The organism is Nonomuraea muscovyensis (assembly GCF_014207745.1).
GTDB classification, from domain to species: Bacteria; Actinomycetota; Actinomycetes; order Streptosporangiales; family Streptosporangiaceae; genus Nonomuraea; species Nonomuraea muscovyensis.
On the sequence record NZ_JACHJB010000004.1, the window covers coordinates 171042 to 225098 of the forward strand.

Consider the following 54057-nt stretch of genomic DNA (forward strand, 5'->3'; position numbering starts at 1 on the left):
TGGTGGTGCTCACCGACCACGACCGCTTCGACTTCCGGCTCGTCGAGGAGGCCAGCCCGTACGTCTTCGACACGCGCAACCGCTGCCGGGGGCCGAACGTCGAGCTGATCTGACCGTGCGCACGCGGCGGGCTCTTCGGGGGCGTCCCCGAAGAGCCCGCCGCGTGTCGAGCCGTGTGCTCGGTGGTGTGCTCAGCCGAGCGCGGTCGCGATGGCGGCGAGGCCGTGGTCCACATCGTCGTCGGGGATGTTGAGCGCCGGGCGCAGCCGGACCGAGCGGGGGCCGCAGGCCAGCGCGAGCACGCCCTGCTCCTCCCGCAGCCGGGCGACGAAGGCGTCGCGGGCGGCCCGGTCGGGCAGGTCGAAGGCGCACATCAGGCCGCGCCCGCGCACGCTCGACACGACGTCCGGCCGTTCGGCCTGCAGCTTGGTCAGCCGCTCGACCAGGTGCTCGCCCAGCACGGCGGCGCGCCGGATCAGGCCGTCGCGCTCGACGATCTCCAGGAGGGCGCGCGAGCGGACCATGTCCACCAGCCCCCCGCCCCAGGTGGAGTTGATCCGGCCGCTGACCTGGAAGACGTTGTCGGGCACCAGGTCCACCCGGCGGCCCGCCATGATGCCGCCGACCTGCACCTTCTTGGCGAACGCCACGATGTCGGGCGCCAGGCCCAGCTGCTGGTAGGCCCACGGGGTGCCGGTCGTGCCGCCGCCCGTCTGCACCTCGTCCAGCACGAACAGCGCGTCGTGCTCGTGGCAGAGGCGCTGCATGGCCTGCAGGAACTCCGGGCGCATGTGGTTGTCGCCGCCCTCGCCCTGGATGGGCTCGGCGATGAAGCAGGCGATGTCGTGCGGGTGCCGCTCGAACGCCTCCCGTGCCTGCGCCAGCGCGCGGGCCTCGGCGGCGGCCACGTCGCCGAGGTGCACGGCGGGCACGTCGACGCGCGGCCAGTCGAACTTGGGGAAGCGGTCGGTCTTGCCGGGCTCGGTGTTGGTCAGGCTGAGCGTGTAGCCGCTGCGGCCGTGGAAGGCCCGGGTCAGGTGCATGACGCGGGTGCCGAGGTCGGGGGATCTGCCGGCCGCCTCGTTGCGGCGGCTCTTCCAGTCGAACGCCGTCTTCAGGGCGTTCTCCACGGCCAGGGCGCCGCCCTCCACGAAGAACAGGTGGGGCAGGTCGGGGTCGCCGAGCACGCGGGTGAAGGTCTCGACGAAGTCGGCGAGGTGCTCGGTGTACATGTCGGGGTTGGCGGGCTTGTTGCGCGCGATCCGGCCGAGCAGCTCGGCGGTCTGCGGGGAGAAGGGCGGGTTCACGCCGAGGGGCGCGGAGGCGAAGAACGTGTAGAAGTCGAGGTAGCGGCGGCCGTCACGGGCGTCGACGAGCCAGGAACCCTGGCTGCGCTCCAGGTCGAGCACGAGCCGGTAGCCGTCGACGAGCAGATGCCGGGCAAGGCGGGCGTGTACGTCCATGTGTCCTCCACGTTGAGCAGACACGGCATACGTTCCCCACTTTAACCGGGTTTCATCCGGAAAATTTCCGGAATCTAGTGCTGCGGCGCAAGCTTCTTCACCTTGAACGACAGGACGACCATCGCCACGCCGTACAGGACGGCGAAGACGCCGACCAGCCAGACGAGCGTGAGCAGCCCTGCGCCCGGCCAGATCAGCAGCAGGATGCCGAAGATGACCGACAGCGCGCCGGCCACGATGAGCACCCACTCGTTCTCGATGACCTTGCGCATCTGGATGCCGGCCACGATCTCCGAGACGCCGGAGAAGATGGCCCAGAACGCCACCACGTAGAGCAGGGCCAGCGACGTGATGCCCGGCCAGACGAACGCGATGATGCCCGCCAGGATGCTGACGATGCCGGAGATGATCAGCCAGGCCCGTGACTTGGCGTCGTGCCGGAAGCCGGAGAACAGCGTGAAGAAGCCGTTCACCAGGGCGTACGCGCCGAAGAAGATCACCAGGACGAGGAGCGTGATCGCCGGCCAGATGAGCGCGAGGATGCCGAAGATGATCGCGGCGATTCCGCGGATCAGGACCATCCACCAGACTCGTGCGAGTTGTTCCATGTTGGTCTCTTTTCCAGATAGATCCCGGAAGCAGACCACCCACGGGTCAAAAGTCCGTGACGCCCCATGGCGGTCCCGCCACGGGCGTCACGGATCTTCAGGCGGCTTCAGGCGGCTTCAGGCGGTGGAGTAGACCACGATCGAGACCGCCACGTACTGCACGAGGTAGGCGGCGAGGGTGAACGCGTGGAACACCTCGTGGAAGCCGAACCAGCGGGGCGAGGGATCGGGGCGGCGCAGGCCGTAGACCACGGCGCCGGCGCTGTAGAAGACGCCGCCGACGGCGACCAGCACGACGGCCGCCACGCCCGCGCCCTCCAGGAGCTGCGGCATGACGAAGACGGCCGTCCAGCCGAGGGCGAGGTAGAGGACCGTGTAGAGCCAGCGCGGCGCGTGCATCCAGCACACCCGGAACACGACGCCGGCCAGGGCGCCGCCCCAGGTGACGGCCAGCACGGCGACACGTGCGGCGCCGTCCAGCGCCAGCAGCGCGAACGGGGTGTAGGTGCCCGCGATGATCAGGTAGATGTTGGCGTGGTCCAGGCGGCGCAGCGCCTCGGCCAGCCGGGGGCCGAGGCTGCCGCGGTGGTAGGTGGCCGAGATGCCGAAGAGCAGCGCCGAGGTGACGGCGTAGATCGCCGAGGCGATGCGGGCCTGGAGGGTGGGGCCGAGCGCCACGAGCACGAACCCGGCGATGAGCGTCACGGGCAGCGCTCCGGTGTGCAACCAGCCACGCAGGAGGGGCTTCGCGGTGATGGTCGTCATAAAACCTACGGTACCGTAGGTTGCGAGATTCACTACCCGTGGCGGACTACTGAACGCGGACCACCAGAGGGTGCGAACCTCGAAACCCTGTGGTGGGCCACTGGAAGCCCCCCAGAGGTTGCGAACCTCCTGCCCGTGGCGGACCGCCGGACGCGGCCCCCAGAGGTCAGAGGCCGTTGACGAAGCGGGCGGTGATCGGCAGGGCGGCCGAGCGCCCCGAGCCGCCGTGCCGCACGAAGACGCAGAAGGCCAGGTCATCGCGGTATCCGATGAACCATCCGTGGTCCGGCCCGCCCTCGACCTCGGCCGTGCCGGTCTTGCCGGAGACGCCTTCCGGCAGGCCCGCCCGGCTCGCGGTCCCGTGGTCCACGACCGCCGTCATCATGTCGCGCAGCGCGGCGACGACCCCGGCGTCGAGCGTCACCGGCGGCGGCGCCGAGCCCTCGACGCGGCGCACCACCTCGGCCGGCAGCAGCCGCGGCGGGCGCCAGGTGCCGTCCCGGACGGCCGCGGCGACGGCGGCCATGCACAGCGGGCTGGCCACGACCGTGCCCTGGCCGATGGCGTTCGCGCCGAACCAGTCGAGGTCCACGGGGTCCTCCAGCGCTCCGCACCGGCCGCCCACGCCGGTCGGCAACGTCCGGTGGAAGCCCCACTCCTCGGCCGTCTCGCGCAGGTCCTCCTCCTCCAGCCGGGTGACGGCCTCCTGCACGAACGTGGTGTTGCAGGAGTGGGCGAAGGCATCGGCGAAGGACAGGGTGCCGTGGTCGAGCCGGCCCGCGTTGGCGAAGGAGCGGTGGAACGGGATCGTGTACGCGGCCGGGCAGCTCACCTCGGCCGCCGGGTCGAGCCCGGCCGTCAGCAGCGCCGCCGCCGTGATGGTCTTGAACGTGGAGCCCGGCGGGAACAGGTCGTGGAAGGCGCTGCGCGAGTCGCGTAATCGGTCGGCCACCGCCAGCACCTCGCCGGTGCTGGGCCGTAACGCGACGATGGCGGCGTCCTCCACGCCGTCCAGCGCCCGCGCGGCGGCCGCCTGCACCGGCCGCGACAGGGTGGTGCGCTGGGTGCCGGGCTCGGGCGCCCTGGTCATCAGCCGCTGCTCGGCCCGTCCCGGCACCGCGGCGACCAGCGCCAGGCCCTCCTCGGCCGGGTCGAACTCCGGCCGGAGCCGGTCGAGGTAGGCCTCGGCGTAGCTGTTGCGCGGGATCGGGTCGCCCTCGCTGGTGACCAGCTCGACGGGCGGCCCGTCGAACGCGGCCAGGTCCAGGGTGCCGCCGTCCTTCAGCAGCGGGTGCAGCGTCTCCGGCGTCCACACCACCTTCCACTCCCGCTCCCGCACGGCGAGGCGCAGCGTCGCGGTGAACGGCCACGGCCCGAAGTCGCGCAGCCTCCGGGTGCCGGTGAACGTCACCTCCGCCGTCTCCTCCCCCGTGCTCCGGACCGGACCTGGCCGCAGCTCGATGGCCTCCACGTGCAGTTCTTCGCTGAACGTCAGATGGCGGCTGACGAAGTCGGCCGGCGGCCGGTCCACCAGGCCGGCCATCTCCCGCACGTCCGCCTCCCGCCAGGCGCGGAAGTAGGCGGCCGACACCTGCTCGGCGCTGCCCCGTACGCGGTGGGCGGCCAGCACCGCGAAGCCGAACGCTGCGATGATCGCTGTCACCGCGATGACCAACGCGATCAGCCTTCGTCGTCGCATACGGTTCTCCCTGGGAGGGAACAGCGTGGCACGAGCACAGCGGGAGCCGATGCCCGGCCTGTACCCGGTGACGTTCGGCGAGATCGAGCTTCTCCGGGATCTGGACCGGCAGGACGGCTGGGTGCTGTCCAAAGATGGCGTACCCCAGTCGTACGTCGATCTACAAGACCCCACCTACCTGGACTTCGAGTACGTCCGGTTGATGGCGGACGTGATCGACCTCATCCCGGACGGGCCGTTGAGCTGCGTCCACGTCGGCGGCGGGGCGTGCACGATCCCCCGCTACGTGTCGACGACGCGGCCGGGGTCGCGGCACATCGTCATCGAGCCCGACGGACTGCTGGTCAACCTGATCCGCGAGCAGCTCGACCTGCGTTCGGTGCCGCGGCTGAAGGTCATGGTGCTCGACGGCCGCGAGGGCGTCGCCCGGGTGTGGGACTCCTCGGCCGACCTGGTCGTGCTCGACGCGTTCGCCGGGGCCACCATGCCGGTCGAGCTGGCCACGGCCGAGTACATGGGCGACCTGGCGCGGGTGCTGCGCCCGGCGGGGACGCTGCTGGTCAACCTGGCCGACGGCAAGGGGCTCGCGTTCGCCCGTCGGCTGGTGGCCACGGTCCGTGAGACGTTCGGCGACGTGGCGCTGCTGGCCGAGCCGGGCGTGCTGCGGGGACGCCGGTTCGGCAACCTCATCGTGGCGGCCACCCGCTCGGGGCTGCCGGTGGACCTCCTCACGCGGCGGGCCGCCGGTGGGCTCACCCAGGCGCGCTGCCTGCACGGCGACGAGCTGACGAGGTTCGTCGCGGGCGCCTCGCCGATCAGGGACGGCGAGCCGGTCTCGGCCCCCGTGCCGCCGCCCGCGGTCTTCGGCTGACCCTCACCGGCCCGGCCTCCCGGTGCCGGGTGGCCGGCGCGCCGTCAGAAGTCGCCCATGCTGTAGCGGGCCACCGAGCCCAGGAGGTAGGTCTCCAGCCGCTCGCCGGCGATCCCGTTCTCGGCGGCGACCGCCGTGATCAGCATCCCCATCCAGTCCACGTGCCTGGCGCCCATCTCGGGGAACGTCTCCGGCAGGGGCACGCCCCTGATCCCGCACAGGGTGTAGACGGCCATCACGGAGGTGTCGACTCCGCGCAGGTCGCGGTGCCGGCTCTGCAGCGAGGTGAAGTAGCCGGCCACCTCCTCCACGCTCTCCCGGCCGCTGAACGGGGCTTCCATGACGTTGAGGAAGAAGGCGTTCAGCACCCCAAGGTAGACGGGCAGGGTCGCCTCCTCCAGCTCGGCGCGGGTGGGCTGCCTGCCCTCGACGAACAGCGCCCGCAGCGCCCGGTGCGCCGCCTGGGCGGTCGGGTCGATGGACCCCATGCCCCCTCCGATCCCCTGGAAGTCCCGTGGTCGGTGACATCCTGACAGACGGCGTCATCCGTTCGACGGGAATCGGGGAGGACGTCCCGACGGTGCCGGCCGGTGCTAGCCGCCGGTCCGCGCCTCGCCTTCGCCTTCGAGGAAGGCGTCATGGGCGAGGTCCAGGAAGAGGGCGGCAGACCAGCCGAAGCCGCTCGTCGCCCGGCCCGCGCGGCGGCCGGTCAGCGGGTTCCAGTACTCGTACAGGCCGCCGCCGTCGCGGACCATGGCGAGCGTGCGCTCGCGCAGCTCGCGCGCGGTCTCCCGGTGGCCGGACCGGCGCAGGCCCTCGATCAGCAGGTAGTTGACGTTCAGCCAGACCGGACCCCGCCACATGGCGTCGGGGTCGAACCTCGGGTCGTCGAACGCGACGGTGGGCACCGGGCGCTCCGCCCAGAAGCTCGGCGAGCGCAGGTCCGCGACCAGCCGGTCGGCGATCCCCGCCGGCAGCCGCCCGGTCAGCAGCGGCAGCAGCTCCAGCGGGGTGCGCACGTCCGCCTCCCGGCCGCCGACCAGGGTGACGAACCGGGTGCCGGTCCACCGGCGCGTCACCATGAGGTCCACCAGGGCGCCCGCTCTGGCCCGCCAGCCGGCGGGGTCCCGGCCGAGCGCGGCGGCGATGTCGCCCAGCCGGTCGTACTGCAGGGCGAGGTAGGCGTTGAGGTCGGGCGGCTCGGCGCGGGGCCCGGCGTCCCAGATCGGGCTGTCGTCCAGCCCCGAGGAGTACGGGTGCAGGTACTCGGCCAGGCCGTCGCCGTCGGGGTCGGACCGGGCGAACCACCACTCCTGCGATCGGACCAGCGGCTCGTACACCTCGGCCAGGAAGTCCGGGTCGGGGTCCACCTCGTGGATCTTCCAGACGGCCCAGGCGGTGAGCGGCGGCTTGGTGACCGGGACGGCCTCGCGGACCGGCTCCCCGCCCACGTGCTGGGCCAGCCGGGCCAGGTCGGAGCGGGGCAGGTCGGTGGTCTCGGCGAGGACCCCGTGGTCGTGCACCACGTCGGGGATCAGGCCGTCGGGACGCTGGTGGTCGAGGAGGATGCGGATCTGCTCCCTGGCCAGGGCCGGGTCGGCGTGCCGGAGGGCGATCGCGTGGAAGTAGGAGTCCCAGTTCCACAGGCCGACGTAGCCGTACTTGGACGGGATCAGCGCCTGCCTGCCCTGGATGGTGACCAGGTTGACGGCCAGCGTCCACCACGCTTGCTCGGCACGTTCCCGCAGCTCGGCGGGCACGGCGGGCATCCGGGCGAACCAGTCGCGCCAGCGCGCCCCGGCCGCCGCCAGCAGCGCCGGACCATCGGCCGGCGGTGCCGGCGGCGGTCCCACCAGGACGAGGCTGCCGTCGATGTCGGCCTGGCCGCCGTCCCACACGGCCCGCGCGGCCGTGCCGACGAGGACGATCGTGTCCGGACCGGCGAAGACCAGGGACACCCCGCCCGCCGACCCTGCGGCCTCCGGGGAGGCCCCCCCGATCACCGGCCCGTCCCCCGGCCCGGCGGCCTCGCCGCTCGTAGGACCGGCCGCGAAGTCGATCCGGTCCGGCAGGGCGTGCCGGACCGGGAGCTCCCGGTCGCCGGCGAGGACGCGCAGGCCCGTCAGGACGGTCGTGTCGCGCAGCGGGGTCTCGTAGCGGGCGGCCGCGATCCGGAGGGAGCCGTCGTCCGCCGCCATCACCAGCAGCCGGGAGCCCCGGTCGGTGAACGGTCGTTCGCGCAGGTCCAGCATCATCGCCCACCCAGTCCGGAGGCCGCCATCGAGTTGATGATCCGCCGCTGGCCGATCAGGAAGGCGATCAGCGTGGGCACCACCGCGATCGCGGAGGCGGCCAGGATGAGCCCGTAGTCGACCGCCGAGCGCTGCCCGGAGAACTGGCTGAGCAGCAGCGGCACGGTGTGCAGCTCCGGCGAGTTGAGGAAGATCAGCGGAAAGAGGAAGGAGTTCCAGGAGGCCAGGAAGGCGATGATGCCGAGCGCGCCCAGGCCGGGACGGATGTTCGGCAGCACGATGCTCCAGAAGCACCGCCAGCGGCCGGCGCCGTCCATCCTGGCCGCCTCCTCCAGCTCGACCGGCACCGCCCTGATGAACTGGCGCAACAGGAACACCGCGAACGGGTTGGCCACCGCCGGCAGGATCAGCGACAGGTGCGAGTCGATCCAGCCGAACTCGGCCAGCATCAGGTAGAGCGGCACGATCGTGACCTGCGCCGGCACCATCTGCGTGGCCAGGAACACCACGAACAGCACCCCCGAGCCCCTGAACCTGATCCGGGCGAAGGCGTAGGCGGCCATGGCCGAGGTGAGCAGGGTGAGCGCGACGTTCAGGGCGGCGATGTAGAAGCTGTTCCAGTACGCGGTACCGAACGGCACCGCCGCGAGGGCGTCGGGATAGTTCTCCCAGCGCCACGGGTCGGGCAGCCAGTCGAGCGGATTGTTCAGCATCTGCCGCACGCCCTTGAAGGACGTCAGCAGCATCCAGGCGAACGGGAACAGCATCGCCAGCCCGCCGAGGGTGAGCGCGGCGTGCAGGGCCACCTGCCGGGGTCGCATCGGGGCTCCCCTCACGAGTCGTAGTGGACGAGGCGCTTCTGCGCGGCGAACTGGACGAGCGTCACGAGCAGCGTCAGGACCAGCAGGATCAGCGCGGCGGCGCTGCTCATGCCGAACTGGAAGTCCCGGAACCCCAGCTCGTAGACCTGGTAGACGATCGTGCGCGCCCCCTCGTTGTGCTCCGGATTCACCAGCACGTAGATCTGGTCGAACGCCTGGAACGAGCTGATCACCGCGACCACCGTGGAGAAGAAGATCGTGGGCGACAGCATCGGCAGCGTGACCGAGCGGAAGATCCGCAGACCGCTCGCCCCGTCCACCCGGGCGGCCTCCACGATCTGCGGCGGGATCGTCTGCAGCCCGGCCAGGAAGATCACCACGTTGAGGCCGAGCGACGACCAGATCGTCACGACGGCGATGGCCACGATCACCCAGCCCGGGTCGCCGAGCCAGTCGGGCGCGGTGAGGCCGAACCAGCGCTCCAGCGAGGTGTTGAGCACGCCGTACTCGTCACCGGCCAGGATGACCTGCCACATCAGCGCGACCGCGACCGAGCTGGTCACCACGGGCATGAAGTACAGCACCCGGTAGAACCCGCTGCCCCTGACGCTGTTGAGCGCGATCGCGACGAGCAGCGCGAGAGCGAGCCCGAACGGCACGGTGAGCAGCGCGAGCTTGACCGTGTTCCACACCGCCTGCCCGAAGTCGGGATCGGAGAGCTGGGCGGCGAAGTTGTCCAGGCCGGCCCACTCCTTGGCGCCGAGCCCGTCCCACCGCATGAACGCGAGCACGACGGCGAACCCGAGCGGGATGATCAGGAACACGGCCAGCGCGGCGAGCTGGGGAGTGAGGAAGAACACGGCCCACCAGCCGTCGTGGGTGCGCACCCCCCCGGCCGGGCGGGTGACGCGCGGCCGGAGGCGGGGGCGGGTGAGGACGGCCACGGCTAGCCCATCTTGCTCTCGACGAGCCGGGCCAGCTCGGTCATGCCCTGGTCGAAGTCCACCTTGCCGGTCCACACCGTCATCAGGTGCTCGTTGATGGCGGCGGTCAGGCCGGGCACGGCGACCTCCTCGGGGTAGTTCGCGAAGCCGGTGTCGCGCACGTCGAGGAAGGTCTGGGCGTGGGCGGGGTAGCCGTCCTCCAGGACGACCTGCTCGGCGCCCTTGACGGACGGCACGGCGCCGCCGCCCTTGAGCCGCAGGAGCTGCCCGTCCTTGCCGACGAACTCGGTGAGGAAGGTGAACGCCTCCTTGGGCAGCTTCGTCTCCTTGTTGATCGCCAGGTAGGAGGCGGCGACGGCGCCGGGCATCGGTTCGCCGGTCGGCGAGGGGAACGGCACGATGTCGTAGTCGTCCAGTTCGCCGCCCTTGCGCAGGGAGTCGATCATCCACCGGCCGCCGGCGTAGAAGCCGGCCTTGTGCTTGAGGAACTGGGTGCTCGGCCCGTTGCTGTCGGGCAGGATGTCGGCGCTGAGGAAGGTCTTGTCCTGGTAGCCCTTGGCGAGGGTGCGCAGCGCCTCCAGGGCCTTGGGGTCGGTGGTGGCGACGAACTTCCCGCCGTCCCACACCTTCCCGCCGAAGCCGTTGATCATGGAGTAGGTGGAGCCGTACCAGTTCCAGAAGATCGAGCCGGCCTTGCCCGCCGCCTTGAGCTTGGCGTTCATGTCCAGATATTTCGCCATCGTCCACTGTTCGGCCTCGTGGAGGGCGGCCGGGTCCTCGGTGATCCCGGCGTCCTTCAGGGCCTTCTTGTCGAACCAGAGGACCTCGGGGTTGGTGTCGTTGGGGACGCCGTAGATCCGGCCGTCCCGCTTGGCGCCGCCGTACACGCCGTCGAAGAAGTCCTCCGGCCGGCTCTTCGAGTCGGGCCCCGCCAGCTTGTCGTCGAGCGGGGTGAGCACGCCGGCGGAGACGAACTTGCCGATGTTGTCGTCGCCCACGAAGAACACGTCGGGCGCCGTCTTGCTGGTGAGCTGGGTGAGCAGCTTGGGGTGGTATTCCTCGTACTTCGCGACGGACTCCAGCTTGAGCCGGATGCCGGGGTGCCGCTTGTGGAAGTCCTCGGTGAACTTCTCGTACAGCTTCAGGTCCTCGGCCGAGCCCCAGGTGGACCAGCGGACGGTGACCTGGCCGCCGCTCGTCCCGGGAACGTTCCCGCCACCGCCGCCGCTGCAGGCGGTGGTGGCGACGGCGAGGACGCCGAGGATGGCAAGCACACGCTTCATGGTGGTTCCTTTGGTTCTTTCGGGGGGGTGGTGCGGGCGACGGTCAGGCGAGCCCGCCGCCGTCGACGACGAGAGCGGAGCCGGTGACGTAGCTCGCGGCGTCACCGGCCAGGAAGAGGACGGCCTGGGCGATCTCGTCCGGGGTCCCGGCCCGGCCCATCGGCCGGTCGGCGGCGTCGTCGGCGAAGGCGGCCCAGTCCTCGCCGAGCTGGCGGGCCTCGTCACGCAGCATGGGCGTGTCGGTGTCGCCGGGGTTGACGGAGTTGACCCGGATGCCGGCCCGGGCGTGGTCGATGGCCAGCGCCCGGGTCATGTTGACCACGGCGGCCTTGGAGGCGCAGTAGGAGATCGCGTTCCCGCCGCCCTTGAGTCCCCAGCCGGACCCGGTGTTGACGATGGAGCCGCCCTCGGTCATGGCGGGGACGGCGTACTTGCACATGAGGAAGACGGAGCGGACGTTGACCGCCATCACGCGGTCCCACTCCTCGACGTCGAGGTCGAGCGCGGTGGTGCGGCGGATGATCCCGGCGTTGTTGAACAGCACGTGCAGCCCGCCGAAGGTGTCCACCGCGGTCGCGACGATCCGCCTGCAGTCCTCGGGCCGCGACACGTCCGCCCGCACCGCCACGGCGCTCCCCTCCGGGACGGCCTGCGCGGCCGTCGCCTCGGCGCCCGCGCCGTCGATGTCGGCCACGACCACCCGGGCGCCCTCCCGGGCGAACAGCAGGGCGGTGGCCCGGCCGATGCCCGAGGCGCCACCTGTGACGATCGCGACCTTGCCTGCGAGCGTGTTCATCAGTCGTACTCCTCACTTGCCGCGCGGACGCGGTAGATCGTGCTCTCGCGGTGTCCGGTGATCACCTGGACGTGTCCGCCGAGCTTCCTGTCGAGGTCCTCGTCGCCGGTGTCGGCGAGCAGCGGCCGCCCGCCCAGCGCGGCGAGCTTGTGCGGGGTGGCCAGCACGAGCATCCCGGTCACCGCGTCCAGCACGCGGGGGGACACCTGCTGGTTGCCGCGGCCGAGCACGAACCCCTGCCCGCCGATGACCGACAGTACGACCACCGCCTCCCTGCCCGTGACCAGGTCGAACAGCTCCGCTTCGGAGACGTCCGCGGCCACCAGCCGGTGGGGGTCGCCGATCTCGGCCACGTCCACGCCGAGCAGCGTGGTGGCGAGCCCGAGCGCGCGGCCGACCGCCTGCGTGGTGGCGCCCGGCCCGAGGACGTAGCGGACACCGGGCCGCATCCGGGCCACGACCTCCCGCGCGATCCCGTCGACGGTCCCCGGCGCCGTGCCGGACGAGCCGGCCTTGCGCCCCGAGAGGGCGACCGGGGCCGCGGGGACGCGCAGGCTTCCGTACAGCCGGGGGCTCACCAGCGCGCGCCGGTAGGCCTCCTCGTCGAGGTCGACCACCTCGGCCTCCGCCGTGCGTCCCCCGCCGGGCCGGTCGAGCCCGCGGCGGACGTCGGCGGCGAGGAAGTCGGCGGCGAGGAACCCCGCGGCGGCCGGGCTGACGGCGAAGCAGCCCGAGTACACCTTCACCCCCGCCGGGATGCCGAGCACGGTGGGGGCCCGGTCGCCGAGTTCCCGGACCGCGTCGAGCACGTCCCGGGCCGTCCCGTCGCCGCCCGCGAACAGCAGCAGGTCCACCCCGGCGAGCGCGGCCACCGCCCGGCGCGTGTCCCGCGCCGTCGTGCCACCCGGCGACCGGTCCTCCGTCCTGTCGGAGGCCCGGTCGCCCGGCGGGCCGTCCGGCTCACCGGACGGCCCGCCCGTGACCAGGTCGCAGACGCCTCCGGCGGCGCGCACGCTGTCCTCGCCCATGGCGCCGGGCACCGTGAGCAGCCGGGTGCCGGGACGGCGGGCGAGCAGGGTGCGGACGGCCCGCGCCGCCCGCTCCCCCGCCCGGGGCGTCGCTCCCAGGGCGAGGGCCGCGCGCTGCGTCCCGGCGCCGTCGCTGCCCTTGAGCCCCGCCGCGCCGCCCAGCCCGGCCACCGGGTTGACGACGAGCCCGACGAGCCCGGCCGGCCCGACCGCGGCGGGCCCCGTCATGGGCGGCCCCGTCATGGGCGGTGCTTGCGGACGTAGGCGCGCCAGGTGGGCGCCCACGCCTTGGGGTCGTCGAGCGGGGTGGAGTCGATCTTGTGGATGGACTGGTTGTACGGCGCGCCCTTGACGAACTCGGGGTCCCGGCGGGCCTCCTCGGCCACCTGGGCCAGGATGGCGGCGTACTCGTCCAGGTCCTCCCTGGAGTACGACTCCGTGGGCTCCAGCGTGAACGGCTCCGGCACCACGTACGGGTGGTGGCTGGTCCAGTAGTGCACGCCGAAGTCGGCCGCCCGGACCCCGATCTCCTCGGAGTGCACCCCGGTCTCCTCCGACAGCTCCTGCCAGGAGTAACGCACCTGCTCGATGCGCCGCCTGCCCCAGGGCGCCGACGCGCCGCGGATCTGCAGGACCTTGTGCATGAGGTAGTTGTTGTTCAGCGCGGCCGTCTCGGCCACCTGGCGCAGCCCGTCGGCGCCCAGGGCCATGATCCAGGCGTACGCCCGCACGATGTTGGGGGTGACGCCGAGGAACGGCCGGATCTTGCCGACCGAGCGCGGCGGCGTCTCCAGCCGGTACGCCGCGCCGTCGGAGGTGACGACCGGGCCCGGCAGGAACGGGGCCAGCTCGGCCGAGACGCCGCACGCGCCGGCCGCCGGGCCGCCGCAGGCGTGCGGGGTGGAGAACGTCTTGTGCAGGTTGAAGTGGCACAGGTCGAACCCGGCGTCGCGGGCACGGGTGATGCCGAGGATGCCGTTGGCGTTGGCCTGGTCGTAGCAGGCCAGGCCGCCCGCCTGGTGCACCAGGTCGACGAACTCCTGGATGCGCGGGTTGAAGATGCCGGTGTCCTCGGGATTGGTGATCATGAGGGCGGCGGTGCGGGGGCCGACGGCGGCGCGCAGCGCCTCGATGTCGGGCAGGCCGTCGGCGTCGGGCATGAGGGTGATGACCTCGTAGCCGGCGGTCTTGGCGCAGGCCGCGTTCGACGGGTGGGAGAACATCGTGGTGATGACCTGGTCCCTGGCGCCGGAGCCGGGGCCCTCGCCGTTGGCCGCGTGGTAGGCGCGGATCATGGCGATGTTCGCGTAGATGGCCGCCGAGCCGGAGCCGGGCTGGAGGGAGACGCGGGCCATGCCGGAGATCTCCGCCAGCATCTGTTCGAGCCGCCAGTAGATCTCCAGCACGCCCTGCACGGTGTCCTCGTGCTGGAGCGGGTGCAGCTCGGCGACGGCCGCGGCGAAGCTGTCGTTGACCTTGGGGCTGTACTTCATCGTGCAGGTGCCCTGGCCGACGTCGATGTTGAGGTCGGCGCCGAGGTTCTCCTGCGACAGACGCAGGTAGTGGCGCAGCACCAGTTGCTGCGACAGCTCGGGCAGCCCAGGGGGCTCGGCGCGCCGTACGGACTCCGGCAGTTCCACCGGCGGGGCGCCCGGTTCGGGCACGGCCAGGCCGCGACGGCCCGGCGTGGACAGCTCGAAGATGATCGGCTCGTCCCAGCGGGCCTGGTGGAAGCGGCGCAGCGGCGGCTTCGGCGTGACGGGGAGCTCGGCGAAGGACTCCGCGGTGTTCACAGCACCTCCTGGACGGCTGCGGCGAGACGGTCGATGTCGGCGATGGAGTGGCGTTCGGTCACGCAGACGAGCACCGTGCGCGCGTCCAGGGCGACCCCGCCGAAGATGCCGCGCTCGCGCAGCGCGTCGAGCAGCGCCGCGCTGGAAGGCACCTCGATGGCGAACTCACGGAAGTGGATCGCGTCCGGGTGCAGCACGGTGACGGACCCGGCGAGGGCGTCCATGGCGTAGCGGGTGCGGGCGAGGATGGTCTCGCCCAGCTCGCGCAGGCCGTGCGGGCCCAGGAGCGCGAGGTAGACGCCCGCGGTGATGCCCCACAGGGCCGCTGCGGTGCCGACCCATTCCTTGCCCTCCTCGCGGTGGGCGAAGGAGGTGCGGTCGTAGAAGACGTCGCCGAAGCCGTACTCGCCGGGGACCTTGGTGGGCGCGATGCCGAACAGCCGGGAGGGGAACTCGGCGACCAGCGGCTCGTGGTCGTGGGTGGCGATGTAGCCGGCGTGTCCGCCGCCGTAGCTCTGGTGCATGCCGAGCGACTGGATGTCGCCGCAGGCGATGTCGGCGCCGTAGGCGGCGGGCGGGGCGAGCACGCCGAGGGAGATCGGGTCCGCCCCGACGACGAGGAGCGCGCCGTGGGCGTGGGCCAGGTCGGCCAGCTCCCGCCCGCGGGTCTCGACGACGCCGTAGACGTTCGGGGTCTCCAGGTAGACGGCGGCGAAGGCGGCGTCGAAGGCCGGGACGGTGATCTCGCCGTCCTCCCCCACCGGGGCCAGGACGATCTCGATGTCCGGGGCGAGGAAGTCGCGCAGCTTGCTCAGCTTGTCGGCGGCGACCGCCGCGCTGACCAGCACCTTGGACCGCCCGGTGTGGCGGCAGGCCATGCGCAGCGCCGTGCCCGCCGCCTGGAAGCCGTCGTAGGTCGGGACGTTGACGACGTCCATCTCCAGCAGCTCGCCCATCATGCTGACGTACTCGAACAGCGCCTGGAAGCGGCCGTGGTCCTCGTACGGCTCCCCGGCGTAGGCGGTCAGGAACTCGCTGCGGGAGTTGACCTCGTCGCAGACGGCTGGCACGTGGTGCGGGTAGCAGCCGTGGCCGAGGAAGCTCAGTGCCTGCTCGGTGTCGGTGACCCGGCCCAGCAGGCCCTTCATGTGGCGCACCAGGTCGTGCTCGGCCGGCAGCGCGGGCGGCAGGTCGAGCGGGCGGCCGAGGCGCAGTTCCGCGGGGATGTCGGCGTAGAACTCCTCGACGCTCTCCGCCCCGATGGCGGCGAGCATCTCGGCCCGCACGCGTGGTTCGGCGTTCGGGATGTACGGGTGGGTCACGTGTCTCCTTCGATCCTGAGCACGACGGCGTCGCGCGGGGCGAGGCGGACGACGCCGCGCAGGTCGGTGTCGGTGAGCAGGTCCCGGCCCCGGTAGGGCAGGGTGACCTGCTGCGGGGCGGTGGTGTGGTTGAGCAGGAACAGGTGCCGTCCCCGCCTGACGGCCTCCACTCCGGGGGGTGGGCCGATCGCCGGGACGCCGCCGAGCACCCGGTCGAGGACCGGCGTGACGTCGTCCAGGAGGCAGCTCACGTAGGTGGCCGTGCCCCTGCGGGTGACGGCCGGCAGCCCGTCCAGGTCGCCGCCCTCGTAGCGGGCGAGCACCGCCACGTCGTCGTCCGGGCGCAGCCACTCGGTCCACGTCCGGGCCCGGCCGGTGCCGCCGCCCGCGTGCCGTACCCGCTGGGTCGCGCCGTCGGGCAGCGGCCAGAACTCGTCCACCGCGACGCCCAGCAGGTCGCGCAGCGGGCCGGGGGCGCCGCCGTCGTGGACCTGGTCCGACTCGTCCACCACCCCGCTGAACGGGCCGACGACCAGCTCGCCGGTGACGGCGGCGAGCGCCTGGGCCTGCTCGGCCGTGCACAGGTAGAGGTTGGGGACGATGACCACCCGGTAGTCCGACAGGTCGCGGTCCGGCGGCGCCAGGTCCACGGCGATCCCGCGGGCGTGCAGCGGCGCGTACCAGGCGAGCAGCAGTTCCTTGAGCCGGAGCCGGTTCGACGGCATCGACTCCGGCGCCTCCAGGCCCCACCAGCTGTCCCAGCCGAAGACGAGCGCCACCTCGGCGCGCGTGGCGGTGCCCGCGACCTCCCCCAGCCGCCGCAGGTCGGCGCCGAGCCGCAGCGTGTCCCGCCAGCCGCGCGTGTGGACGCCGCCGTGCGGGAGCATCGCCGAGTGGAACTTCTCGGGCCCGTACCTGGCCTGGCGCCACTGGAAGAACATCACCCCGTCGGCGCCGTGGGCGACCGCCTGGAGGCTGTGCAGCCGCATCATGCCGGGGGGTTTGGGGGCGTTGACCTCGCGCCACGACACGGCCGACGGCGCCGACTCCAGCAGCAGCCACGGGCGCCGCTTGAGCGAGCGCATGAGGTCGTAGCTGAGCGCGACCGCGACGTGCGAGCCGGGGTCGGCGGGGTCGGGGTAGGCGTCGTCGCTCACCAGGTCCTCCGCCGCCGCCCACGTCCAGTAGTCGAGGCCGTGCAGGAGGCTCATGAAGTTCGTGGTGACGGGAATGTCCGGGGTGATCTCGCGCAGCGTGTCCCGCTCGGCGGCGAACAGTTCCAGCAGGGCGTCGCTGCAGAAGCGCCGCCAGTCGAGGAGCTGGCCGGGGTTGACCGGTCCCGGCGCCTTGCGCGGCGGCTCCACCTGCTCGAAGCCGGTGTAGTGCTGGCCCCAGCAGGAGGTGCCCCAGGCGGTGTTGAGCGCGGCGACGGTGCCGTAACGGGCCCGCAGCCAGGCGCGGAAGTGCCGGGCCGACTCGGGGCAGAAGCACTCCAGCGTGTGGTCGGCGTACTCGTTGCCGACGTGCCACATCGCCAGCGCCGGGTGCCCGCCGTAGCGCGTCGCCATGGCGGCCGCCAGCCGTACGGCGTGCCCGCGGAAGACCGGTGAGCTCGGGCAGTAGCCCTGCCGGGAGCCGAACTCCAGCCGCACGCCCTGGGCGTCCACCGGCATGACCTCGGGGTGGTCGCGGACCAGCCACGGCGGCGGCGTCGCGGTCGCGGTGGCCAGGTCGGCGGCCACGCCGTGCTCGTGCAGCAGGTCGAGGACGCGGTCGAGCCAGGCGAAGTCGTGCGCGCCGGGCTCGGGCTCCAGGCGCGACCAGGCGAAGACCGCGACGGTGGCCATGGTGACCCCGGCCTCGGCCATGAGCCGGACGTCTTCGGCCCAGACCTCCTCCGGCCACTGCTCGGGGTTGTAGTCTCCGCCGAACAGCAGCCCCGGCACTCGGGTCAGGCTCACACCCACTCCCTCCTGTGTTTTGTATTCAGAATTCATAGTGCAGTATTTTGAACCACGTCAAGAGCTACATTGGGCACGGCCGAAACCGAAGGAGCGTCATGCCGATCGACCGGCGACCGCTACGGGAGCAGATCCGGGAAGAGCTGCTGAGGCGGCTCGATCGCGGGGAGTTCGCCGCGGGTACCGACATCAACGAGGTCGCGCTGGCGGCCGAGCTCGGTGTCAGCCGCACCCCGCTGCGCGAGGCGTTGATCACCCTGGCGGGCGAGGGAGTGCTGCAGAGCAACCAGGGCCGGGGGTTCCGGTTCGCCCCGGTCAGCCGCAAGGAGTTCGGGGAGCTGTGCGAGATCGTCGCGGGCCTGGAGTCGCTGGCGCTCAGCTGCTCCGACCCCACGTACCTGCGCGAGATCGCGCCCGAACTGCTCCGGCTGGCGCGCGACTTCCCCGACCGGATCGCCGAGCAGGAGGTGATAGAGCGTCACGACGACGAGTGGCACGACCTGCTGCTGAGCGGCTGCCGCAACGAGCGGCTGCTCGACCTCATCACCAGCGTCAAGGCGGGACTGCGCCGCTACGCCCACCTGCTCGCGGGTGACGAGACGCCGCTCGAACGGGAGGCGGCCGAGCACTGCCGGGTGGCCGAGCTGCTCATGGCCGGCGACCTGGCCGGCGCCGGCCAGGCGCTGCGCGACAACTGGGTCAACGGCATGGAACGGATGATGTCGCGCATCCCCACGTCCTGACGGTCCGGCGAGCGGCGTCCTGCCACGACGGAATAGTTGAAACATAAACTTGGTTGACCGGTGCACATCGCCCCCGGAAGGAGCCCGGTATGCCAGCCATCACCGTCGCCAACCCGCTCGCCCTCCCCCGCCTGCCCGAACCGGTGCCGGCCCGGCCGGAGCGCAAGGTGCTGGCCGTCGAGACCGCCCCCACCGGGTTCGAGGGCGAGGGCTTCCCCGTGCGCCGCGCCCTGGCCCCGATCAAGCCGTCCTACCTCGACCCGTTCGTGATGATGGATCAGATGGGCGAGGTCGACTACGCCGCGGGCGAGCCCAAGGGCACCCCGTGGCACCCGCATCGCGGTTTCGAGACCGTCACGTACATGATCGACGGCGTGATCGACCACCTCGACTCCAACGGCGGGGGCGGCACGATCACCAACGGCGACACCCAGTGGATGACCGCCGGCTCCGGCATCCTGCACAAGGAGGCCCCGCCGGAGTGGCTCGTCCAGCAGGGCGGGCTGTTCCACGGCGTGCAGCTGTGGGTCAACCTGCCGGGCGCCAAGAAGATGATCGAGCCGCGCTACCAGGACATCCGAGGCTCCAGCGTCGTGCTGCTGAGCAGCCACGACGGCGGGGCGGTGGTGCGCCTCATCGCGGGCGACCTGGCGGGGCACGCCGGCCCCGGCGCCACGCAGACACCCATCACCTTGCTGCACGCCACGATCAGCCCCGGTGCCCGGCTCACGCTGCCGTGGCGCAAGGACTTCAACGCCCTCGCCTACGCCCTGTCGGGACGCGGCACGGCGGGCACCGAGCGGCGGCCGTTCGAGAGCGGGCAGCTCGCGGTGTTCGAGGGCTTCGGCACCCGGCCGGGCCTGACGACGCAGGCCGAGAGCATCACGCTCACCGCCTCCGCCAAGGACACGCTGGACGTGATCGTGCTGGGCGGCGAGCCGATCGGCGAGCCGGTGGCCCACTACGGCCCGTTCGTCATGAACACCCGCGAGGAGCTGGTGCAGGCGTTCGAGGACTTCCAGGCGGGGCGGCTCGGCACCATTCCCGCCGGTCACGCCTGACACGCCGGTCACGCCTGACACGCCTGACACGCCGCCGATCGCACCCCGGGCCCGCCCCCACCGAGGGCCCGGGAGCCGATCGGTCGCTCAGCTCAGGGTGAGGCAGGCCACGCGGGGGCCGGCGTCGCCACGCTCGGGCTTCTTGGCCTTGGTGCGCTCGGCGTGGATGACCAGCGAACGGGGCAGCCGGTCGGAGGCGAGGAGCCACGGGTTGCGCGCGGAGGCGTTGGCCGAGCCGGTGCCGTCGGTGGTGAAGTCGAGCCAGATCTCGTTCTTGGCGCTCACCTTGCCCGGACGGTTCTGGTAATGGGGGCCCGAGTCGTCGGGCTGGGCGCCGCACGGGCTGGTGTGCAGGTGGGCGCCGTAGGTGCGGCCCGGCAGGAACCCCTCGACGACCAGGGACGAGCGGGTCTTGCCGGCCTCCATCTCCGACTCGACCAGCAGGCTGGCCCTGGACCCCTCGGGGGCGAGCTTGCGGTCGTAGACGATGGCCTGCGTGGCGTCGGGCGCGAAGTCGCCGCTGGCCGAGAGCGAGAGGTTGGGGTTGGCCGACGGCCCGGCGGAGGCGCCGGCCGAGCCGCTCGGCGCCGGAGGTGCGGCGGTCTGGGCACATCCGGCCGCTAGCAGGGCGAGCAGGAGCGCGGGCAGGCGCATGGAGAACCCCCAGAGTGGTGACAGAGCAGGAGCCGGTACGGCGGCTCGCGAAGGGCCACCACTCTAACGGGTAGTCATCCTGTCACGAAGCGTGTTCGGCCACGATGCGATCGATGGCGGCGGCCAGCGTGAAGTCCATGTCCGTCAAGTGCCCCTTGTCGTGCGTGGTGAGGGCGAGGTGGAGCGTCCGCCACCGGATGTCGATGTCGGGATGGTGGTTGAGCTCCTCGGCCCGGACCGCGATCTCGTCCACGATGCGGATGGCCGTGGGGAAGTCGGGCGCGGTGACCGTCCGCCGGATCTCCTCGCCCTCGCGGCGCCACTCGGGCACCTCGGCGAGCTTGTTGTCGATGTCCTTCGGGTCCATGCGGATCACGTTACTTCAGGCCCCGGTGCCGGGCCCGGCACCGGGGCGCCCGGCGGGTCAGCCGAAGTGGCCGCGGGTCTCGGCGAAGGCCTGGTCGGTGCCCTCCAGGGCGCGTGCCACGTCCTCCTCCGTGTGGGCGGCCGACAGGAACCAGTTGTGCCACGGGTGCAGGTAGACCCCGTGGCGCAGGCAGGCCTCGCTCCAGTGGAGGGCCGTCGACAGGTCGGCGTCGCCCTCGAAGCTCAGCCACGGGATCGTCACCGGCCCGGTCTGGTTGACGGTGAACCCGTGCGCCTTGGCCTGCGCAAACAGCCCCTCTCGGAGCCGGGTGCCGGCGCGCTCCATCGCGGCGATGCCGTCGGTGTCGCGCAGCGTCTCGATGGTGGCCTTGGCCGCCGCCATGGCCACGGCCGAGAACCAGAACGAGCCGGTCGAGTACAGCGTCTGGGCGGCGCCGCGCAGCGCGTCCACGCCGGTGACCGCGGCGATGGCGTAGCCGTTGGCCATGGCCTTGGACCAGGCCGTGAGGTCGGGACGCACCCCGTACGGCTCCCATGATCCGCGCAGGTCGATGCGGAAGCCGGCCCGCACGTCGTCGATCACCAGCGCGGCCCCGATCCGGTCGGCCAGCGCCCGCGCGCCCCGCGCGAAGGCGGGCTCCGCCAGCTCCTGGTCCTCGAAGGAGTCGTGCTTGAACGGCGTCACGATGATCGCCGCCACGTCGCCCTCCACGGTGGCGGCGGCGGCCTCCAGCGACTCCAGCGAGTTGTAGGCGAACTCGACCAGGTCGGCCCGCTCGTTCGGGGTGGTGCCGGCGGTCGACGGCGTGCACCACGGGTCGGCCCCGTGGTAGGCGCCGTGCGCCATCAGCACCTTGGTGCGGCCCGTCGCGGCCCGGGCCACCATGAGCGCCTGGGTGGTGGCGTCGGTGCCGTTCTTGGAGAACATCGCCCAGTCGGCGCTGGGGATCGTGTCCACGAGCAGCTCGGCCAGCTCGACCATGACGGCGCCGGGCCCGTTGAGGCAGTCGCCGAGGGCGAGCTGCCGGGCGGCGGCCTCCTCGACCTTCGGGTGCCGGTGCCCGAGCACGACGGGACCCCAGCTGCACATGAAGTCGATGTACTCGCGCCCGTCCGCGTCCCACTGGCGGCAGCCCTCGCCGCGCTCGAAGAACTGGGGGTAGCCGGGGGCGAAGATGGCGGCGTTGAGATGCCCGTACATCCCGCCGGGCACCACCTTGAGCGCGCGCTCGCGCAGCTCGGCGTCGGTCATGGGTCGGCCTTTCAGGAGTCGGTGAGCAGGGCGAGCGTGGACGGCAGGTCCGTGATGCCGGCGTCGGAGCCGAGGCCGGTGGCCACCCGGGCGGCGGCGGCCGTGCCCCAGCGGGCGGCGGCCGCGACGTCCTGGCCGTGCAGCAGGCCCGTGACGAAGCCCGCGCAGTAGGCGTCGCCGCAGCCGGTCGTGTCGGCGACCTCGACCTTCAGGGCGGGCACGTGCTCCACCCCGGCCTCGGTGGCGACCAGGCTGCCCCGCTCGCCGAGCGTGACCAGCACGCCGCGCGGCCCCTCGGCGAGCAGGGCGAGCGCGGCGGCCCGGGCATCGCCCTCCCCGGTCATGAGCCGGGCCTGCGACTCGTTGGGCAGGACGTGGTCGACGTGCGGCAGGAAGGCGCGGGCCATGCCCAGCAGGTCGGGCAGCTCGGACAGCAGGTCCATGGTGACCACGACGCCGTCCGCCCGCAGCTCGTCGAGCAGGCCGAAGAACGCCGGCTCGCCCAGCCCGAACGTCACGTCCACGCCGCCGAGGTGCACCGCCCGCGCGGCGCGCAGCGTCTCGACGTCGAGGTCGGCGAGCGTCACGCCGAGGTTGGCCCCCGGCACGTGGAAGCTGGGGCGCCCGCCGTCGGGCCGGATCGGCAGGATGGACGCGGCGGTCTGCTCGCCCGGCCGGCGCGTCAGCCGCGAGACGTCCACGCCCCGCTTGGCCAGCACGGCCACGAGGAAGTCGCCGAGCTCGTCGTCGCCGACCGCCCCCATGGTCACGACGTCGTTGCCCAGCTTGACCAGGTCCACCGCGGTCCCGGCCGCGGCGCCCGCGGCGGTCAGGCGGATCTGGTCGACCAGCACGGTGTCCTGGCCCGGGGGGATGTGCTCGACGGGCCTGGCGAGGATGTCGACGATGTGGACGCCGACGGTGGCGACGGTCATGGTCTAAATAGACAGACGTCCGAATAAAAAGTCAATATGCTGGGACGAGCACGACGGAGGGAGCGCGATGCCCAAGATCGTTGACCATGACGAGCGCCGCCGGGAGCTGCTGTCGGCGGCGCGGCGGGTGATCGTCAGGGACGGCATCGACGCCGCCACCACCCGCGCCATCGCCAAGGAGGCGGGATACTCCAACGGCGTGCTCGCCCACTACTTCGCCGACAAGGACGAGATCCTGCTGTCGGCGCTGCGCCAGTCGCACCAGCGCATCCGCGAGCGGCTGACCCGCAAGGTCGACGGCGCCGGCGGGCTGGCCGCCCTGCGCGAGCTGCTCCTGGACAACCTGCCGCTCGACGCCGAGCGCACCCAGGAGACGCGCCTCGAGGTGAGCTTCTGGAGCCGCAGCCTGGCCTCCGAGCGCCTGGCCGAGGTGCAGCGCGCCGAGGCCGGCGAACTGCGCGCCGTCGTGCGGGGGCTGCTCGCCGAGGCTCGCGCGGCCGGTGAGCTGCGCGGCGACGACAGCCTGGACGACGTGACCGAGCACCTGCTCGCCCTGGTGGACGGGCTCAGCCTGCACCTGCTGCTCTATCCCGGCCGCCTCCGGCGCGTCGATCTGGAGCGCATCATGCTCGCCCAGCTCGACCGCCTGTAGCGGCCGGCCGTCGCCGTTGATGTATTTCGGGCGACCGACTACATTGCCGCTCATGAGCCTTCGCGAGCAGCTCTGCGCGTACGGCAGGCGGGCCGTCGAGCTGGGCCTGGTGATCGGCACGTCGGGCAACCTGAGTGTGCGCGAGGGCGACCTCGTCGCCGTCACCCCGTCGGGCGTGGCGCTCGACCGGCTGACCCCGGAGCTGTGCCCCGTCGTGGACGTCGAGGGGCACCTGGTCGAGGGCGACCTGCAGCCGTCCTCGGAGACCCCCATGCACCTGGCGGTCTACGCGGCGACCGGAGCGGGGGCCGTGGTCCACACGCACTCGGTGTTCGGCACCGTGGTGGCGACCACGATGACCGAGCTGCCGCCCGTCCACTACAACGCGCTGCTGCTCGGCGGGGCGGTCAGGGTGGCCCCGTACGCGACGTACGGCACGCCGGAGCTGGCGGCGAACGTCCGGGCGGCGCTGGAGGGCAGGACGGCGGCGCTGATGGCCAACCACGGCGGGGTGACCACCGGCGCCACGCTGGACGAGGCGTTCGAGGCCACCCGCCTGCTGGAGTGGCTGTGCGAGGTCTACGTGCGGGCGCTCGGGGCCGGCACGCCCGCCGTCCTCACCGGCGAGCAGCTCGACGCGGTGGTCGAGCGGGCGGCCAACCCTCCCGTGTTCCCGCGCCGGACCCCGTCCTGACCTGCCCCGTCCTGACCCGCCCCGTCCTGACCTGCCCCGTCCTGACCTGCCCGTCCTGACCCGCTACGCCCCCGCGACCGCCTGCTCGGCCAGACCGAGCGGGAGGCCGCCGGAGCCGGCGATCAGGTCGTGGAACGACTTCAGCGACCCGTCGTACGACTCCCTGATGCGGTCGATCTCGATGGCCCCGGTCAGGTAGGACGGCGCCTGCGTGGGCCAGGCGCAGTAGCGGCTGACCTCGCCCTTGGCCGTGCCGGGCGACAGCGACGCCTTGGTGGCCATGAACGTCTCGGCCTCCTCGATCGACATGTCGTCGCAGTGCAGGGCGGTGTCCACGACCATCCGGGCGGCCCGGAAGATCCGGCAGTCGAGGTGGGCCAGCTCGGTGGCCGGCGTGTCGAAGTAGCCCTGCTCGTGCAGCATCTTCTCGACGTAGAGGGCCCAGCCCTCGGTGAAGTACGGCGTGCGGAACACCTTGCGTACGGTCCTCGGGTTGCCCGCCATGTGCGACAGGTGCCAGTGGTGGCCGGGGTAGGCCTCGTGCACGGCGATCGACGGCATCTGGGCGCGGGAGTTGGTGCGCAGGCGCTGGCGCACCTGCTCCTCGGTGAAGCCGTCGGGCGTGTACGGCACGAAGAAGACGCCGGTGCGCGAGCTGGTCAGCGGCGGCGGCGCCAGATAGTGGGCCACGGCCAGGACCGGCCTGACGTACTCCGCCGACGGCAGCACCAGGCACTCGTCCCCCTCGGGGAAGGTGACCAGGTCGCGGGCGCGGACGAAGTCGCGGGCGCGCAGCGTCTCGGCCTCGTACTCCTCGCGCATGGCGGCCAGGGTCGGCGGATGGTCGTCCATCAGCGCCTCCATCGCGGCCCGCCAGTCGTCCGTGCCGTTGACGCCCGGGGCGACCTCGCGCATGCGCCCGTCCAGGGCGGCCCAGGCGGCCCTGCCCTTCTCGTGCAGCTCGGGCGCGCCGTAGCCGAGCAGCTCGCGTTCGCGCAGCAGCGTGGAGTAGAGGCCCTCCCCCATCCGCCAGGTGCCGCCGCACCGGAAGCCCTCCAGGAACGCGACCAGCTCGTCGAAGGCGCGGCCGGCGGGCTCGGCGGCCTCGGCCAGTTTGGCCCGCAGGCCCTCGTCGCGCACCATCGACGGCACGGTCACGGTGAGGAACTGCCGCCCGGTGCGGGCCTGCCCGAGCCCGCGCTCGACGAGCAGCGGCGCGGCGAGGTCGGGGTCGAGGTTGGCCCGGCAGGCGGCCAGCACCCCGGGCACCTCGGCCAGCCGGGAGATCGCGGCGGTCACGAGCTCCGGTTCGGGCTTGAGCCGCTGCTGGAACGGCGTGAACATGGCGGCGAAGATCGGGGAGAGGTAGGCGGCCGGGTCGCGGCGCCACTCGGGCCAGGACGCGAGCGCCAGCCAGCCCCGCAGCTGCGCCAGCACGAGGTCCCTGTCGATCGCGTCGTCCGGCGTGGGGGTCTCCAGCCGGGAGAGCCGATCGAGCCAGCGCTCCTGCTCACCGACCTTGGCGGTGAAGGCGGTGGCGGAGAAGTCGCCGAGCGTGTGGTCGTAGCCGTCGGCTCCGAGCAGGCTGGCGGTGACGGGATGTCCGGAAAAGTACCACGTGAGAAACTCGTCCACCGGCGCACCCTATCCTGAGGGCATGCCCCTCCAGATCACCGGCGCGCTCGGCGACCCCGACCTCCTCAGCCTGCCCTGGGACGTCCCGCTCGCCGACTGGCCCCAGCACCACCTGGTCGATCTCCCCCGCGGCATCTCCCGGCACGTGGTGCGCTTCGCCCGGCTGTCCGGCAAGGTGTACGCGATCAAGGAGATCAGCGAGCGGTACGCCAAGCGCGAGTACCAGCTCCTGTGGGACCTGGCCCGGCTGGACGCCCCGGCCGTGGAGCCCGTCGCCTACGTCACCGGCCGCGACGACGGGCTCGACGCGGCGCTGATCACCCGGCACCTGCAGTTCTCGCTGCCCTACCGGGCCGTCATGTCGGGCACGCTGCGTCCCGACACACTGACCCGCCTGCTGGACGCTCTGGCCGTGCTGCTCGTCCGGCTGCACCTGAACGGCTTCTACTGGGGTGACTGCTCGCTGTCCAACACGCTGTTCCGCAGGGACGCCGGGGCGTTCGCCGCGTACCTGGTGGACGCGGAGACCGGCGAGATGCACCCCATGATCAGCGAGGGGCAGCGGCTGGGCGACATCGACAACGCCCACACCAACATCTTCGGCGAGATGCTCGACCTGGAGGCCGGCGGGCTGCTGCACCCCTCGGTCGACCCGATGGAGACCGCCGAGGACATCGTCAGCCGCTACCACCGGCTTTGGGCCGAGATCACCCAGGACGAGATCATCGAGGAGGTCGACTGGCACCGGGTGGAGCAGCGGATCAGGCGGCTCAACCTGCTGGGCTTCGACGTGGCCGAGATGATGGTGCGGCGCAAGGTCGGCACCGGACGGCTCATCGTCCGGCCCAAGGTGGTCGACGCCGGGCACCACCAGCGGCGGCTGCTCCGCCTGACCGGGCTGGACGTGGAGGAGAACCAGGCGCGGCGGCTGCTCAACGACCTCGACGGGTTCCGGGTGGCCAAGGGGCTGCGGCACGAGGACGAGGCGATCGTGGCGCACCGGTGGCTGGCCGAGGTGTTCCAGCCGACGGTCGCGGCCCTGCCCGCCGAGCTGCGGGGCAAGCTGGAGCCCGCCCAGCTCTTCCACGAGGTGCTGGACCACCGGTGGTACCTGTCGGAGGCGGCGGGCGCCGACGTGGGGCTGCCGGCGGCCGTGAAGTCGTACATCGAGAACGTCCTGGTGTACAAGCCCGACGAGAAGGCGGTGCTCCCCGACGAGCCGGGCTGACCGGCCCGCCGCGGCTCGGGAGGAGTCGGATCAGCGACGGACCAGCTTGCGGATGCGGTCGCGGCCCACGACGGCGCCGCCGCCGATCACGACCAGGGCCGCGGCCACGACCGCGCCGACCGTGCCGCCGCCGGTGCTCTCGGCCACCGGCTGGGCGGCCGCGGAGGTGGTGACGTGCGCGGCGGGGGCGACCTGGAGGGTCCTGCCGGCGGAGCCGGACTCGGCGGGAGCGGCCGCGGCCTTCTTCTCGCCGGCGTTGGCGGCGCTCGCCGCGACGTCCTGGGTGGCGGGCGCCGGCGCGGGCGCGGGAGCGGGCGCCTTCTTCTTGGCCAGGACCTGCGGCGGCTTGGCCGGGTTGTCGTCCACCCGGGCGTAGGCGCGGGTCGAGAACGGCACCGGGTGGTTCATCTTGCCCGGGCCCTTGCCCCACTTGGTGATGACGTACTCGATCTTGATGTGGCCCTGGCCGCCGTTGCCGTTGACCTGCAGCGTGTTGGTGTTGAAGGTGCCGCCGGTCAGCTCGGCGAACGTCTTGCCGTCGAGGTCGAGCATGATGCCGCGGTTGGAGGGCTCGCCGGGGCCGCGGTCACCGACGAAGAAGGGCATCTTCTTGCCCTTGTAGACGACGTAGCCCTCGGTCAGCAGCGGCCAGCTGGGGCTGGCGGCCATCCCCTTCTGCATGGGCTTGCCGCTGGCCGGCAGGCCGGTGTCTCCGGCGCGGCCGGAGGCGTCGTCCCAGAAGTAGGAGGCGGTGGTGGCGCCCTTGAGGAGGACCTGCTGGTCCTCGGGCACGTCGGCGTGGGCGGCGGTGCCGCCGAGCGTCAGCGCACCGGCTACGGAGGCGGTGAGCAGGAGGGAACGCATGCCGGATCGGGGAGACATGGAGTGGTGAAGTCCTTTGTGCTGGGCAACAGGGAAACCGCGCTCGCGGGGCAGGGCGTAGCCGGGCAGAGGCCGAACGGTCGCTACGCGCGGGAGCGCGGAAAAGGTCTGGTGCGGGGGCCGCTCAGGAGGCGGCGGATGACGCTACGCAGTGGGGGGATACGCGGTAGTGCATCAGGGAAGGTGTCCTCTCCATCTCGCCTACCGGGTTAGCTGACGGGTTCGGGCGTGGAGATGCCCTACCGACACGCGATGGTCGGATTCACCCCAGGAGATGGGTCCCCGGTTCCCGCTGGCGCGGGATTCGGCGCCGGTCAGCCGCCTCTTCCTGGTGAAGGGCTAGGTCACTGGCCGGTAACGCGATTGACTCTAGCGCGCAAAACGGACATAGGCAAAGGTAAGGCCATGAATCGGGCGAAGATCTACCTGTGACGGCAAAGAAAAAAGGGGGCACGGCATGCCGTGCCCCCTGGTGTAGTACTGCCTCAGCCACCGCTCTTGCGCCGGAAGGAGCGCTTGTTCGCGGCCGGGCCGTGCGCCCCGTGGATCTTCGACGCGTCGGAGCCCCTGCCACCCGCGCCCGCGCCGGCCTGCTGGCCGCGCTTGCGCTCCAGCGCCTCGCGGAACTTGCGCTTCATCTCGTCCTCGGGAGTTTCGCTGACTTCCGGCTCCGGTGTTTCGGCCATGAGGACCTCCTGGTGTTGGGGACATCAACAAGCTTCGCATGGTCCCGCTCGTCACGCGAAACCGGCCTTCCCGGCGATTTCGCGGGGTCAGTGGCCGTCCGGCCCGGCGAGGAGCCGCTGGGTGACGGCGAAGGTCTGGCCCGTGACGTCCTCCTCGGCCCGTCTGGCCGCCTCCATGATCGCCTCAGCCAGCTCCTCGGACCCGAGCCGCATCGCGCGGGGCGCGATGCGCAGGGCGGCGAGCCCGCCGCTGGGCAGCACCTCCACCTGGACCTGCCCGTCCGCCGCCACGCCGCGCCCGCGCGCCTCCTCCAGGCTGCGGCCGACCTCCTCCAGCAACTCCGTCTGCTGGGCGAGCTGGGCGAGCATGCGGTCGATCTCCGGGTCCCCGCTGCGCTGTGTGGTCATGACTGCTCCTGTCCGTGTGTCTCACGCCCTGCCCGATCACGGGCTCGGCGCGTTCCCGCCGTCGTGTGTCCCGCGCGTCGCGCTGTCTGTGTCTCGCGCGGTGCGCTGTCCGTGCGCCTCGCGCGTCGCGTTGTCCGTGTGTCCCGCGCGTCGCGCTGTCCGTGTGCTCGCCGTGTCGCGGCCGTCACGCACCCGGCGTTCCCGCCTAACGGCGCAGCAGGAACGCGCGGGGCGCATGGGCGAGGGCGGAGCGCAGGGTGCCCTCGTCGCTCATCCCCCCGCTCGCGACCAGGGCGTACAGGGTCGCGGCGGACGTGGTACGGCGGAAGAAGGTGCCCATGGGGCCGGTGCCGAGCATGGTCTCGGTGAACTTCGTGGCCGGCACGACCTTGCGCACGTCCCGCAGTCCCTTGATGCCGCCGTTGTAGGCCATCTCGGCGAGGAAGTGCTTGCCCGCGTACGTCCAGAGGTTGCCCATGTCCTGGCCCGTGGCGGCCGAGCTGGCGGCGTGCACCGCCGTCTTGCCCACGGCCCACACGACCGAGTCGGCCAGCGCGTCGAGCCCTTCGCGCACCGCGTACGTGCCGACGTTGAACCTGCCGATCCGCTTGGTGAGGATCGCCTGCATCAGCTTCTGGAAGATCGTCCTCTCCAGCCTGGCCCGCGCCACCAGCCACTTGAACACCGCCTGGGCGGCGACCCTGGCCGCCGGATAGAGGTAGCCGAACAGCAGCGTGAACGCCATGGCGGCGAGCTGGGTGCCGATGACCTTCAGCTCTTCGCGGTGCTCGTCGACGACGTCCGCGTACTCCTCGCAGCCGTCGGCCAGTTCGGTCAGCGTCATGCGCATGTTGGCGTAGCGGGGGCCCAGCTCGACCTCCCACAGGCGGGCGAAGCGCTCCACGTTGCGGCTGTCGTTCGCCTTGAGCGCCGTCTCGATCGCCTCCCGCGTGCCGCGGGCGATCGCGTCCACGTCGTCCGCGAGCGCGCGCAGCTCGCGGGCGCGCCCGCGCAGGTTGGACACGTCGGCCTCGGGGACGTGCACGCCCGCGAACCAGGCGAGCGCCTGGAAGGGATCGAGCATCAGGCACCTTCCTGGTGCGGCGGCGGCCCGGGGATCGGCGGCTCGGACAGGTCGGGGATCACCGGCAGGGACGAGATGATCTTCTGTTCGAGGACGTCCCAGAGCACCTCGAAGTCGCGGGCCGTGGCCGCTGCGGTGAAGCTCGCCTCGGCGAGCCGGTTCATGGAGCGGACCAGCCCGTCGTAGCCGTCGACGTACCACCCGGCCCACGCGCGGCCGTCCTCGTCGTCGCCCACGAGGGACGACGTGCCGCCCAGGGGGCCGGCGAGGCGGTGCGCCGCGACGAGGTCGTCGCCCGCCTTGTCGAACAGCCTCGCCAGCTCGCGGATGGACATCCAGTCGATGGCCACCTGGCCGGACTCGCCCGGGCTCGGCGCGGGGGCGGCCGGAGTGGGGGCGGCGGGCGAAGGGGACGGGATCGGGACCGGCCAGGTGGACGGGCCGGGGGTGGGGCCGGAGGGGGTGGGATCGGGCGGGTCCGTGGGGGACGGGCTCGGCGAACCCGGCGGCGGGGTGGGGCCGGAGGTGTCGGAGGGGGTGGGGCTCGGGGTCGTCGTACCCGACGGCGACGGCGTGGGACTTCCCGACGGCGACGGGGTGGGGCTGCCCGACGGGGTCGGCGTGGGGCTGTCCGTCGGGGTCGGCGTGGGACTTCCCGAGGGGGTCGGGGTGCCGGTCGGGGTCGCGGTGGGCGTGGGGGTGCTCGTCGGGGCCGGCGTGCCGGTTTCGCCCATCAGGCTCTCCCCTCTCCAAAGTCCACAAAACACATGATCAAGGACGACAAGACACTAACGACGACAAATTTCACTGGTGTAACAGTCGGCCATGCCGCGTTAACTTACGAACACAAGCTGTTCATCCACCGCGGTATCTCGCGGAACTCCTCGTCGAGCCGGTCGAGGAGGGCCGTGTCCGCGCCTCCCCCGAGGGCGAGGTCCTCGACGCGGCGGCACAGGTCGGCCGCGCCGCCTGCCCCGACGGTGGCGCAACTGCCCGCGAGCCGGTGCGCGAGCGCCGCCACCCGCTCCAGGTCGCCCTTCCGAACGGCCCGCCGCAGCTCGTCCAGCGTCTCGCCCGCCGTCGCGCGGAACGCGGCGGCGATCTCCATGACGTCCTCCGGCGCCAGCCCCTCCAACTCGGGCGGCAGGCCGGGCGCCGCGATCCAGTCGGGCACCCGGGCGAGGACGTGCTGCCAGTTCACCGGTTTGGTGAGGTGGTCGTCCATGCCGGCGTCCAGGCAGCGCACCCGGTCGCCGGGCATGGCGGCCGCGGTCATGGCGATGATCGGGGTGCGCCGCTCCTCCTGGAGCCTGATCTCCTCGGTCGCCGCCAGCCCGTCGAGGACCGGGAGCTGGCAGTCCATGAAGACCAGGTCGTACCCGCCGGACAGCGCGGCGCTCACCGCCTGCCTGCCGTCGTCCACGGCGTCGACGTGGTGGCCGGCCTTGCGCAGGACGATCGTGGCGACGTTCCGGCTCACCTCGTCGTCCTCGGCCAGCAGGATCCGCGCCCGTACCGGGGCGTCCGGCCGCGCCCCCGGAAGGGGCTGCTGCTCGTCGGGTACGGGTGGCTGCGGCCTCGCGGGGCCTGGAGCAGAGGCCTGAGACGGGGCCGGGGCCGGGGCCGGGGCCGGGGCCGGGGCGACGGTGGAGGCGACCGAGGTGTCGCCCGCGCCGAGGGCGTTCTCCACGGCGGCGAGCAGGCGGCGGCGGCTCAGCGGCCGGGTGATCGGCTGCACCACCCGGTCGGCCGAGGCGATCGGCCAGGCCACACCCGCCCGGCCCGGAGTGACGAGGACGACCACGCTGGTCTCGCACGGCAGCGGGTCGGCCAGGATCGCGGCCCCCACCTCCAGGTCGGCCACGGCCAGGTCGAAGGGACGCCCCTCGGCGGCGGCGGCCCGCAGCGCCTGCAGCGCCGACCACTCGTCCGCCGCCTCCTCGACGACCAGGCCCGCGTCCTGGAGGATCCGCGCGGCCAGCCCGGCGTCCTCGGGCCCGTCGCCGCGCACGGCACCGCGGAGGGTCCGCGCGACCGGCCCGGCGCCCTCGCGAACGTCGCCGCGCACGTCCTCCCGGCGGGTGTCGGTCACGAGGGCGCGGCGGCCGCGCAGGGCGGGCGAGGCCGGGGGCGACCAGGTGACCACGTCCACCGGCAGCCGCACCCAGAACCTGCTGCCCACCCCTTCCACGCTGTCGAGCCCGATCCGCCCGCCCATGAGCTCGGTGAGCTGCCTGCTGATGGCCAGCCCGAGGCCGCTGCCGCCGGTCCTGCGGGTGATCGGCGAGTCCACCTGCCGGAAGATGGCGAAGACCCGCTCGCGGTCCTCCGGCGCGACCCCGACGCCGGTGTCGGTGACCGTGAAGCGCAGCGTCGCCTGCTCGTCGCCGACAGCCCCCTCCTCCAGCTCCACCTCCAGGCCGACGCCGCCCTGGTCGGTGAACTTCAGCGCGTTCCCCACCACGTTGGTGAGCACCTGCCCGAGCCGTACCGGATCTCCGACGACCCGCTGCGGGACGCTGTCGCCGAGGCGGAGCGTCAGCCAGAGCCCCTGGCGGTAGGCGTGCGGCGCGAACGGCGCCACGACCTCGTCGCACAGCCGCGGCAGGTCGAACGGCACCGCCTCGACCTCCAGGTGACCGGCCTCGATCTTCGACAGGTCGAGGAAGTCGTCCAGCAGCCGCAGCAGGCTCTGGGCCGACTCCCGGGCCGTGCCCGCGTAGTGGCGCTGCTCGTCGTCCAGCGGCGTGTCCAGGAGCAGGGTGTTCATGCCCAGCACGCCGTTGATCGGGGTGCGGATCTCGTGGCTGATCTTGGCGAGGAACTCGGTCTTGGCCTCGGACGCCTTGACCGCCTCGTCGCGGGCCGAGGCGAGCGCGGCGGCGTACCCGGCGAGCTTCTGCTGGGCCCGGCGGCGCCCGCGGGTGGTGTGCAGCTGCACCCCGAGCCCGATGAGGATGAGCAGGGCGAGGACGGCGGCGATGGCGAGCACGCGGACCCGGAGCTGTTCGGCGGAGGCGAGCGCGGTGGCGGCGGGCACCTCGGCGGTGACGGTCCAGCCGATGTCGGGGATCGGCTCCGAGGCCGACAGCACGGTCCCGTCGGCGCCGCGGTGGGTGGTGAACCAGGTGCGGCCGGCCAGCGCGGCGTCCACCCGCGGGTCCTCGCGCAGCGAGGTGAGCGCGTACAGCTTCCGGCCGGGATCGGCCACCAGCACGCCCGCCTGGTCCGTGATGAGCAACCTGATCCCCTGCGCGTCGGCGGCCTGGGAGGCGAGGTCCTGGATGGCGTCGAGGCTGTAGACGACGGCGACGACGCCGAGCAGGCTCTTGCCGTCGGCGCTGGAGACGGGCGCCGCGGCGGCGATGGCCCGGGACACGCCGGGCATCGGCGGCGTGTACGCCTGGGAGATGTAGGGCCGGCGCTGGTTGTGCACCGTGACGTACCAGTCGGTGTTGCGCACGTCCTGCGGCAGGACGCTCTGCGGCCGGGCGCCGACCATGTCGCCGCGGGGCCCGATGACGATCACGCCGCTGACGCCGCCGCGCATGCGGGCCAGCTCGCCGTGGAACCGCTCCATGGTCGCGGCGGGGGCGGGCTCGCCCGAGGTGACGGCCTCCAGCACCTCGGGGCGCTGGGCGTAGGCGCTGACGAGCTGCTTGAGCGAGCTCATCTGCTGCTCGACCACGACGCGGCTGACCGAGGCGGTGGTCCTGACCCGGTCGCCGACCTCGTCGTGCACCGCGTCCTGCGACAGCGTGATGCTGGAGGAGGTGAGCAGCGCCAGCGGGAGCAGGCCGAGCAGGATCCACAGGGCGGTCACGGCCAGCAGCCATCCTCGGTCGCCTCGCACCGGCGCGCACCTCCCCCTCCGACCTCAACGGCCTGCGTGCGGGTACACAGTAGGAGGGTTTGGCCGCTTGTGGAGCACCACACTGAGCAAAACGAGCAGAATGCGATTTGCTGTAACAAAGCGTGCCTAAGATGCGCGCGTCGGCCCAACCTGACGAGGAGCGTGGCGATGCCTGGGGCGGCGGAGCACACCGTTCTCATCGTGGACGACGACCCGGTCGTCACCACCGCCCTGCACGCCCAGGTGAACCGGGTGCCCGGTTTCCGGGTGGTCGGGATCGCCCACACCGGACAGGTGGCCCTCGCGGCGGCGCAGCGGTTCGCGCCCCGGCTGGTGCTGCTCGACCTGCACCTGCCCGACCTGCCGGGGCTGGAGGTGGCGCACCGGCTGCGGCGGCCCGACCAGCCGCCCACGGACGTCATCGTGATCTCCAGCCGCAAGGAGTCGGCCGCGGTGCGCGCCGCCATGCAGCGCGGCGCCCTCTACTACCTGGTCAAGCCCACCCGGGCGGCCATCCTGGAGCAGACGTTGCAGCGCTACGCCGCCACGGTGGAGCAGCTCGGCTCGGACGGGCGGTTCGTGGAGCAGCAGGAGATCGACCGGATCTTCCGCTCGCTGCACCTCGACTCGGCGCCGCGCGCCAAGAGCATCGCCGCCGCCACCGAGCGGGCCGTGCTCGACGCGCTGGCGGCCGTCGAGGACGACCTGTCGGCACACGAGCTGGCCGAGGCCGTCGGCATCAGCCGGGCGACCGCCCGCCGCTACCTGGAGCACCTCGCCGAGCGCGGGCAGGTGGAGGCCCGGCTGAGATACGGCCCGACCGGCCGGCCGCAACACCGGTACTGGGTACGGTGACGCCGGTCCGGGCGCTGCTGGCCGCCCTGGCCTGCCTGGCGCTGACCGCCTGCGGCGGGACGGACGCGGCGGCGTTCCCCGAGGGCTCCACCATGGAGCGCATCCGGGAGCGCGGGGTGCTCACGGTGGGGATCAAGTTCGACTACCCGCTGCTGGGGTTCAAGGAGCCGGCCTCCGGGCGGATCACCGGGTTCGACGCGGAGATCGCCCGGCTGGTGGCCAGGGACCTGACGGGCAGCGAGCGCAACATCCGCTTCGTGGAGACCATGCCGTCCCATCGGGAGGACTTCCTCCGGCAGGGCGTGGTCGACATCGTCGTCGCCACGTACTCGATCACCCCGGCCCGGCAGGAGGTCGTGAGCTTCACCGACCCCTACTACGTGGCGGCGCAGGACCTGCTCGTCCGGGCGGCCGAGACGGCCATCGACGACGTGCGCGACCTCGACGGGCGGACCGTGTGCACCGCCACCGGCTCCACCTCGGCCGAGCGGCTGCGCGGCCTCGTGCCCGGCGCCGAGCTGGTCATCGTGGACACCTACAGCGAGTGTGTGCCCGCCCTCGTCGCCGGCCGGATCGACGCCATCAGCACCGACGACACCATCCTGCTCGGGCTGCTCAACCGCAATCCCGAAGGGCTCAAGCTGGTCGGCAAGCCGTTCGGGCCCGAGCCGTACGGGATCGGCGTGCCCAAGGACGACGCGGTCTTCCGCGACCACCTCAACGGGCTCATCGCCGGCTACCTGCGCGACGGCCGCTGGGATCGCGCCTTCCGCGACACCATCGGCGTCACGGGCGCCACACCCGGCCGGGCCAGGCCGACGCCCGCCCCCGCCGAACCCGCGCGTTGATCCCTGAGCAGAACGCGCACAACCCTTTCCCGGAAACACCCGGCTCCTACGGTTACGCCAACCACCGCAACCCACCCGCCTGCGCGGACGGACGGAAGGAGCGCGAACCGTGCCCGACCAGGAGCTGGTCGTCCTCGACCAGGTCAACAAGCGCTTTGGCGATCATCACGTGCTCAGGGACGTCAACCTGAGCGTCCTGCGGGGCGAGGTCGTGGTCATCATCGGCCCGTCCGGCGCCGGCAAGTCCACGCTGTGCCGCGCCATCAACCGGCTGGAGACCATCGACTCCGGCACCATCAGCGTGGACGGCGTGCCGCTGCCCGCCGAGGGCCGCGCGCTCGCCCAGCTCCGCGCCGAAGTCGGCATGGTGTTCCAGTCGTTCAACCTCTTCTCCCACAAGACGGTTCTGGAGAACGTCGTGCTCGGGCAGGTCCACGTGCTCAAGAAGCGCAGGGACGCCGCCGAGCGCCGGGCCCGCGAGCTGCTCGACCGAGTCGGCATCGGCGCCCAGGCGGCCAAGTTCCCCGCCCAGCTCTCCGGCGGCCAGCAGCAGCGCGTCGCCATCGCCCGGGCCCTGGCCATGGACCCGAAGGTGATGCTGTTCGACGAGCCCACCTCGGCCCTCGACCCCGAGATGGTCAACGAGGTGCTGGACGTGATGACGTCGCTGGCCCGTGACGGCATGACCATGATCGTCGTCACGCACGAGATGGGCTTCGCCCGCCGGGCCGCCGACCGGGTCGTGTTCATGGCCGACGGCGAGATCGTCGAGCAGAACGGCCCGGACGACTTCTTCGGGACGCCGCGCACCGACCGCGCCAGGTCCTTCCTCGCCAAGATCCTCACCCACTAAGGACGGCAGCCATGTTCGGAAAATCCCTCTACGCCGTGTTCGCCATGGTCGCTCTCACCGCCACCGCCTGTGGGAGCGGCGAGGAGACGTACGCGTCCATCGTGGACAAGGCCAAGAACGACAAGAAGCTCGTCATCGGCGTGAAGGCGGACCAGCCCGGTCTCGGCCTGCGCACGCCCGACGGGAGCTTCAGCGGCTTCGACGTCGAGGTGGCCAAGTACGTGGCCAAGGAGCTGGGCGTCGAGGCCAAGGACATCACCTTCAAGGAGACGGTGTCGGCCAACCGGGAGGCGTTCCTCCAGCAGGGCCAGGTCGACATGGTGGTGGCGACGTACTCCATCAACGACGCGCGCAAGCAGAAGGTGTCGTTCGCCGGGCCGTACTTCGTCGCCGGGCAGGACCTGCTGGTGCGCGCGGACGACACGAAGCTCACCGGGCCCGAGGCGCTCAACGGCAAGAAGCTCTGCTCGGTGGCGGGCTCGACGCCGGCGCAGAAGGTCAAGGAGAGCTACGCCAAGGAGGTGCAGCTCCAGGAGGAGCGCACCTACTCGGCCTGCGTCGACCGGGTCCTCGGCGGCCAGCTCGACGCCATCACCACCGACAACGTGATCCTCGCCGGGTACGCCGCCCAGCACGGCGGCAAGCTCAAGGTCGTCGGCAAGGCGTTCAGCACGGAGAAGTACGGCATCGGCCTGAAGAAGGACGACAAGCAGGGCCGGGACGCGGTCAACAACGCGCTGGAGAAGATGTTCACCGACGGGAGCTGGAAGAAGGCGCTGGACGGCAGCGTCGGCGCCTCGGGCTTCGCCGCGCCGCAGGCCCCGCAGCTGGAGCGGTACTGACCATGAACGCGCTGCTGAGCGAGTGGTCGACGATCACCCTCGCCTTCTGGATGACGGTCAAGCTGGCCGCCGTCAGCGCGATCGGCTCGCTGGTGCTGGGGACGTTGCTGACCGCCATGCGGGTGGCGCCGCTCGCGACGCTGCGCGGCGCCGCCGGCACGTACGTGACCGTCGCCAGGAACACCCCGCTGACGCTGGTGCTGCTGTTCACCGGCCTCGGCGTGGGGGCGAACCTCGGCGTCGAGCTGTCGTCCGACATCGCCACCAACAACTTCTGGCTGGCCACCATCGGGCTGACGGTCTACACCTCCGCGTTCGTCTGCGAGGCGCTGCGCTCCGGCATCAACACGGTGCCGGTCGGTCAGGCCGAGGCCGCCCGGTCGCTCGGGCTGGGGTTCGTCAAGACGCTGGCGCTGATCACGCTGCCGCAGGCGTTCCGGGCGGTGATCGCGCCGCTGGGCAGCATCCTCATCGCGCTGACCAAGAACACCACGATCGCGCTCGTGGTGGGCGTGAGCGAGGCGTCCGTGCGGATGCGGGAGATGATCGAGACGTACGGGGACCAGGTGCTGCAGATCTTCTTCGGGTTCGCGCTCGGGTTCGTGGTGCTGTGCCTGCCGACCGGGCTCCTGTTCGGCTGGCTGTCGCGCCGTCTGGCGGTGGCGCGATGAGCTACGCGAACCTGTACGAGGTGCCCGGACCGCGCGGCATCCGCCGCAACCGGGTGCTCGGGGCGGCCATCGCGCTCGCCCTGCTGGCCGTGGCGTACGTGGTGTACGTGCGCTTCGACGAGAAGGACCAGTGGGCGGCCGAGAAGTGGACGCCGCTGCTGCGGGCCGACGTCTGGACCACGTTCATCCTGCCCGGCCTGGCCGGGACGCTGATGGCCGCGGTCGCCGGGGTGGTGCTGGCCGGGGTGTTCGGGCTGGTGTTCGCCGCGGCCCGGCTGTCGGAGCACCGCTGGGTGCGGGTGCCGGCGGGGGCCGTGGTCGAGTTCTTCCGGGCCGTGCCGCTACTGCTGCTGATCTTCTTCGCGTTCTTCGGCTCGTACGTGCTCATCGGGGTGAACATCTCGGCCTTCACGGCCGTGGTGTTCGGGCTGACCGTCTACAACGGGTCGGTGATCGCCGAGATCATCAGGGCCGGGGTGCTCAGCCTGCCGCGGGGGCAGTCGGAGGCGGCGTACGCAGTGGGGATGCGCAAGAGCCAGGTGATGCGGCTGGTGCTGCTGCCGCAGGCGCTGCGGGCCATGCTGCCGGCGGTGGTGTCGCAGTTCATCGTGCTGCTGAAGGACTCGGCGCTGGGGCTCATCGTGGGCTACGACGAGCTGGTGGACCGGGGGCTCAACGGCATCGCGGCCAACTTCTCCAACGTGATCCCGGCGGCCATCGTCATCGCCGCCATCTTCATCCTGATCAACCTGTCGCTGGACCGCCTCGCCCACTGGCTGAACGACCGCCGGTCGGCCGGGGCCCGCTGACCGGCCGGGTCGCCGTTCGCGGCGCCCGCCGGTCCGGCCCGTACGGCTCTCCCACGGACACGACCTGTCCGGGGCGGGCCGTACCGGTCGTTACCAAGCAAGGGCTTGTTCGCTGACCTTGTACCGATCTACGGTGATTCCCCGGAGACCCCACACCGGAGGAGGAGCCGCATGGCCACGTTCCACGTCGGGGCGGTCAGCGTGACCGAGGTGGTCGAGACCGACATGCCGGTCCCGGTCTCCCTGGCGTTCCACGGCCTGGACGGCGAGGCGCACCTGATCGACACCCTCCGCGACCGCTACCCGGCCGGGCTGTTCACCCCCGGGGGCGACCCGCTGCTCGTCTTCCGCAGCCACGTCCTGCGCACCCCGTCCAACGTGATCGTGCTGGACACCTGCTGGGGCAACCACAAGGAACGCCTGCTCGACCCGTACGCGCACCGGCTCGACACCCCCTACCTCGACCGCCTGGCGGCGACCGGGACCGACCCCGCCGAGGTGGACTACGTCTTCTGCACCCACCTGCACCAGGACCACGTCGGCTGGAACACCCGCCTGGTGGACGGCGCCTGGGTGCCCACCTTCCCCAACGCCGTGTACCTCTTCGTCGCCGCCGAGTACGAGCACTTCAGGTCGGTGCCGGCGGGCTCGCACGGCCACGACTCGTTCGCCGACAGCGTCGCGCCCGTCGTCGCCGCCGGACGGCACCGCCTGGTCGAGCCCGGCTTCGCGATCGACGAGACGGTGCGGATCCTGCCGCTGCCCGGCCACACCCCCGGCCACAGCGGCCTGCACGTGACATCCGGGCCGGAGGAGGCCGTCTTCACCGGCGACCTGTTCCACGTCCCCCACCAGTTCGCCCGCCCCGGCTGGCACATCGTCTCCGAGCACGACGCGCGGCAGGCCACCGAGACCCGCCGCGACGTCCTCGCCCGCTACGCGGACACGCGCGTCCGGATCGTGCCCGCCCACTTCGCCCTCCCCGCCGGCGGCCACCTGGAGTCCCGACCCGACGGGTACGCGTACGTCCCTGCCTGAAAACCGGTCGAACCCGGACGGGCCGAGCGGCGAAGATGGCGGCCATGACCGAGCGGAAGGCCACACCCGCGTCCCGCCACCACGCCCTCGTCGAGCTGCACGAGTCACTCGACCGGCGCTACCGGCCCGAGGACGTCGCCGACCTGGTGCTGCTGGCGCTGGACGGGCGGCTGTCACGGCGCGAGCGGGTGGTCATCGGCCGCGCCGCGCGGCACTCCTCGCGCGGCACGGCGTGGTTCTCGTCGATGTCCGCCGACTACGCCAGGCCGGTCGGCGGTGCGCGCCAGGTCGCGGCGGCCACCCGGCTGTTCGAACGCTCGGCGGAGGTCGACCCCGACGACCCGGAGTCGCTGCTGGAGTTCGCCGCGACCATGGGGCGCGACATCCGGTGGACGCCCGCCGGCACCGACTTCCTGGCCGACCGGCTCGACCGGAGCGCCCGTGACGCGGCGGGGCTCGACCTGTCCAAGCGCCAGTACAACCGCCGCTTCCGCATGCTGCGCAGGCTCGCCGCCAAGGCCGGCACCCTGGGCGTCGAGCAGGACAAGCGGCGGCTGCTCATGGTGGGCGTCACGGGTTTCGGCGCGGACATCCCCCAGGAGCGGTTCACGGCCGACCCCGTCGCCGCCTGCTTCGTCGCGTACTACACCGCGCGGCGCAAGGTGCGGCGGGAGTTCAGCCTGTCGGGGCGGGACAACCCGTTCGACGAGATCGCCTCGCTGCTGCTCGCCCGGTGCGGGGAGCGGACCGACTGGTGGATGATCGCCCAGGTGCGGGCGACGCCCGACGTGCTCGCCCGGCTGGGCGGGGAGGAGCGCGGCAGGCTCCTCGGCCAGTGGTCGGCTGTCATGCGGCACAGCGCCGGCCTGCTCCGCGACCGCTGGCGGCCCGACACCGACCGCACCCAGATGATCGTCCGGCTCGGCGACGACTCGACCACCTGGAACAACCTCGCCGTCGCCTACAACGCGGCGCGGGCCGGGTGGCTGGCCTGCCTCGCCTCCATGGACGCCCTGGACCTGCTCGACGTGGCCTGCCCCGGCAAGGCCATGCGCCTGATGGCCGGCGACCTCGCCGCCTGGCACCGCGACACCGGCGGCGGCGTCGATCCCGGCACCGCGGTGTGGGCGGCGCTGCCGCTGCCGTGGGAGGTGCTCGACGGGACCGCCACCTGCACCCGCTCCGACGTCCACTCCGCCTGCCGGGCGGCGGGTCTCGACCCGGAGCTGTCCGGCTGGACGGCACCGGCTCCCCGGCGCGGGGTGGCGGTGTTCCGGCCCACGCCGGAGCTGGTGCACGGGGTGAGCGTCGCCGACCCGGTCTGGGCGTCCCTGCTGCGGCGGGCCGGTGTGTTCAGCGGCCGGCCGGTCAAGCCCGAACTGGCCGCCGACGCCCGGCACGGGCTCGCCGCCGGGGTGGTGACCGGCGACCTCCCGGAGCGGGACACCCGTTGACCGGTGCCCGTTAACCGGTGGCGCCCGGTGCCGGTGATCGAGCACACTGGCACCGGCCCGCCGTAGTTCAGTGGTAGAACGCCTGGCTCTTCATCCAGGTGGACGCCGGTTCGAGCCCGGTCGGCGGTGCCACGTGGACGTGACCTCGTCGTAGCTCAGAGGTAGAGCGCCCGGCTCGGGCCCGGGTGGACGCCGGTTCGAGCCCGGTCGGCGAGGTCATCCACCCGCAATATGGCCCGCAAGCGAACCAAACGGGACCTGTCGCGGTCTCATCCGGCATGAACAAGAAGTCCCCGGTCGCGTTGCTGGCAACCGCCGCCCTGGCCGGCGCCCTCAGCGTGGCGGGCCCGGTCCACGGCGCCACCCATACCTCCACTGTGTCCTCCCCTGTGTCCTCTCCTGGGTCCCCCATCCTGTCCCCGGCTGTCTCGTCCGCAGTGGCTTTCCGGGAGGCTCGGGCCGCGGCGCCGAGGGTGGTCCGCGAGAGCGGGCGGCGGGGGATGTGCCGCTGGTCCACCGGCTACCCGGTCTTCCGCGGTGCGGGCGCGCTCACGACAGCCCTGCGCACGGCCGTGGAGAGCCGGCGGGAAGCCTTCCTCGACGGGGCCACCTCGCGCTTCTGCCCCGAGGGCGCCTGGCTGAGGATCCACCACGAGGTCCTGGCGGCGGGCGATGGGGTCGTCGGCGTCCGCCTGGTCACCCGCGTGGACGCGGCCGGCGACGGGACCTCCACCAGGACGTACTGGTACGACGGCAAGGCCGGCCGGGTCGGCACCATCCGGCTGCTGCGTCCGGGATCCGACGCCGCGCTCGGCAGGCTCGTCGAGCGCGGGCTCGCCGGGCGTACGGGCATCGACCGCGCCCGGCTCGCCGCCGCCTTCCGGCGGCCGGCCACCCACCTGACGGACGTCTCGTTCACCGGGAGCGGCGGGCTCAGGCTGCACTTCGACCGCGGCGCGGTGGCAGTACCCCCGGCCGGGGCCGTCGAGGTGACCGTCGGCGCCGCCCAGGTCACTCCGCTGCTGTCGGACTTCGGCCGCCGCGCCCGGCACCAGTCGATCCACGCCGCCGGCGTCCCGCGCACCTGACCCGGGGCCCAGGGTCCCCGCCCCACCGGCCAGGCCGATGACACGTCCCCGCACGGCCCGGACACACAAGGTCACCCGTCCGGCCGGCCGGGCCGATCAGCCGTCCGTGGCCGGTCGGGCCCGGCAGATCACCTCCTCAGCCGTCAGCGGGGCCCTGGGGTGGTGGCTGAGGCACAGCGGGGTCCGCGTCGGCGCCTGCGTCGCGAAGACCAGGCCGAGCCCGTACTTGCGCTCCTGGGAGGCGAGCGCGAGGGTGCTCTGCGTGCAGGCGGTCATGGCCCCCGACGGCGCGAAGGTCTGCGGCTCGTCCATGACGAGCAGGCCGCCGAGTGGCCGGTCGGTCGCCGGGTGCTTCTTGATCCAGGCGAACAGCGCCATCTGGAGCTGGTTCACGAACCCCTGCCGCTGGTCGTCCGAAGGCAGCCCGTCGAGGTTGATGACCGAGACGCGAGCCCGCTTTACCGGCCGACGGGGTGAGCAGGACGCCCGGGTCCGCCCGGCCGCCGCGCCATCCCGAAAGGAAATGCCGACGTATCCGTTTCCGAATCGTGCAGCACCCAAAGCCACCGGCCGCAAAAGGACGACATTTCACCAACTGGCAGATATGCCACCCTCATCGCCGGCCAGCCACGCGCCACGGCGGCGCCCGGCGGGAGCGGCCCGATAAAGCCCGGCGGGAGCGGCCCGATAAACAGGTGAAGCGGCGCGGCCGGCACGGAAGAATGGCCCGGCATGCGCCACTGGCCCCTGTTTGACCTGCGCCTGACCACGCCCCGGCTCCAGCTCCGGCTGCCGACCCTCGACGATCTCGACCAGCTCGCGGACCGCGCCGTCGAAGGGGTGCACGACCCCGAGCGGATGCCGTTCTTCGTGCCGTGGACGGACATGCCGTCCGACGAGCTCGGCAGCCATGTGGTCCGTTACCAGCTCGGCGTCATGTCCCGGTGGCGGCCCGAGCAGTGGTGCGGCAACTTCGCCGTCGTGCACGAGGGCCGGGTGATCGGCATGCAGGACCTGTCCGCCACCGACTACGTGGTCACCCGCGAGGTGGGCACTGGCTCCTGGCTGGGCTTGGCCCACCAGGGTCAGGGGTTCGGCGCAGAGATGCGGGCGGCCGTGCTGCAGCTGGCCTTTGCCGGGTTGGGCGCCCTGACAGCCGTCTCCAGCGCGTTCCTCGACAATCCGGCCTCACTAGCGGTCTCCCGAAAGCTCGGCTACCAGCCCGATGGCCTGTCGGTGCACAACAGGCGCGGCAAGCGGGCCGTCCAGCAGCGCCTGCGCCTTGACCGCGAGAGGTTCGCCTGCCCGGTGCCGGTCGAGATCGAGGGTCTGGAGCCCTGCCGCCCGCACTTCGGCCTCCGCCCCTGACTACGCTTACACGAAACTCGAAGTCACGGACCGGCGTGCCCCGGTCCGGACATCCTCGTTCCGTTCGCGACGGCGAACGGAACGAGGAGGAAACATGCGCAAGAAGATCCTCGCCGGTCTGGCCGGCCTGGTCATGGCCGGAACCTTCGCGGGCATGGCCGCGCCGGCGGCGGCGAGCGGGGTGTCGGAGAGCGGCACGGCCGCCTACGGCTGCGGCTACATCCACTGGACCGAGACCCCCGACAAGCGGGCGAAGTACAACCACTGCGGCCCCAACAGCTCGGTGCAGATCACGGTCGAGAACTCCTTCTGGTGGGACTGCGGGCCGTACACCGTGTACAGGGGCATCACCGACATCGAGGCGTGGTGCGGCGGCATCCGCACCCTGTACGCCTACGCGGTGTGACGGCGCCCCCGCCGCGGGCCGCGGGTGAGCCCACCCGCGGCGGGCCCAACGCCACCGGCCGGAGCCGCCAGATCGGTGTGGCGGTGCCGTTCAACGAGCCGACACCCGCTGGTTTGCCCAGTCCAGAGGATGACAAGGCTCTTGGGGATTTCGAGGATCAGGTCGTCGGCATCGCGGGAGCTCGCGCTGTCCTGGCCGCCGTGATCACGACCCAGGGCATGCGGGAATTCGTCCTCTACACGGGCGAAGGTGCCTGGATCGAGCAATTCCACCTTGATCTGAAGCAGGTTCTGCCCAGCCATGATGTCCAGGTCATGGCCCAGGCAGATCCCCGGCGGCAGGTCTACGAGACTCTCGGATGAGGGGTGAGCGACCGCTCCATCGCGATCTTCGGGGTCCGTGTACGCGGCCTCCGATCATGCCAGCGACGACTTCCGGCTGGCATGATCGGAACCGTGAGTGACTGGGAGCGGTTCCTCCGTGAGGTTTCGTGGTTCGTTGACCACGGCGAGGCCGTCACGGTGGGCGAGACGACCCCTTGGAGTCGAGGGCCCGTGGACGGCTTGCCTGAGCTTTCTGCACTGCTCCACTCTGCCGACGTCACGCATGCCACCGTCGGGGGCACTCACTATGAGCTGTTCGCATGGGGACCGCCCACTGATCGCCGGGGATGGCTAAGCCACCCGCCCCGCCGGGCGGACGCTGATCCAGTCCTTCAAGTTCACAAGAGTTTCTGGCAGGTCTGCGGCGGGATCGTCGAACGGTTCCAGGAGCCCGACACCTGGTGGAACAACCAGAACGAGGTGTTGACAGCCAGTGCGTCGGAGCTCACCACCGGCGATCTACTCACCGGGTACACGTGGCTCTGGGAAGACGAAGGCCTCGAGATCCCGATCAACCCCGCCGAGTACTACACGGTGGCTGTAGAGGCCAACGGAAATCTGACGTTGGCGCATCGCGAGGATGGCCGTCTCCTGCTCTTCGCGCCCGACCACTCCTTCGAACACGTGACGCGTCTCGAAGGCGCGCCGCCGTACTCGCTCTACACGATCAACGATGTGCCTGACTTGGCCACGTGGATCGAGGTGTGCTCCGCAGCCTGGCGAGACGGCCGAGACCTAGGGACATAGACAACTGCAGTCGAAGGCGTCGCCTGCCTACTGACCGATCAGAGAAACTCTCGCGAGACGTCCCATCAGTCGCTGCCGGTCGAGATGGAAGCAGGACTCCCACCCGTACGCCTCCACGACCTCCGCCACGGGGCGGCCACCATCTTCCTCGCCGCCGGTCACGACATGAAGGTCGTCCAAGAAACCCTCGGCCTGTCCTCCATCACGATCGCCTCGGACGCCTACACCAGCGTCCTTCCCGACCTGGCCCGCAAGTCCGCCGAAGACGCCGCCGACATCATCCGACTGGCCCGCAGGCGCAACCGCAGCGGATTCCACCCTGACGATGATCGTTTTTGCCGGAACGGCGGCGTCCGAGCCAACGGCGAGCCAACATCAGGGACAAGCCGGGATGGAATAGGACGCCGGAAACGCGAACAACGCACCCCCTGTGATCAAGGGATGCGCTGTTCGGATGCACTGTGCGCCGCCAGGGACTCGAACCCCGGACCCGCTGATTAAGAGTCAGCTGCTCTGACCAACTGAGCTAGCGGCGCTTTGCGTGCTGAGAGGAATATACCGGCACTCGGCATCCTGGTCGAATCGGTACCAGCCGGCCATCGGGCGGCCGGCCGGGTGGCCGGGCGGCAGCCGTGATGGCGTGGCTAGAATAACGTTCGGCACGCAGACGGGAGCACTGATGTTCGACTCGCCCGCCGAGGTGACGGAGCGGCTCGCCGCCGTCGACTACCTCTCCGACGACGCCATCTCCACCTCGGTGTTCCTCGCCGCCGCGCTGGGCAAGCCGCTGCTCGTCGAGGGACCGGCGGGGGTGGGCAAGACGCAGCTCGCCAAGGCGGTGGCCCGGGCGACCGGGTCGCAGCTCGTCAGGCTCCAGTGCTACGAGGGTCTGGACGAGGCCAGGGCCCTGTACGAGTGGAACTACAAGAAGCAGCTCCTGCGCATCCAGGCCACCAGTGCCGACGACGACATCTTCACCGAGGAGTTCCTGCTGGAACGGCCGCTGCTCAAGGCCCTGCGGGCGGGTACGCCGACCGTGCTGCTCATCGACGAGACCGACAAGGCCGACGTCGAGGTCGAGGGGCTGCTGCTGGAGCTGCTGTCGGACTTCCAGGTGACGATCCCCGAGCTGGGCACCGTCACCGCGACCCGCAGGCCGTACGTGGTGCTCACCTCCAACGCCACCCGCGAGCTGTCGGAGGCGCTCAAGCGGCGCTGCCTGTACCTGCACATCGAGTACCCGACCCCCGAGCGCGAGCGGGACATCGTGCTCAGCCAGGTGCCCACGCTCCGCTCCGACCTGGCCGAGCAGCTCGCGCGGACCGTCGCCACGCTGCGGGCGCTGGAGCTGAAGAAGGCGCCGTCGGTGGCCGAGACGGTCGACTGGGCCAACACCCTGCTGGCACTGGGCCGCGAGGAGCTGGACGAGGCGACGGTGGCGGGCACGCTCGGGGTGGTGCTCAAGCACGCCTCCGACCAGACACGGGCGGTCAAGGAGCTCGGTCTCCCCTCCGCCGGAGGATGACATGTCGCTCGTCGACAGGCATGTCGGGTTCGTGCACGCGTTGCGGGAGGCGGGGCTGCCCGTGTCGCTCGCCGAGGGGCTGGACGCCGCACGGGCGCTGCGGGTGATCGACCTGGCCGAGCGCGGATCGCTGCGCGCCGCCTACGCGGCGACGCTGGTCAAGAGGCCGGGGCACCGGGCCGCGTTCGACGTGCTGTTCGACCTGTGGTTCCCGCCCGCGACGACCGGCCTGTACGGCGAGCGCCCCGGAGAGCCTCGCGAGACGGCGGGCCGGCCGGGGCCGCACGGAGACACAGGCGGCCCCGGCCGGCCCGACCCGGAGCCGGCGGGGCGCGACGAACTGCGTGCCCACCTGGCCCGGCTGCTGATGGGCGGCGCGGACGCCGACGCGGAGCTGCGGGGGTTCGCCCGCGCCATGGTCGAGCGGTTCGGCCGCCAGGAGGCCGGCCCCGGCCGGCAGAACTGGTTCTCCTACAGCGTGCTGCGGGCCCTGTCGCCCGAGACCCTGATGGCCGGCATCCTGCGCGAGGTGCTGGCCGGCCGGGAGCGCGGCGGCCTGGCGGAGAAGTCGGCCCGGCAGTGGGTGAACGACGGCATCAGGCGGTTCGAGGAGGCCGTCGCCGCCGACGTGCGGCGCCGGATCGCCGAGGACTCCGGGGTCGAGCGCATCGCCCGCTCGGCCGTGCGCCCGCCGCTGGACCAGCTCGACTTCCTGCGGGCCACCCGGGGCGACCTGGCCCGGCTGCGCCGGGAGGTGCACCCGCTGGCCCGGCGGCTGGCGGCCCGGCTGACGATCAGGCAGCGGCGGGGCAGGCGCGGCCGGCTGGACTTCCGCCGCACGATGCGGGCCTCCCTGCAGACCGGCGGCGTCCCGCTGACCACGCACTTCAGGCCGCCGCGGCCGCACCGGCCCGAGCTGGTGATCCTCTGCGACACCAGCGACTCCGTCTCGTCGTTCGCGCACTTCACGCTGCTGCTCACGTACGCGCTGAGAGAGCAGTTCGCGAAGGTGCGCGCCTTCGGGTTCGTGGACACGGTGGACGAGATCAGCCGCTTCTTCCAGCCCGGCGTGGACGTCGTGGACGCCATGACGCGGCTGGCCGAGGAGGCGGACATGGTCAGGTTCGGCCGTACCGACTACGGCCACGCGCTGGAGCGGTTCGCCGAGCGGTACGGCGACGCGATCGGGCCGAAGACGTCGCTGCTGATCCTCGGCGACGCCCGCTCCAACTACCGGCCGCCGGCTCTGGATGTGCTCGGGTCGCTGGCCGGGCGCGCCCGGCACGCCTACTGGCTCAACCCGGAGCCGCGACGGCAGTGGGACACGGGCGACTCCGTCGCGAGCGCGTACGCGACGGTCGTCCCCATGTCCGAGTGCCGCAACGTCGCGCAGCTCACGGCGTTCATCGAGCGGCTCGGCTGAGCACGGCCCTCTGGTTACCGAGCGGTAAGTGGGTGGCCGCTGTCAGCTACAGTGAGGAAAACGCCCATAAAGGGGCGATACGAACACTGAGGAGGCAGGGCCCCGCTGCGGGCTCGCTGTTGTGACGGGTGCACCGAGAGATCTGGGCCCCAGTGCGACCACGCCCTTGTGGCTGAGCGCTGCCTGCCCGGCACTGCTGATCGATGCCGACGGGATCATCAGCCAGGTCAACGACGCCGCGCTGTCCCTGCTGACCGGTGCCGCGCCTGGCGTGCCGCTGGCCGACGCCGCGCCGGCCTGGCTCGCCAGGGCGCACCGGCTCGCCACGGGCGCGGCCGCGCCCGCCGGTCCGGCGGCAGGCCCGGCCCCGCTCCCGCCCGCCCCGCCCGCCTCGGTCACGCCGGTGCGCGGGCCCGTGGGGGAGGCCGTGTTCGACGCCCACGCCATTGCCGACGGCACCAGCGTGCTCTGGTGGCTGATGGACGTCACGGACCACGTCCGGGTGTCGGAGGCGCTGCTGGCCGAGCGCCGGCGCACCGCCTTCCTCCTCGAGGCGTCCAACGAGCTGCTCTCCTCGCTCAACCTCGACCGCTGCATGGAGGTGACCGCCCGGATGGCGGCCCGGCACCTCGCCGACGCCGCCTTGGTGATCCTGCCGAAGTCCGGCCACCGGCACCCCGTCGCCTACTGCGGCCCCGACGGCCACGTGGTCCGCGAGAACCTCGCCGTCGACCCCCGCCAGGTGCCCGGCCTGGAGGAGGCGCTGCGGGGGTTCCCGCCGATGCCGTCGCGCTGGATCGACCCCGCCGCCGCCCCGGGCTGGCTGGTCCGTGGCGGGCTCGGCCACCTGGGCTCCCTGGTGGTGACGGCGCTGCCCGGCCACGGCGTTCCGGCCGGCGCGCTGGTGCTGCTGCGGCGCGCCGCGCACGCCGGGTTCTCGCCGGACGAGGAGGTGTTCACGCGGCTGTTCGCCGCGCGGGCCGGCGCGGCCATGTCGGCGGCGCGTCTGTACGCCGATCAGGCGGCCATCACCGAGGTGCTGATGCGGGAGCTGCTGCCGCCCAGGGCGCCCCTGCTGGAGGGCGTGGAGCTGGCGGCCCGTTACCGTCCGTCCGGGGCCACCGAGCTGGTCGGCGGCGACTTCTACGACCTGTACCCCGCCGCCACGCCCGGAGGGGAGTCGCTGGTGGTGCTGGGCGACGTGTGCGGCAAGGGCCTGGAGGCCGCCGTGCTCACCGGCAAGATCCGCAACGCGCTGCACGCGCTCCTTCCGATGGCCGGCGACCACCAGCGCCTGCTGATCATGCTCAACGGGGTGCTGCTGACCGACGAGCGGAGCACGTTCGTCACTCTCGTGCTGGCGTCGGTCCGGCGGGACGGCCCCCAGGTGAGGATGCGGCTGACCAGCGCGGGTCATGCGCCACCGGTGATCGTCCGGGCCGGCGGCCGGGTCGAGGAGGCCCGTACCAAGGGCACTCTCATCGGGATGCTGGACGAGATCACCAGCACCACGGACACCGTGACGCTCGACCCGGGCGACACCTGCCTGCTGTTCACCGACGGCATCACCGAGGCGCGGGGCGGCCCGTTGGGCGACGAACTGTTCGGCGAGCAGCAGCTGCTGGAGGAGCTGGAACAGTGCGCCGGGATGCCGCCCGAGGCACTCGCCGAGCGCGTCCAGATGCTCGCCTGCGAGTGGGCGGGCGGCGGCGACCAGGACGACATGGCCGTCATCGCCATCACCGCCCCCCTCGAAGCACGTCCGGCCGGCGAGCGGGGCCGGCCCCGATGAATGCGCCGCACGACGGCCTCGGCGGGTGGGCCGACAGGTTGTGGGACGCGGCCGTGGCCGGAGACGAGCACGCGGCCGTGGACGTCGCGCTGGCGGCCCTCGACGAGGGCGTCGACATGGAGAGCCTGCTGATGGAGGTGCTCGCCCCGGTCCAGGCGCGGGTCGGCCGCGAGTGGGCGGCCAACCGCATCACGGTGGCGCAGGAGCACACCGCGACCGCCGTCAACGAGCGCGTCCTCGCCGCCCTGGCCCACCACCCGATCGCCCGCGAGGCGGCGCGGGCGGGCGAGTCGGCGGGCCGCGGCCGGATCACGGTGGCCTGCATCGACGGCGAGTGGCACGCCTTCCCCGCGCGCATCCTCACCGAGGTTCTGCGCCTGCGCGGCTGGCGGGTGGACCATCTCGGCGCGCAGGTCCCCACCCCGCATCTGATCGCCCACCTGCACCGCACCGCCCCCGACGCGGTGGCGCTGTCGAGCTCGATCGCCACCCGGCTGCCGAGCGCGCACGTCGCGATCACGGCGTGCCAGGCGACCGGCACGCCGGTGCTGGTCGGCGGTGCCGCCTTCGGGCCGGACGGCCGCTACGCCCGCCTGCTCGGCGCCGACGCCTGGGCGCCCGACGCCCGTACGGCCGCCGACCTGCTGGCGAACGGGCCACCGCCCCGGCCTGCCGTCAGCCGGCAGGCCGTCGACGACCTGCCGCATCTGGACGACCAGGAGTACACCCTCGTCACCGAGTCGAGCTCACGGCTGGTCAGGCACGTCATGAACGGGCTGGAACTGCGCATCCCCGAGATGGCCTCCTACACCGCCCGGCAACGCCGGCACACCGCCGAGGACGTCGCGCACATCGTGGACTTCCTGGGGACCGCGCTCTATGTGGACGACCCCGAGCTGTTCAGCGGCTTCCTGTCGTGGACGGGGAGCATCCTGACGGCCCGCGGGGTGCCGCCGCGTACCTTGTTGCCCGCGCTCGACCTGCTCGGCGAGCGGCTCACCGACTTCCCCCGCGCTCGCGCGATGCTGGCGCACGCCCGCGAGGCCCTGCGGGGCGACGAGCCCGAGGAGCCGGTGTGGCGGACCCGCTGACGCTCACCACGGCGAGCCCCGACCCGCACGCCGTCAGCATCGGCGTCCGGGGCGATCTCGACCACGCCACCGCGGACGAACTCCTGGAGGCCGCCACCGCCGTCCTGGCCGCCGGCCGCGCGGACACCGGCCGGAGCGCGGACAGCGGGCCAGGCGACGCCGCCGGCCTGCGCGACCTGCGCCTCGACTGCTCCGGCCTGGGGCTGTGCGACTCCAGCGGCCTGGCGGCCCTGCTGGTGATCCGCCGCCGGGCGGGCGCGGCCGGCGTCAGGCTGCACCTGGACCACCGCGGCGCCGGGCTGGACCGCCTGCTCGACCTCACCGGCACCCTGGAGCACCTCACCGGCGAGCCGGCCTCGCCGCCCGGCGGGACGCGGGACGCCGAGGGGGCCCGGAGCGGGTAGGGGGCGTTGCGCGGATCTTGTCGGAGCCCGGGGCGATGATGGATCCGCCGCACGTCCCCGATACGCGGAGGAGCCCCCATGCTTCCCTGGTCCGCCGACCTGGCCGGCCGAATCGACCACCACACCGTGGACAGCGCGCTGCTGCGGGGCAACCCGCTGGGCGACCCGGCCCGGCGCCCGCTGTGGGTGTACGTGCCTCCCGGGTACGACGACGACCCCGCCCGGCGCTACCCGGTGGTCTACGTCATCCAGGGATTCACCGGCCACCTCGCCATGTGGGCCAACCGCACGCCGTTCAGGCAGCCGTTCCCCGAGCTGGCGGACGCCGTGTTCGCCCGCGGCGACGTGCCGCCGGCGATCGTGGTGTACGTCGACGCCTGGACCAGCCTGGGCGGCAGCCAGTACCTCGACTCCCCCGGCACCGGGCGCTACCACTCCCATCTCTGCGAGGAGATCGTGCCGTGGGTCGACGCCCACTACCGCACGGTCCCCGAGCGGGACCGGCGGGCGATCACCGGGAAGTCGAGCGGCGGCTACGGCGCGATGGTCACCTCCATGCTCCGCCCCGACCTCTTCGGTGCGTTCGCCACGCACGCGGGCGACGCGCTGTTCGAGGCGTGCTACCAGGTCGAGTTCCCGGCGCGCGCCCGGGCGCTCCGCGATCACTACGAGGGCTCCTACGAGGCCTTCCTCGCCGACTTCAGGAGCCGGGTCGCCGGCACGAGGCCCTCCGACATGGGTCTGATCGAGACGTACGCCTACGCGTCCGCCTACTCGGCCGACGACGACGGGACCGTGCGCATACCGTTCGACGTCAACGGCGCGGTGCGGCCCGAGGTCTGGGAACGCTGGCTGGTCTGGGACCCCGTCCGGATGGCCGCCCGTCCCGCGTACGCGGAGGCGCTGGCCTCCATGCGGGCCGTCTGGATCGACGCGGGCACCCGTGACGAGTGGTACCTCGACCTGGGCGCCACGGCGTTCCACGAGGCGGTGACGGCCGCCGGCCTCCCCGCCGACCGGGTCCGCTTCGAGCTGTTCGACGCGGGCCACATGGCCATCGAGTATCGCTATCCGCTGGCCCTCGCCTGGCTGTGCGAGCGCCTGGCCGGCTGAGCCCGGCCGGGCGAGAAGCCGGCCGGGCGGGGCGCCGTCAGGCGCGCTGGAGCTCGCGGGCCGCCGTGCGGGCCAGCACCTCGATCTGCTCGGCGTCGAGCACGACGTCGGGCACCGCCTTGATGCGCCGGGCCGCCACGCGCGGCCTGGCCAGGGTGATGCCCTCGGCGGTGACCGACCCGCCCCGCGGCAGCGAGCCGCAGTGGACGGCCAGCAACGGCGTGATCGTGACCTCGATCCCGGTCTCGCGGGTCAGCAGGTCGGCGAACGCCGCGGCGGTGTCGATGAGCGGCTTGACCTCCTTCGTGCCGTACTTCTCGCCGAAGAAGAGCCGCCCGCCGTACGCGGCGATCTCGATGTCGGGGCTCCATGACTCGTTGTCGATGATCCAGAGGCCGCCGGGGCCGATGACCAGGTGGTCGATGGACGCCTGCCCTCTGATGGCGCGCCCGTCGAGGACCCGGTAGCCCCGCCGGCCGAGCGAGCGCCGCAGCAGGCGGCCGGTGATGGCCTCGCCGCGCCGCTTGCCGCGCCAGACCGCCGTGGTGTTGAAGGTGTGCCAGCACCACCACCAGTCGGCCGCGGCCACGAGGGCGCCGGCCGCGAGGGCGTAGAGGACGAGCGGCTGGAGGTCGAACCTGATCGACAGCCCGATGCCGGCGACGACGCCGACGGCGGCCTTGACGGCCCTGGACTTCTGGCGGTTCTTGGTGTCCTCCCGCCAGAACTTCTCGTACCACCACTGGGGGGACGAGCCTGCGAACTTGGCGTCCTGCTGCACGTAGATAGAGCCACCGGGCACGGCAAACTCCCCGAATCAGTGTGAGGTGACCAAACAGGATCTGCCACGCCGAAGATCCCTCGCCGCCTCTATTAATACCCCATACGAAAGAAGGGCACCCTAAGGTGACGGAAATAGCACCCACCCGTACACCCGATCATCCGACCAGTCGGTACGCTTGATGCGGTCATCGGAGGGGGAACAGGCGTGAAGGACGAGCCGGTACGCGGGAGGTTGCTGGGCGCGGCGACGCGGTTGTTCGCCGAGCGGGGCTTCGAGGGCACGTCGGTGCAGGAGATCGTGGTGGCGGCGGGCGTCACCAAGGGCGCCATGTACCACTACTTCACCTCCAAGGACGACCTGCTGCACGAGATCTACGCCCGCGTGCTGCGCATGCAGATGGACCGGCTGACCCGGATCGCCGACGGCCCCGGCACGCTGGCCGAACGGCTCCACGCGGCGGCGGCCGACGTGGTCGAGACGACCACGGCCAACCTCGACGACTCCAAGATCTTCTTCCGGTCGATGCACCTGCTGGCGCCCGAGACGCAGAAGAGCGTGCGGGCCGAGCGGCGCCGCTACCACGAGCGCTTCCGCGAGCTGGTGGCCGAGGGGCAGCGCGAGGGCACCTTCAGCGACCGCGTCCCGGCCGAGCTGGTGGTCGACTTCTTCTTCGGCTCGGTGCACCACCTGGGCACGTGGTTCCACGCGGCCGGGCCGCTGACCGGCGCCCAGGTGGGCAGGCACTTCGCCGACCTGCTGCTCGCCTCACTCCGGCCCGGGGACGTCCGCGAGTGAGGCGAGCG

57 protein-coding genes, 3 tRNA genes and 1 riboswitch (2 of these 61 running past the window's edge) are annotated in these 54057 nt (G+C 72.3%); of the genes, 31 read left to right on the forward strand and 29 right to left on the reverse strand.

What is annotated here, in order from left to right:
* Positions 1 to 113 carry the final stretch of a nucleotide sugar dehydrogenase gene (locus tag FHU36_RS38660; RefSeq protein ID WP_185089092.1) on the forward strand. 1147 nt of this gene lie to the left of the window's left edge, so the window shows 113 of its 1260 coding nt (coding positions 1148-1260); its start codon lies beyond the left edge, outside the window; the stop codon is at positions 111 to 113.
* 78 nt (positions 114 to 191) lie between these two features.
* Here the strand turns inward: FHU36_RS38660 and lat are convergent, their stop codons facing one another.
* The 4 genes from lat to FHU36_RS38680 all read right to left on the reverse strand — a co-directional run bounded on the left by lat (position 192) and on the right by FHU36_RS38680 (position 4535).
* Positions 192 to 1463, reverse strand: coding sequence for an L-lysine 6-transaminase (gene lat / locus FHU36_RS38665; RefSeq protein ID WP_185089093.1), 1272 nt, complete (start codon positions 1461 to 1463; stop codon positions 192 to 194).
* A 74-nt stretch (positions 1464 to 1537) separates the two neighbouring features.
* Positions 1538 to 2071 carry an HdeD family acid-resistance protein gene (locus tag FHU36_RS38670; protein WP_185089094.1) on the reverse strand — a complete coding sequence of 178 codons (534 nt, stop codon included), beginning with the start codon at positions 2069 to 2071 and terminating at the stop codon, positions 1538 to 1540.
* A gap of 117 nt (positions 2072 to 2188) precedes the next feature.
* The gene (trhA, locus tag FHU36_RS38675; RefSeq protein WP_185089095.1) at positions 2189 to 2836 is read right to left on the reverse strand and encodes a PAQR family membrane homeostasis protein TrhA; all 648 of its coding nucleotides are present in this window, start codon (positions 2834 to 2836) and stop codon (positions 2189 to 2191) included.
* A gap of 166 nt (positions 2837 to 3002) precedes the next feature.
* Positions 3003 to 4535 (reverse strand): penicillin-binding transpeptidase domain-containing protein, encoded by a 1533-nt coding sequence (locus FHU36_RS38680; protein ID WP_185089096.1) that lies wholly within the window; start codon positions 4533 to 4535, stop codon positions 3003 to 3005.
* A 49-nt stretch (positions 4536 to 4584) separates the two neighbouring features.
* Here FHU36_RS38680 and FHU36_RS38685 point away from each other — a divergent pair, with 49 nt between their 5' ends.
* Positions 4585 to 5406, forward strand: a complete 822-nt coding sequence (locus tag FHU36_RS38685) for a spermidine synthase (protein ID WP_185089685.1) — start codon at positions 4585 to 4587, stop codon at positions 5404 to 5406.
* A 44-nt stretch (positions 5407 to 5450) separates the two neighbouring features.
* Here the strand turns inward: FHU36_RS38685 and FHU36_RS38690 are convergent, their stop codons facing one another.
* The 10 genes from FHU36_RS38690 to FHU36_RS38735 all read right to left on the reverse strand — a co-directional run bounded on the left by FHU36_RS38690 (position 5451) and on the right by FHU36_RS38735 (position 17606).
* A complete protein-coding gene (locus FHU36_RS38690; RefSeq protein WP_185089097.1) occupies positions 5451 to 5894 on the reverse strand; it encodes a hypothetical protein in 444 nt (147 codons plus the stop codon).
* A 105-nt stretch (positions 5895 to 5999) separates the two neighbouring features.
* The gene (locus FHU36_RS38695; protein ID WP_185089098.1) at positions 6000 to 7661 is read right to left on the reverse strand and encodes an amylo-alpha-1,6-glucosidase; all 1662 of its coding nucleotides are present in this window, start codon (positions 7659 to 7661) and stop codon (positions 6000 to 6002) included.
* On the reverse strand, positions 7658 to 8479 hold the full coding sequence (locus FHU36_RS38700) for a carbohydrate ABC transporter permease (RefSeq protein WP_185089099.1): 822 nt from the start codon (positions 8477 to 8479) through the stop codon (positions 7658 to 7660). Before FHU36_RS38700 ends, FHU36_RS38695 begins: the two co-directional genes overlap by 4 nt.
* Positions 8480 to 8490: 11 nt before the next feature.
* On the reverse strand, positions 8491 to 9423 hold the full coding sequence (locus FHU36_RS38705; RefSeq protein WP_312892138.1) for a carbohydrate ABC transporter permease: 933 nt from the start codon (positions 9421 to 9423) through the stop codon (positions 8491 to 8493).
* Between the two features lie 2 nt (positions 9424 to 9425).
* Positions 9426 to 10706, reverse strand: a complete 1281-nt coding sequence (locus FHU36_RS38710; protein WP_185089100.1) for an ABC transporter substrate-binding protein — start codon at positions 10704 to 10706, stop codon at positions 9426 to 9428.
* Positions 10707 to 10749: 43 nt separating this feature from the next.
* On the reverse strand, positions 10750 to 11502 hold the full coding sequence (locus FHU36_RS38715; protein WP_185089101.1) for an SDR family NAD(P)-dependent oxidoreductase: 753 nt from the start codon (positions 11500 to 11502) through the stop codon (positions 10750 to 10752).
* Positions 11502 to 12773, reverse strand: coding sequence for an ATP-NAD kinase family protein (locus FHU36_RS38720; protein WP_185089102.1), 1272 nt, complete (start codon positions 12771 to 12773; stop codon positions 11502 to 11504). Before FHU36_RS38720 ends, FHU36_RS38715 begins: the two co-directional genes overlap by 1 nt.
* Positions 12770 to 14323 (reverse strand): aminomethyl-transferring glycine dehydrogenase subunit GcvPB, encoded by a 1554-nt coding sequence (gcvPB, locus tag FHU36_RS38725; RefSeq protein ID WP_185089103.1) that lies wholly within the window; start codon positions 14321 to 14323, stop codon positions 12770 to 12772. The genes FHU36_RS38720 and gcvPB overlap by 4 nt, the downstream gene beginning before the upstream one ends.
* Positions 14320 to 15645: an aminomethyl-transferring glycine dehydrogenase subunit GcvPA gene (gcvPA, locus tag FHU36_RS38730; RefSeq protein WP_185089104.1), complete on the reverse strand. Its 1326-nt coding sequence runs from the start codon at positions 15643 to 15645 to the stop codon at positions 14320 to 14322. Before gcvPA ends, gcvPB begins: the two co-directional genes overlap by 4 nt.
* Complete coding sequence (locus tag FHU36_RS38735) at positions 15642 to 17606, reverse strand: beta-galactosidase (RefSeq protein ID WP_312892139.1); 1965 nt, start codon at positions 17604 to 17606, stop codon at positions 15642 to 15644. The genes gcvPA and FHU36_RS38735 overlap by 4 nt, the downstream gene beginning before the upstream one ends.
* 98 nt (positions 17607 to 17704) lie before the next feature.
* Here FHU36_RS38735 and FHU36_RS38740 point away from each other — a divergent pair, with 98 nt between their 5' ends.
* Together FHU36_RS38740 and FHU36_RS38745 are read left to right on the forward strand one after the other, a co-directional pair.
* Positions 17705 to 18349, forward strand: a complete 645-nt coding sequence (locus FHU36_RS38740; RefSeq protein ID WP_185089106.1) for a GntR family transcriptional regulator — start codon at positions 17705 to 17707, stop codon at positions 18347 to 18349.
* A gap of 89 nt (positions 18350 to 18438) precedes the next feature.
* Entirely contained in the window at positions 18439 to 19410 is a 972-nt protein-coding gene (locus FHU36_RS38745) for a pirin family protein (protein WP_185089107.1), read from the forward strand.
* An 87-nt stretch (positions 19411 to 19497) separates the two neighbouring features.
* Here the strand turns inward: FHU36_RS38745 and FHU36_RS38750 are convergent, their stop codons facing one another.
* From FHU36_RS38750 to FHU36_RS38765, 4 genes are all read right to left on the reverse strand, one after another.
* The gene (locus tag FHU36_RS38750; RefSeq protein WP_185089108.1) at positions 19498 to 20064 is read right to left on the reverse strand and encodes a superoxide dismutase family protein; all 567 of its coding nucleotides are present in this window, start codon (positions 20062 to 20064) and stop codon (positions 19498 to 19500) included.
* Between the two features lie 82 nt (positions 20065 to 20146).
* Positions 20147 to 20431: a 4a-hydroxytetrahydrobiopterin dehydratase gene (locus tag FHU36_RS38755; protein WP_185089109.1), complete on the reverse strand. Its 285-nt coding sequence runs from the start codon at positions 20429 to 20431 to the stop codon at positions 20147 to 20149.
* Positions 20432 to 20488: 57 nt separating this feature from the next.
* Positions 20489 to 21703 carry an aminotransferase class III-fold pyridoxal phosphate-dependent enzyme gene (locus tag FHU36_RS38760; protein WP_185089110.1) on the reverse strand — a complete coding sequence of 405 codons (1215 nt, stop codon included), beginning with the start codon at positions 21701 to 21703 and terminating at the stop codon, positions 20489 to 20491.
* A gap of 11 nt (positions 21704 to 21714) precedes the next feature.
* Positions 21715 to 22638, reverse strand: coding sequence for a carbohydrate kinase family protein (locus FHU36_RS38765; protein ID WP_185089111.1), 924 nt, complete (start codon positions 22636 to 22638; stop codon positions 21715 to 21717).
* 67 nt (positions 22639 to 22705) lie between these two features.
* Between FHU36_RS38765 and FHU36_RS38770 the strand changes: the two genes are divergently transcribed.
* Both FHU36_RS38770 and FHU36_RS38775 read left to right on the forward strand, forming a co-directional pair.
* Entirely contained in the window at positions 22706 to 23290 is a 585-nt protein-coding gene (locus FHU36_RS38770; protein ID WP_185089112.1) for a TetR/AcrR family transcriptional regulator, read from the forward strand.
* A 52-nt stretch (positions 23291 to 23342) separates the two neighbouring features.
* On the forward strand, positions 23343 to 23984 hold the full coding sequence (locus FHU36_RS38775; RefSeq protein WP_185089113.1) for a class II aldolase/adducin family protein: 642 nt from the start codon (positions 23343 to 23345) through the stop codon (positions 23982 to 23984).
* Between the two features lie 63 nt (positions 23985 to 24047).
* On the opposite strand, the gene FHU36_RS38780 is transcribed toward FHU36_RS38775, so the two are convergent.
* Entirely contained in the window at positions 24048 to 25619 is a 1572-nt protein-coding gene (locus FHU36_RS38780; protein WP_185089114.1) for a DUF885 domain-containing protein, read from the reverse strand.
* A gap of 22 nt (positions 25620 to 25641) precedes the next feature.
* Here FHU36_RS38780 and FHU36_RS38785 point away from each other — a divergent pair, with 22 nt between their 5' ends.
* Positions 25642 to 26847: a DUF4032 domain-containing protein gene (locus FHU36_RS38785; protein WP_185089115.1), complete on the forward strand. Its 1206-nt coding sequence runs from the start codon at positions 25642 to 25644 to the stop codon at positions 26845 to 26847.
* A gap of 30 nt (positions 26848 to 26877) precedes the next feature.
* On the opposite strand, the gene FHU36_RS45240 is transcribed toward FHU36_RS38785, so the two are convergent.
* The 5 genes from FHU36_RS45240 to FHU36_RS38810 form a co-directional block, all read right to left on the reverse strand.
* Positions 26878 to 27729, reverse strand: coding sequence for a hypothetical protein (locus tag FHU36_RS45240; RefSeq protein ID WP_246503224.1), 852 nt, complete (start codon positions 27727 to 27729; stop codon positions 26878 to 26880).
* A 183-nt stretch (positions 27730 to 27912) separates the two neighbouring features.
* Positions 27913 to 28049, reverse strand: a riboswitch (cyclic di-AMP (ydaO/yuaA leader).
* A 165-nt stretch (positions 28050 to 28214) separates the two neighbouring features.
* Positions 28215 to 28415: a DUF5302 domain-containing protein gene (locus FHU36_RS38795; RefSeq protein WP_185089116.1), complete on the reverse strand. Its 201-nt coding sequence runs from the start codon at positions 28413 to 28415 to the stop codon at positions 28215 to 28217.
* A gap of 87 nt (positions 28416 to 28502) precedes the next feature.
* On the reverse strand, positions 28503 to 28823 hold the full coding sequence (locus FHU36_RS38800) for a YbaB/EbfC family nucleoid-associated protein (RefSeq protein ID WP_185089117.1): 321 nt from the start codon (positions 28821 to 28823) through the stop codon (positions 28503 to 28505).
* A 205-nt stretch (positions 28824 to 29028) separates the two neighbouring features.
* The gene (locus tag FHU36_RS38805) at positions 29029 to 29907 is read right to left on the reverse strand and encodes a WXG100-like domain-containing protein (RefSeq protein ID WP_185089118.1); all 879 of its coding nucleotides are present in this window, start codon (positions 29905 to 29907) and stop codon (positions 29029 to 29031) included.
* Positions 29907 to 30257 (reverse strand): hypothetical protein, encoded by a 351-nt coding sequence (locus FHU36_RS38810; protein ID WP_185089119.1) that lies wholly within the window; start codon positions 30255 to 30257, stop codon positions 29907 to 29909. The genes FHU36_RS38805 and FHU36_RS38810 overlap by 1 nt, the downstream gene beginning before the upstream one ends.
* On the opposite strand from FHU36_RS38810, the gene FHU36_RS38815 reads away from it, so the two are divergent.
* Complete coding sequence (locus tag FHU36_RS38815; RefSeq protein WP_185089120.1) at positions 30250 to 30678, forward strand: hypothetical protein; 429 nt, start codon at positions 30250 to 30252, stop codon at positions 30676 to 30678. The genes FHU36_RS38810 and FHU36_RS38815 overlap by 8 nt on opposite strands.
* 67 nt (positions 30679 to 30745) lie before the next feature.
* Here the strand turns inward: FHU36_RS38815 and FHU36_RS38820 are convergent, their stop codons facing one another.
* Positions 30746 to 33760 carry a hybrid sensor histidine kinase/response regulator gene (locus FHU36_RS38820; protein WP_312892140.1) on the reverse strand — a complete coding sequence of 1005 codons (3015 nt, stop codon included), beginning with the start codon at positions 33758 to 33760 and terminating at the stop codon, positions 30746 to 30748.
* A gap of 168 nt (positions 33761 to 33928) precedes the next feature.
* Here FHU36_RS38820 and FHU36_RS38825 point away from each other — a divergent pair, with 168 nt between their 5' ends.
* From FHU36_RS38825 to FHU36_RS38875, 11 genes are all read left to right on the forward strand, one after another.
* Positions 33929 to 34615 (forward strand): response regulator, encoded by a 687-nt coding sequence (locus tag FHU36_RS38825; RefSeq protein WP_185089121.1) that lies wholly within the window; start codon positions 33929 to 33931, stop codon positions 34613 to 34615.
* On the forward strand, positions 34612 to 35463 hold the full coding sequence (locus tag FHU36_RS38830; RefSeq protein ID WP_185089122.1) for a glutamate ABC transporter substrate-binding protein: 852 nt from the start codon (positions 34612 to 34614) through the stop codon (positions 35461 to 35463). The genes FHU36_RS38825 and FHU36_RS38830 overlap by 4 nt, the downstream gene beginning before the upstream one ends.
* A 109-nt stretch (positions 35464 to 35572) precedes the next feature.
* Positions 35573 to 36316 (forward strand): amino acid ABC transporter ATP-binding protein, encoded by a 744-nt coding sequence (locus FHU36_RS38835; protein ID WP_312892141.1) that lies wholly within the window; start codon positions 35573 to 35575, stop codon positions 36314 to 36316.
* An 11-nt stretch (positions 36317 to 36327) separates the two neighbouring features.
* On the forward strand, positions 36328 to 37158 hold the full coding sequence (locus FHU36_RS38840; protein ID WP_185089123.1) for a glutamate ABC transporter substrate-binding protein: 831 nt from the start codon (positions 36328 to 36330) through the stop codon (positions 37156 to 37158).
* A gap of 2 nt (positions 37159 to 37160) precedes the next feature.
* Positions 37161 to 37829 carry an amino acid ABC transporter permease gene (locus FHU36_RS38845; protein ID WP_185089124.1) on the forward strand — a complete coding sequence of 223 codons (669 nt, stop codon included), beginning with the start codon at positions 37161 to 37163 and terminating at the stop codon, positions 37827 to 37829.
* On the forward strand, positions 37826 to 38638 hold the full coding sequence (locus FHU36_RS38850) for an amino acid ABC transporter permease (protein WP_185089125.1): 813 nt from the start codon (positions 37826 to 37828) through the stop codon (positions 38636 to 38638). Before FHU36_RS38845 ends, FHU36_RS38850 begins: the two co-directional genes overlap by 4 nt.
* A gap of 171 nt (positions 38639 to 38809) precedes the next feature.
* Positions 38810 to 39676: an MBL fold metallo-hydrolase gene (locus FHU36_RS38855; RefSeq protein WP_185089126.1), complete on the forward strand. Its 867-nt coding sequence runs from the start codon at positions 38810 to 38812 to the stop codon at positions 39674 to 39676.
* A gap of 44 nt (positions 39677 to 39720) precedes the next feature.
* The gene (locus FHU36_RS38860) at positions 39721 to 41130 is read left to right on the forward strand and encodes a hypothetical protein (RefSeq protein ID WP_185089127.1); all 1410 of its coding nucleotides are present in this window, start codon (positions 39721 to 39723) and stop codon (positions 41128 to 41130) included.
* A gap of 56 nt (positions 41131 to 41186) precedes the next feature.
* Positions 41187 to 41262, forward strand: a tRNA-Lys gene (locus tag FHU36_RS38865).
* Between the two features lie 12 nt (positions 41263 to 41274).
* A tRNA-Pro gene (locus FHU36_RS38870) sits at positions 41275 to 41346 on the forward strand.
* 284 nt (positions 41347 to 41630) lie between these two features.
* A complete protein-coding gene (locus tag FHU36_RS38875; protein WP_185089128.1) occupies positions 41631 to 42218 on the forward strand; it encodes a hypothetical protein in 588 nt (195 codons plus the stop codon).
* A gap of 96 nt (positions 42219 to 42314) precedes the next feature.
* Here the strand turns inward: FHU36_RS38875 and FHU36_RS38880 are convergent, their stop codons facing one another.
* Positions 42315 to 42611, reverse strand: a complete 297-nt coding sequence (locus tag FHU36_RS38880) for a hypothetical protein (protein ID WP_221497279.1) — start codon at positions 42609 to 42611, stop codon at positions 42315 to 42317.
* Between the two features lie 339 nt (positions 42612 to 42950).
* Between FHU36_RS38880 and FHU36_RS38885 the strand changes: the two genes are divergently transcribed.
* The 5 genes from FHU36_RS38885 (at position 42951) to FHU36_RS47005 (ending at position 45623) form a co-directional block, all read left to right on the forward strand.
* On the forward strand, positions 42951 to 43586 hold the full coding sequence (locus tag FHU36_RS38885; RefSeq protein WP_185089129.1) for a GNAT family N-acetyltransferase: 636 nt from the start codon (positions 42951 to 42953) through the stop codon (positions 43584 to 43586).
* 94 nt (positions 43587 to 43680) lie between these two features.
* Positions 43681 to 43992 (forward strand): DUF6355 family natural product biosynthesis protein, encoded by a 312-nt coding sequence (locus FHU36_RS38890; protein ID WP_185089130.1) that lies wholly within the window; start codon positions 43681 to 43683, stop codon positions 43990 to 43992.
* Positions 43989 to 44354, forward strand: a complete 366-nt coding sequence (locus FHU36_RS46645; RefSeq protein ID WP_512699255.1) for a DUF695 domain-containing protein — start codon at positions 43989 to 43991, stop codon at positions 44352 to 44354. The genes FHU36_RS38890 and FHU36_RS46645 overlap by 4 nt, the downstream gene beginning before the upstream one ends.
* Positions 44355 to 44447: 93 nt before the next feature.
* On the forward strand, positions 44448 to 45122 hold the full coding sequence (locus FHU36_RS38900; RefSeq protein WP_221497280.1) for a hypothetical protein: 675 nt from the start codon (positions 44448 to 44450) through the stop codon (positions 45120 to 45122).
* 84 nt (positions 45123 to 45206) lie between these two features.
* Positions 45207 to 45623, forward strand: coding sequence for a tyrosine-type recombinase/integrase (locus FHU36_RS47005; protein WP_185089690.1), 417 nt, complete (start codon positions 45207 to 45209; stop codon positions 45621 to 45623).
* Here the strand turns inward: FHU36_RS47005 and FHU36_RS38910 are convergent.
* A tRNA-Lys gene (locus FHU36_RS38910) sits at positions 45585 to 45658 on the reverse strand. The genes FHU36_RS47005 and FHU36_RS38910 overlap by 39 nt on opposite strands.
* 143 nt (positions 45659 to 45801) lie before the next feature.
* Between FHU36_RS38910 and FHU36_RS38915 the strand changes: the two genes are divergently transcribed.
* From FHU36_RS38915 to FHU36_RS38940, 6 genes are all read left to right on the forward strand, one after another.
* Positions 45802 to 46647 (forward strand): AAA family ATPase, encoded by an 846-nt coding sequence (locus FHU36_RS38915; RefSeq protein ID WP_185089691.1) that lies wholly within the window; start codon positions 45802 to 45804, stop codon positions 46645 to 46647.
* 1 nt (position 46648) lies between these two features.
* Positions 46649 to 48070: a vWA domain-containing protein gene (locus FHU36_RS38920; RefSeq protein ID WP_185089132.1), complete on the forward strand. Its 1422-nt coding sequence runs from the start codon at positions 46649 to 46651 to the stop codon at positions 48068 to 48070.
* 166 nt (positions 48071 to 48236) lie between these two features.
* Entirely contained in the window at positions 48237 to 49862 is a 1626-nt protein-coding gene (locus FHU36_RS38925; protein ID WP_185089133.1) for a PP2C family protein-serine/threonine phosphatase, read from the forward strand.
* The gene (locus tag FHU36_RS38930; protein ID WP_185089134.1) at positions 49859 to 50953 is read left to right on the forward strand and encodes a cobalamin B12-binding domain-containing protein; all 1095 of its coding nucleotides are present in this window, start codon (positions 49859 to 49861) and stop codon (positions 50951 to 50953) included. Before FHU36_RS38925 ends, FHU36_RS38930 begins: the two co-directional genes overlap by 4 nt.
* Complete coding sequence (locus FHU36_RS38935) at positions 50938 to 51357, forward strand: STAS domain-containing protein (protein WP_185089135.1); 420 nt, start codon at positions 50938 to 50940, stop codon at positions 51355 to 51357. The genes FHU36_RS38930 and FHU36_RS38935 overlap by 16 nt, the downstream gene beginning before the upstream one ends.
* A gap of 78 nt (positions 51358 to 51435) precedes the next feature.
* The gene (locus tag FHU36_RS38940) at positions 51436 to 52470 is read left to right on the forward strand and encodes an alpha/beta hydrolase (RefSeq protein WP_185089136.1); all 1035 of its coding nucleotides are present in this window, start codon (positions 51436 to 51438) and stop codon (positions 52468 to 52470) included.
* A 37-nt stretch (positions 52471 to 52507) separates the two neighbouring features.
* On the opposite strand, the gene FHU36_RS45245 is transcribed toward FHU36_RS38940, so the two are convergent.
* Complete coding sequence (locus tag FHU36_RS45245) at positions 52508 to 53272, reverse strand: nuclease-related domain-containing protein (protein ID WP_185089137.1); 765 nt, start codon at positions 53270 to 53272, stop codon at positions 52508 to 52510.
* A gap of 186 nt (positions 53273 to 53458) precedes the next feature.
* On the opposite strand from FHU36_RS45245, the gene FHU36_RS38950 reads away from it, so the two are divergent.
* Positions 53459 to 54049, forward strand: a complete 591-nt coding sequence (locus FHU36_RS38950) for a TetR/AcrR family transcriptional regulator (protein WP_312892142.1) — start codon at positions 53459 to 53461, stop codon at positions 54047 to 54049.
* Here the strand turns inward: FHU36_RS38950 and FHU36_RS38955 are convergent.
* On the reverse strand, positions 54020 to 54057 hold the 3' portion of the coding sequence (locus FHU36_RS38955) for an acyl-CoA dehydrogenase family protein (protein WP_185089138.1). It continues 1021 nt past the right edge of the window; only the last 38 of its 1059 coding nucleotides appear in the window; its start codon lies off the right edge, out of view — the gene reads right to left on this strand; its stop codon occupies positions 54020 to 54022. The two genes, FHU36_RS38950 and FHU36_RS38955, sit on opposite strands and share 30 nt — an antisense overlap.

What these genes read in the sequence shown, in the direction of transcription:
- lat (WP_185089093.1), bottom strand. Translation starts at nt 1,463, where the DNA reads ATGGACGTACACGCCCGCCTTGCCCGGCATCTGCTCGTCGACGGCTAC.
- FHU36_RS38670 (WP_185089094.1), bottom strand. Translation starts at nt 2,071, where the DNA reads ATGGAACAACTCGCACGAGTCTGGTGGATGGTCCTGATCCGCGGAATC.
- trhA (WP_185089095.1), bottom strand. Translation starts at nt 2,836, where the DNA reads ATGACGACCATCACCGCGAAGCCCCTCCTGCGTGGCTGGTTGCACACC.
- FHU36_RS38680 (WP_185089096.1), bottom strand. Translation starts at nt 4,535, where the DNA reads ATGCGACGACGAAGGCTGATCGCGTTGGTCATCGCGGTGACAGCGATC.
- FHU36_RS38685 (WP_185089685.1), top strand. Translation starts at nt 4,585, where the DNA reads ATGCCCGGCCTGTACCCGGTGACGTTCGGCGAGATCGAGCTTCTCCGG.
- FHU36_RS38690 (WP_185089097.1), bottom strand. Translation starts at nt 5,894, where the DNA reads ATGGGGTCCATCGACCCGACCGCCCAGGCGGCGCACCGGGCGCTGCGG.
- FHU36_RS38695 (WP_185089098.1), bottom strand. Translation starts at nt 7,661, where the DNA reads ATGATGCTGGACCTGCGCGAACGACCGTTCACCGACCGGGGCTCCCGG.
- FHU36_RS38700 (WP_185089099.1), bottom strand. Translation starts at nt 8,479, where the DNA reads ATGCGACCCCGGCAGGTGGCCCTGCACGCCGCGCTCACCCTCGGCGGG.
- FHU36_RS38710 (WP_185089100.1), bottom strand. Translation starts at nt 10,706, where the DNA reads ATGAAGCGTGTGCTTGCCATCCTCGGCGTCCTCGCCGTCGCCACCACC.
- FHU36_RS38715 (WP_185089101.1), bottom strand. Translation starts at nt 11,502, where the DNA reads ATGAACACGCTCGCAGGCAAGGTCGCGATCGTCACAGGTGGCGCCTCG.
- FHU36_RS38720 (WP_185089102.1), bottom strand. Translation starts at nt 12,773, where the DNA reads ATGACGGGGCCGCCCATGACGGGGCCCGCCGCGGTCGGGCCGGCCGGG.
- FHU36_RS38740 (WP_185089106.1), top strand. Translation starts at nt 17,705, where the DNA reads ATGCCGATCGACCGGCGACCGCTACGGGAGCAGATCCGGGAAGAGCTG.
- FHU36_RS38745 (WP_185089107.1), top strand. Translation starts at nt 18,439, where the DNA reads ATGCCAGCCATCACCGTCGCCAACCCGCTCGCCCTCCCCCGCCTGCCC.
- FHU36_RS38750 (WP_185089108.1), bottom strand. Translation starts at nt 20,064, where the DNA reads ATGCGCCTGCCCGCGCTCCTGCTCGCCCTGCTAGCGGCCGGATGTGCC.
- FHU36_RS38755 (WP_185089109.1), bottom strand. Translation starts at nt 20,431, where the DNA reads ATGGACCCGAAGGACATCGACAACAAGCTCGCCGAGGTGCCCGAGTGG.
- FHU36_RS38760 (WP_185089110.1), bottom strand. Translation starts at nt 21,703, where the DNA reads ATGACCGACGCCGAGCTGCGCGAGCGCGCGCTCAAGGTGGTGCCCGGC.
- FHU36_RS38765 (WP_185089111.1), bottom strand. Translation starts at nt 22,638, where the DNA reads ATGACCGTCGCCACCGTCGGCGTCCACATCGTCGACATCCTCGCCAGG.
- FHU36_RS38770 (WP_185089112.1), top strand. Translation starts at nt 22,706, where the DNA reads ATGCCCAAGATCGTTGACCATGACGAGCGCCGCCGGGAGCTGCTGTCG.
- FHU36_RS38775 (WP_185089113.1), top strand. Translation starts at nt 23,343, where the DNA reads ATGAGCCTTCGCGAGCAGCTCTGCGCGTACGGCAGGCGGGCCGTCGAG.
- FHU36_RS38785 (WP_185089115.1), top strand. Translation starts at nt 25,642, where the DNA reads ATGCCCCTCCAGATCACCGGCGCGCTCGGCGACCCCGACCTCCTCAGC.
- FHU36_RS45240 (WP_246503224.1), bottom strand. Translation starts at nt 27,729, where the DNA reads ATGTCTCCCCGATCCGGCATGCGTTCCCTCCTGCTCACCGCCTCCGTA.
- FHU36_RS38795 (WP_185089116.1), bottom strand. Translation starts at nt 28,415, where the DNA reads ATGGCCGAAACACCGGAGCCGGAAGTCAGCGAAACTCCCGAGGACGAG.
- FHU36_RS38800 (WP_185089117.1), bottom strand. Translation starts at nt 28,823, where the DNA reads ATGACCACACAGCGCAGCGGGGACCCGGAGATCGACCGCATGCTCGCC.
- FHU36_RS38805 (WP_185089118.1), bottom strand. Translation starts at nt 29,907, where the DNA reads ATGCTCGATCCCTTCCAGGCGCTCGCCTGGTTCGCGGGCGTGCACGTC.
- FHU36_RS38815 (WP_185089120.1), top strand. Translation starts at nt 30,250, where the DNA reads ATGGCCACCTGGCCGGACTCGCCCGGGCTCGGCGCGGGGGCGGCCGGA.
- FHU36_RS38825 (WP_185089121.1), top strand. Translation starts at nt 33,929, where the DNA reads ATGCCTGGGGCGGCGGAGCACACCGTTCTCATCGTGGACGACGACCCG.
- FHU36_RS38840 (WP_185089123.1), top strand. Translation starts at nt 36,328, where the DNA reads ATGTTCGGAAAATCCCTCTACGCCGTGTTCGCCATGGTCGCTCTCACC.
- FHU36_RS38845 (WP_185089124.1), top strand. Translation starts at nt 37,161, where the DNA reads ATGAACGCGCTGCTGAGCGAGTGGTCGACGATCACCCTCGCCTTCTGG.
- FHU36_RS38850 (WP_185089125.1), top strand. Translation starts at nt 37,826, where the DNA reads ATGAGCTACGCGAACCTGTACGAGGTGCCCGGACCGCGCGGCATCCGC.
- FHU36_RS38855 (WP_185089126.1), top strand. Translation starts at nt 38,810, where the DNA reads ATGGCCACGTTCCACGTCGGGGCGGTCAGCGTGACCGAGGTGGTCGAG.
- FHU36_RS38860 (WP_185089127.1), top strand. Translation starts at nt 39,721, where the DNA reads ATGACCGAGCGGAAGGCCACACCCGCGTCCCGCCACCACGCCCTCGTC.
- FHU36_RS38875 (WP_185089128.1), top strand. Translation starts at nt 41,631, where the DNA reads ATGTGCCGCTGGTCCACCGGCTACCCGGTCTTCCGCGGTGCGGGCGCG.
- FHU36_RS38885 (WP_185089129.1), top strand. Translation starts at nt 42,951, where the DNA reads ATGCGCCACTGGCCCCTGTTTGACCTGCGCCTGACCACGCCCCGGCTC.
- FHU36_RS38890 (WP_185089130.1), top strand. Translation starts at nt 43,681, where the DNA reads ATGCGCAAGAAGATCCTCGCCGGTCTGGCCGGCCTGGTCATGGCCGGA.
- FHU36_RS47005 (WP_185089690.1), top strand. Translation starts at nt 45,207, where the DNA reads ATGGAAGCAGGACTCCCACCCGTACGCCTCCACGACCTCCGCCACGGG.
- FHU36_RS38915 (WP_185089691.1), top strand. Translation starts at nt 45,802, where the DNA reads ATGTTCGACTCGCCCGCCGAGGTGACGGAGCGGCTCGCCGCCGTCGAC.
- FHU36_RS38920 (WP_185089132.1), top strand. Translation starts at nt 46,649, where the DNA reads ATGTCGCTCGTCGACAGGCATGTCGGGTTCGTGCACGCGTTGCGGGAG.
- FHU36_RS38930 (WP_185089134.1), top strand. Translation starts at nt 49,859, where the DNA reads ATGAATGCGCCGCACGACGGCCTCGGCGGGTGGGCCGACAGGTTGTGG.
- FHU36_RS38940 (WP_185089136.1), top strand. Translation starts at nt 51,436, where the DNA reads ATGCTTCCCTGGTCCGCCGACCTGGCCGGCCGAATCGACCACCACACC.